At 73.5% G+C, this 57,671-nt stretch carries 46 protein-coding genes (2 of these 46 running past the window's edge); 26 read left to right on the top strand and 20 right to left on the bottom strand.

Annotation, left to right across the window (positions count from 1 at the left end; translation table 11 throughout):
* Positions 1-256 carry the beginning of a phosphomannomutase/phosphoglucomutase gene (locus tag PZC42_RS07735; RefSeq protein WP_277209995.1) on the bottom strand. The gene continues 1,193 nt to the left of window position 1, outside the view, so the window shows 256 of its 1,449 coding nt (coding positions 1-256); the start codon lies at positions 254-256; its stop codon lies beyond the left edge, outside the window.
* An 89-nt stretch (positions 257-345) separates the two neighbouring features.
* On the opposite strand from PZC42_RS07735, the gene manA reads away from it, so the two are divergent.
* A complete protein-coding gene (manA, locus tag PZC42_RS07730; protein WP_277209690.1) occupies positions 346-1,551 on the top strand; it encodes a mannose-6-phosphate isomerase, class I in 1,206 nt (401 codons plus the stop codon).
* 21 nt (positions 1,552-1,572) lie between these two features.
* On the opposite strand, the gene PZC42_RS07725 is transcribed toward manA, so the two are convergent.
* Together PZC42_RS07725 and PZC42_RS07720 are read right to left on the bottom strand one after the other, a co-directional pair.
* Positions 1,573-1,944, bottom strand: coding sequence for a DUF3499 domain-containing protein (locus PZC42_RS07725; RefSeq protein ID WP_277209688.1), 372 nt, complete (start codon positions 1,942-1,944; stop codon positions 1,573-1,575).
* 57 nt (positions 1,945-2,001) lie between these two features.
* Entirely contained in the window at positions 2,002-3,540 is a 1,539-nt protein-coding gene (locus PZC42_RS07720; RefSeq protein WP_277209686.1) for a polysaccharide pyruvyl transferase family protein, read from the bottom strand.
* 171 nt (positions 3,541-3,711) lie between these two features.
* Between PZC42_RS07720 and PZC42_RS07715 the strand changes: the two genes are divergently transcribed.
* Positions 3,712-4,173 carry a metallopeptidase family protein gene (locus PZC42_RS07715; RefSeq protein WP_277209684.1) on the top strand — a complete coding sequence of 154 codons (462 nt, stop codon included), beginning with the start codon at positions 3,712-3,714 and terminating at the stop codon, positions 4,171-4,173.
* A 22-nt stretch (positions 4,174-4,195) separates the two neighbouring features.
* Here PZC42_RS07715 and PZC42_RS07710 read toward each other — a convergent pair whose 3' ends face one another.
* The 3 genes from PZC42_RS07710 to PZC42_RS07700 are packed head-to-tail and all read right to left on the bottom strand — an operon-like array spanning position 4,196 to position 9,459.
* Positions 4,196-5,794 (bottom strand): DUF5719 family protein, encoded by a 1,599-nt coding sequence (locus tag PZC42_RS07710; protein ID WP_277209682.1) that lies wholly within the window; start codon positions 5,792-5,794, stop codon positions 4,196-4,198.
* A complete protein-coding gene (locus PZC42_RS07705) occupies positions 5,791-9,075 on the bottom strand; it encodes a glycosyltransferase (RefSeq protein WP_277209680.1) in 3,285 nt (1,094 codons plus the stop codon). The genes PZC42_RS07710 and PZC42_RS07705 overlap by 4 nt, the downstream gene beginning before the upstream one ends.
* 48 nt (positions 9,076-9,123) lie before the next feature.
* Positions 9,124-9,459: a WhiB family transcriptional regulator gene (locus PZC42_RS07700; protein WP_277209678.1), complete on the bottom strand. Its 336-nt coding sequence runs from the start codon at positions 9,457-9,459 to the stop codon at positions 9,124-9,126.
* A 172-nt stretch (positions 9,460-9,631) separates the two neighbouring features.
* Between PZC42_RS07700 and PZC42_RS07695 the strand changes: the two genes are divergently transcribed.
* Positions 9,632-10,366, top strand: a complete 735-nt coding sequence (locus tag PZC42_RS07695) for a TIGR03089 family protein (protein ID WP_277209676.1) — start codon at positions 9,632-9,634, stop codon at positions 10,364-10,366.
* 4 nt (positions 10,367-10,370) lie between these two features.
* Here the strand turns inward: PZC42_RS07695 and PZC42_RS07690 are convergent, their stop codons facing one another.
* Positions 10,371-11,684, bottom strand: a complete 1,314-nt coding sequence (locus PZC42_RS07690; RefSeq protein WP_277209674.1) for a UDP-glucose dehydrogenase family protein — start codon at positions 11,682-11,684, stop codon at positions 10,371-10,373.
* Positions 11,685-11,859: 175 nt separating this feature from the next.
* Between PZC42_RS07690 and PZC42_RS07685 the strand changes: the two genes are divergently transcribed.
* The 4 genes from PZC42_RS07685 to PZC42_RS07670 all read left to right on the top strand — a co-directional run bounded on the left by PZC42_RS07685 (position 11,860) and on the right by PZC42_RS07670 (position 18,046).
* The gene (locus tag PZC42_RS07685; RefSeq protein ID WP_277209672.1) at positions 11,860-13,941 is read left to right on the top strand and encodes an N-acetylmuramoyl-L-alanine amidase; all 2,082 of its coding nucleotides are present in this window, start codon (positions 11,860-11,862) and stop codon (positions 13,939-13,941) included.
* A gap of 75 nt (positions 13,942-14,016) precedes the next feature.
* Positions 14,017-15,354 (top strand): LCP family protein, encoded by a 1,338-nt coding sequence (locus PZC42_RS07680; protein WP_277209670.1) that lies wholly within the window; start codon positions 14,017-14,019, stop codon positions 15,352-15,354.
* Between the two features lie 4 nt (positions 15,355-15,358).
* Positions 15,359-16,762, top strand: coding sequence for an LCP family protein (locus tag PZC42_RS07675; RefSeq protein WP_277209668.1), 1,404 nt, complete (start codon positions 15,359-15,361; stop codon positions 16,760-16,762).
* Between the two features lie 66 nt (positions 16,763-16,828).
* Positions 16,829-18,046, top strand: coding sequence for an IS30 family transposase (locus PZC42_RS07670; protein ID WP_277209666.1), 1,218 nt, complete (start codon positions 16,829-16,831; stop codon positions 18,044-18,046).
* Positions 18,047-18,156: 110 nt separating this feature from the next.
* Here the strand turns inward: PZC42_RS07670 and purE are convergent, their stop codons facing one another.
* A complete protein-coding gene (purE, locus tag PZC42_RS07665; protein ID WP_277209664.1) occupies positions 18,157-18,702 on the bottom strand; it encodes a 5-(carboxyamino)imidazole ribonucleotide mutase in 546 nt (181 codons plus the stop codon).
* Positions 18,702-19,937: a 5-(carboxyamino)imidazole ribonucleotide synthase gene (locus tag PZC42_RS07660; RefSeq protein WP_277209662.1), complete on the bottom strand. Its 1,236-nt coding sequence runs from the start codon at positions 19,935-19,937 to the stop codon at positions 18,702-18,704. The genes purE and PZC42_RS07660 overlap by 1 nt, the downstream gene beginning before the upstream one ends.
* A gap of 40 nt (positions 19,938-19,977) precedes the next feature.
* On the opposite strand from PZC42_RS07660, the gene PZC42_RS07655 reads away from it, so the two are divergent.
* Positions 19,978-20,463, top strand: coding sequence for a GtrA family protein (locus tag PZC42_RS07655; protein ID WP_277209660.1), 486 nt, complete (start codon positions 19,978-19,980; stop codon positions 20,461-20,463).
* 125 nt (positions 20,464-20,588) lie between these two features.
* Here the strand turns inward: PZC42_RS07655 and PZC42_RS07650 are convergent, their stop codons facing one another.
* Positions 20,589-21,935 (bottom strand): ATP-binding protein, encoded by a 1,347-nt coding sequence (locus PZC42_RS07650; RefSeq protein WP_277209658.1) that lies wholly within the window; start codon positions 21,933-21,935, stop codon positions 20,589-20,591.
* Between the two features lie 6 nt (positions 21,936-21,941).
* A complete protein-coding gene (locus PZC42_RS07645; protein WP_277209656.1) occupies positions 21,942-22,628 on the bottom strand; it encodes a response regulator transcription factor in 687 nt (228 codons plus the stop codon).
* 143 nt (positions 22,629-22,771) lie between these two features.
* On the opposite strand from PZC42_RS07645, the gene PZC42_RS07640 reads away from it, so the two are divergent.
* The 6 genes from PZC42_RS07640 (at position 22,772) to PZC42_RS07615 (ending at position 33,269) form a co-directional block, all read left to right on the top strand.
* A complete protein-coding gene (locus tag PZC42_RS07640) occupies positions 22,772-24,178 on the top strand; it encodes a sensor histidine kinase (protein ID WP_277209654.1) in 1,407 nt (468 codons plus the stop codon).
* Positions 24,175-24,840 carry a response regulator gene (locus PZC42_RS07635; RefSeq protein WP_277209652.1) on the top strand — a complete coding sequence of 222 codons (666 nt, stop codon included), beginning with the start codon at positions 24,175-24,177 and terminating at the stop codon, positions 24,838-24,840. The genes PZC42_RS07640 and PZC42_RS07635 overlap by 4 nt, the downstream gene beginning before the upstream one ends.
* A gap of 30 nt (positions 24,841-24,870) precedes the next feature.
* Complete coding sequence (locus PZC42_RS07630) at positions 24,871-25,530, top strand: hypothetical protein (protein ID WP_277209650.1); 660 nt, start codon at positions 24,871-24,873, stop codon at positions 25,528-25,530.
* A 174-nt stretch (positions 25,531-25,704) separates the two neighbouring features.
* The gene (locus PZC42_RS07625; protein ID WP_277209648.1) at positions 25,705-26,523 is read left to right on the top strand and encodes an ABC transporter ATP-binding protein; all 819 of its coding nucleotides are present in this window, start codon (positions 25,705-25,707) and stop codon (positions 26,521-26,523) included.
* Positions 26,523-29,138, top strand: a complete 2,616-nt coding sequence (locus PZC42_RS07620; RefSeq protein WP_277209646.1) for an ABC transporter permease — start codon at positions 26,523-26,525, stop codon at positions 29,136-29,138. Before PZC42_RS07625 ends, PZC42_RS07620 begins: the two co-directional genes overlap by 1 nt.
* Positions 29,139-29,213: 75 nt before the next feature.
* The gene (locus PZC42_RS07615; RefSeq protein ID WP_277209644.1) at positions 29,214-33,269 is read left to right on the top strand and encodes an FtsK/SpoIIIE domain-containing protein; all 4,056 of its coding nucleotides are present in this window, start codon (positions 29,214-29,216) and stop codon (positions 33,267-33,269) included.
* Here PZC42_RS07615 and PZC42_RS07610 read toward each other — a convergent pair.
* Entirely contained in the window at positions 33,168-33,602 is a 435-nt protein-coding gene (locus PZC42_RS07610; protein ID WP_277209642.1) for a hypothetical protein, read from the bottom strand. The genes PZC42_RS07615 and PZC42_RS07610 overlap by 102 nt on opposite strands.
* 224 nt (positions 33,603-33,826) lie before the next feature.
* Here PZC42_RS07610 and PZC42_RS07605 point away from each other — a divergent pair, with 224 nt between their 5' ends.
* Positions 33,827-34,075, top strand: coding sequence for a WhiB family transcriptional regulator (locus PZC42_RS07605; protein WP_106267737.1), 249 nt, complete (start codon positions 33,827-33,829; stop codon positions 34,073-34,075).
* A gap of 95 nt (positions 34,076-34,170) precedes the next feature.
* Here the strand turns inward: PZC42_RS07605 and PZC42_RS07600 are convergent, their stop codons facing one another.
* On the bottom strand, positions 34,171-35,646 hold the full coding sequence (locus PZC42_RS07600) for a sensor histidine kinase (RefSeq protein WP_277209993.1): 1,476 nt from the start codon (positions 35,644-35,646) through the stop codon (positions 34,171-34,173).
* 65 nt (positions 35,647-35,711) lie between these two features.
* Here PZC42_RS07600 and PZC42_RS07595 point away from each other — a divergent pair, with 65 nt between their 5' ends.
* The 6 genes from PZC42_RS07595 (at position 35,712) to PZC42_RS07570 (ending at position 42,714) form a co-directional block, all read left to right on the top strand.
* A complete protein-coding gene (locus tag PZC42_RS07595; protein ID WP_277209638.1) occupies positions 35,712-36,212 on the top strand; it encodes a DUF2505 domain-containing protein in 501 nt (166 codons plus the stop codon).
* Positions 36,213-36,478: 266 nt separating this feature from the next.
* Positions 36,479-37,813, top strand: a complete 1,335-nt coding sequence (locus PZC42_RS07590) for an ABC transporter substrate-binding protein (RefSeq protein ID WP_277209636.1) — start codon at positions 36,479-36,481, stop codon at positions 37,811-37,813.
* 138 nt (positions 37,814-37,951) lie between these two features.
* The gene (locus tag PZC42_RS07585; protein ID WP_277209634.1) at positions 37,952-39,133 is read left to right on the top strand and encodes a carbohydrate ABC transporter permease; all 1,182 of its coding nucleotides are present in this window, start codon (positions 37,952-37,954) and stop codon (positions 39,131-39,133) included.
* Positions 39,130-40,053 carry a carbohydrate ABC transporter permease gene (locus PZC42_RS07580; RefSeq protein ID WP_277209632.1) on the top strand — a complete coding sequence of 308 codons (924 nt, stop codon included), beginning with the start codon at positions 39,130-39,132 and terminating at the stop codon, positions 40,051-40,053. Before PZC42_RS07585 ends, PZC42_RS07580 begins: the two co-directional genes overlap by 4 nt.
* Positions 40,054-40,135: 82 nt before the next feature.
* A complete protein-coding gene (locus PZC42_RS07575; RefSeq protein ID WP_277209631.1) occupies positions 40,136-41,683 on the top strand; it encodes a glycoside hydrolase family 1 protein in 1,548 nt (515 codons plus the stop codon).
* Positions 41,684-41,700: 17 nt separating this feature from the next.
* A complete protein-coding gene (locus PZC42_RS07570; protein WP_438802935.1) occupies positions 41,701-42,714 on the top strand; it encodes a LacI family DNA-binding transcriptional regulator in 1,014 nt (337 codons plus the stop codon).
* 84 nt (positions 42,715-42,798) lie between these two features.
* Here PZC42_RS07570 and PZC42_RS07565 read toward each other — a convergent pair whose 3' ends face one another.
* Positions 42,799-46,362, bottom strand: a complete 3,564-nt coding sequence (locus PZC42_RS07565) for a bifunctional proline dehydrogenase/L-glutamate gamma-semialdehyde dehydrogenase (RefSeq protein WP_277209629.1) — start codon at positions 46,360-46,362, stop codon at positions 42,799-42,801.
* A gap of 110 nt (positions 46,363-46,472) precedes the next feature.
* Between PZC42_RS07565 and PZC42_RS07560 the strand changes: the two genes are divergently transcribed.
* The 3 genes from PZC42_RS07560 to PZC42_RS07550 all read left to right on the top strand — a co-directional run bounded on the left by PZC42_RS07560 (position 46,473) and on the right by PZC42_RS07550 (position 49,555).
* Positions 46,473-47,267 carry a helix-turn-helix domain-containing protein gene (locus tag PZC42_RS07560; protein ID WP_277209627.1) on the top strand — a complete coding sequence of 265 codons (795 nt, stop codon included), beginning with the start codon at positions 46,473-46,475 and terminating at the stop codon, positions 47,265-47,267.
* Positions 47,268-47,423: 156 nt separating this feature from the next.
* Entirely contained in the window at positions 47,424-48,701 is a 1,278-nt protein-coding gene (locus PZC42_RS07555) for a Glu/Leu/Phe/Val family dehydrogenase (RefSeq protein WP_277209625.1), read from the top strand.
* Entirely contained in the window at positions 48,701-49,555 is an 855-nt protein-coding gene (locus PZC42_RS07550; protein ID WP_438802934.1) for a putative protein N(5)-glutamine methyltransferase, read from the top strand. The genes PZC42_RS07555 and PZC42_RS07550 overlap by 1 nt, the downstream gene beginning before the upstream one ends.
* On the opposite strand, the gene PZC42_RS07545 is transcribed toward PZC42_RS07550, so the two are convergent.
* From PZC42_RS07545 to PZC42_RS07535, 3 genes are all read right to left on the bottom strand, one after another.
* Positions 49,530-50,360, bottom strand: coding sequence for a TspO-related membrane protein (locus PZC42_RS07545; RefSeq protein ID WP_277209623.1), 831 nt, complete (start codon positions 50,358-50,360; stop codon positions 49,530-49,532). The two genes, PZC42_RS07550 and PZC42_RS07545, sit on opposite strands and share 26 nt — an antisense overlap.
* Before the next feature lie 78 nt (positions 50,361-50,438).
* On the bottom strand, positions 50,439-51,203 hold the full coding sequence (gene hemQ / locus PZC42_RS07540) for a hydrogen peroxide-dependent heme synthase (RefSeq protein ID WP_277209621.1): 765 nt from the start codon (positions 51,201-51,203) through the stop codon (positions 50,439-50,441).
* An 18-nt stretch (positions 51,204-51,221) separates the two neighbouring features.
* Positions 51,222-52,367 carry a ferrochelatase gene (locus PZC42_RS07535; protein WP_277209619.1) on the bottom strand — a complete coding sequence of 382 codons (1,146 nt, stop codon included), beginning with the start codon at positions 52,365-52,367 and terminating at the stop codon, positions 51,222-51,224.
* Positions 52,368-52,569: 202 nt separating this feature from the next.
* On the opposite strand from PZC42_RS07535, the gene PZC42_RS07530 reads away from it, so the two are divergent.
* Positions 52,570-54,495 (top strand): coiled-coil domain-containing protein, encoded by a 1,926-nt coding sequence (locus tag PZC42_RS07530; RefSeq protein WP_277209617.1) that lies wholly within the window; start codon positions 52,570-52,572, stop codon positions 54,493-54,495.
* 18 nt (positions 54,496-54,513) lie between these two features.
* On the opposite strand, the gene PZC42_RS07525 is transcribed toward PZC42_RS07530, so the two are convergent.
* From PZC42_RS07525 to PZC42_RS07515, 3 genes are read right to left on the bottom strand one after another with little or no spacing between them, the layout of a single operon-like run.
* On the bottom strand, positions 54,514-55,692 hold the full coding sequence (locus PZC42_RS07525; protein WP_277209615.1) for a glycerate kinase: 1,179 nt from the start codon (positions 55,690-55,692) through the stop codon (positions 54,514-54,516).
* Positions 55,693-55,714: 22 nt separating this feature from the next.
* Positions 55,715-56,203: a MarR family winged helix-turn-helix transcriptional regulator gene (locus tag PZC42_RS07520; RefSeq protein ID WP_277209614.1), complete on the bottom strand. Its 489-nt coding sequence runs from the start codon at positions 56,201-56,203 to the stop codon at positions 55,715-55,717.
* 51 nt (positions 56,204-56,254) lie between these two features.
* Positions 56,255-57,016, bottom strand: a complete 762-nt coding sequence (locus PZC42_RS07515; protein ID WP_277209612.1) for an isoprenyl transferase — start codon at positions 57,014-57,016, stop codon at positions 56,255-56,257.
* 289 nt (positions 57,017-57,305) lie between these two features.
* On the opposite strand from PZC42_RS07515, the gene trhA reads away from it, so the two are divergent.
* Positions 57,306-57,671: the 5' portion of a PAQR family membrane homeostasis protein TrhA gene (trhA, locus tag PZC42_RS07510; protein ID WP_277209989.1), read on the top strand. Its footprint extends 318 nt past the window's final position; only the first 366 of its 684 coding nucleotides appear in the window; it begins with the start codon at positions 57,306-57,308; its stop codon lies beyond the right edge, outside the window.

The raw sequence follows: 57,671 nt of genomic DNA, 5'->3' as shown, positions 1-57,671 counted from the left end.
CCGTCGAGCACAGCCCGATCCGCACCACGTCGACGCCCGCCGACGTCAAGCCCTGGCCGAACGCCTCGACCAGGGACGGACCCGAGTCGCGCATGTCGTGCCCGACCACCACGCGCGACGCACCCGCCGGCAGCACCACGGCGCGGGCGAAGGCCTCCCCGATCGCGCGCGCCACCGCGGGCGAGAGCTGGTCCGGGACGACCCCGCGGACGTCGTAGGCCTTGATGATGCTCGAAAGGTCCGTCACACCGGACAGCCTACGGCGCAGCGACCGCCGCCTGGGCGGACCGTCGCCGGGGGGTGCTTCACCCTCCAACCTCGACGGTCCTGTGGTTGGCTGAGGACGTGACCGCGCTGCATCCGCTCGACAACCCCCTGCGGCGCTACGACTGGGGCTCGCCGACCCGCATCCCCACCCTGCTGGGGACGGCTCCCGACGGGCGGCCCGTGGCCGAGTTGTGGCTCGGCGCCCACCCCAGCGCGCCGAGCCGCACGGCCGGTGTGCCGCTGCACGAGCTCGTCCGGTCCGAGCCGGTCGCGATGCTCGGCCGGCGGGTCTCCGACCGCTTCGGCCCGCGGCTGCCGTACCTGCTGAAGGTCCTGGCCGCCGACCGCGCCCTGTCGCTGCAGGTGCACCCCAGAGCCCACCTCGCCCGTGCCGGGTTCAACCGGGAGAACCGCCTCGGTATCGCTCCCGGATCGCCGGAGCGGTCGTTCCACGACGACCAGCACAAGCCCGAGATGGTCGTCGCCCTCACCGAGTTCGACGGGCTGGCCGGGTTTCGCACGCCTCGCACGGCGCTGGACCTGCTCGCCGGGCTCGACGGCCCGCTGGTCGCGCAGGTGCGCGCCGCCCTGGAGGCCGACCGCTCGCCCACCGGCATGCGATCCGCCTTCACGCACCTGCTCGCCGCCCGCACCTCGTCGCACTGCCCGCACGCCGTGGCGACCACGGTCGAGGCGGTGCGCGAACGCCTGGCGGCAGGCTCGCCGTCGGCCCGCGCCGACGCCACCGTGCTGGCGCTCGCCGACCAGCACCCCGGCGACCCCGGCGCGCTCGCGTCGCTGCTGCTGAACCGGGTCACCCTCGACCCGGGCGAGGCCCTCTTCCTGCCCCCGGGCGAGGTTCACGCCTACCTCTCCGGGCTGGCCGTCGAGGTGATGGCGTCGAGCGACAACGTCCTGCGCGCGGGGCTGACCACCAAGCGGGTGGACAGCGAGGCGCTGCTCGCCTGCGCGTCGTTCGCGCCGCGCCCCCCGGCGGTCCCCGAGCGCACGACATCGGGCACGCACGGCACCGTGCACACCTACCGCGCGCCGGTCACCGAGTTCGCGCTCACGCTCGCCGACCTCGACGGCACCGTGGCGGTCGACCTGCCGGGCGCCGGGCCGCGCGTCGTGCTGTGCCTGGGCGGCAAGGTCGAGCTGCACGCCTCGGCCGTGGCGGAACCGTCGGCCCTGCCGCGGGGCGCCTCGGTGTTCGTGCCGCACGACGCGGGGTCGCTGCGCGTCTCGGGCGCGGGACACGTGGTCTGCGCATGGGTCCCGTAGGCCAGGCAGCGGGCGATGCCCTCAGTCCGACTCGGCGCGCAGCACCCGCAGGTGGCCCCGGCGGGCGGTCTCGGTGACGGTGTCGGGCTCGGTGGCCGACGGCGCGCCACCGGTCCGGCCGCCCCGGCCCGCCTCGCGCACGGCTTCCGCGAGCGCCGACAGGTCGTCCTTCGACGGCGGCGGGACGGCGAACTCCGGCTGCAGGCGGACGACCTCCCAGCCGCGCGGCGCGGTGAGCCGTTCGGCGTGCACGGAGCACAGGTCGTAGCTGTGCGGCTCGGCGTGCTGCGCGAGGGGCCCGAGCACCGCGGTGGAGTCCGCGTAGACGTAGGTGAGGGTCGCCACAGCAGCCTCCGTGCATGCCGTGCGCGAGCACTGCCTGGTCGATCTCACGCGGGGAGAATACGTCCCGGTGGGCGCTGCCCGCTCCAGGCGCGCCGGTCGTGATGGTCAGCGACGTACACGGTCGCGACCGTCAGAGGCGACCGCACGACGCACTCGACCGAGGACTCGTCGTACGGCATGGGGGCGACCGGCCGGCGGCGCGGGTGTCTGTGCGCCGGCTTCCAGCTTGCGGCGCAGGTCCGCCCGCTGTCTCCGGAGCAGCTTGATCCGCTGCTCGAGCTCGTCGCGACGCCACTTCTCGGTCATGCGCAGCTCATCGAACCGCTCGGTGGCCTCGAGCAGGGCGATGTTGGCGAGGCTCCAGTCTCCAGGTGATCGGAAGGCCGCGACGTCGCTCATCCCCAGGTCTCCCGAGACAGGATCGCCCGACTCGAGCGACGAGACCAGGGCGTCCCACCAGCGCCGGTGCTCCTCGACGCGCTGACCGCGCACAGCAGCCAGGTGCTGCCGAGCTGCTTGCTGATGCTCCAAGAGCTCGCTCGCTGCCCGCTGCAGGCCACCGTTCTGCCAGGTGTCGAGGCTCAAGACGTAGTCACCTGTCCCTACGTTGCGAGCCGAGTAGCGCATACGCACTGACGAGTACATGTTCGGCGCGATCGAGATCGCCGGTACGGCGGACCGCGCAGCGAAGATCGCCGGGTGGTAGCGCGTGCCGACGACCAGCTCGGCTCCGTCAGTCAGTGCCGTCAGCTCTCGGGCCGTCAGCATGGCCGTCGGTCGGACCCGCTCACCGGCGAGCGAAGCGATCCTGGCGTTGGACTCCTGGTCCCTCGCCGTCTTGCCTCGCACGAGAGTGCCGGCGTGGGGTACGAGCAGGATCTTCATGTCGAGACCGTCGGCGAGATCGCGCAGAGTTCGCGCGGCGAGCGCGTGGTACTCGTCCTGCTCGATCAGGGTCGTCGAAGCCTTCTCGGCAAAGCTCGCGACGATGTAGGAACCGGTCGCCCAGGTCTCGACCGCAGTGCGGTCCGCATCGGTCGCGACGAGACCATAGGCGTCGTCCATGGTGCGGACTACTCGCGCTGGATCTGCTCCCAGTCCGAGGACCAGCCGCTCGGTGGCTTCCTCGCGGGCACCGACGGCCAGCGCGCCACGGAGGATCTCTTCCAGCACCGTGCGGTCGTCGTCCCGCACCAATGGCCCCACGGTCTGGCTGGTGAGCGCATACGGCTTGCCCAGGACCTTCGCGACACCCGTCAACGCAGCACGCTCGTAGATGTGCTGCGGGAAGAAGGAGTTGAGATTGCCGCCGCCGGCCACGAGGACCGCGTCGGAGCCTCGGACGGCGTCGATGACGGCATGGGCCGGATCGTTCGGCTCCAGGGAGCCTCGTCCACGCGCGACGTCGAGGACCGAGGCGAGCCTGCGTGCGTTGTGACTGCGATCCAGACTGTTGCGGAATCCGATGCGACGGACGGCTTCGACCCCGTAGAACGACGAGGCCACCTCGGGCTCGCCTGCGACGACCGTCACGCTGTCGACACCGCGTTCACGCAGTGCTTCCAGCGCGTAGTCGGTCATCGCCTCGTCGCCGAGATGATAGAGGCTGCTCCACCCGATGTCTCCGATGAGTACTAGCCGCATCAGTTCCTCGATCCTGTTGAAGATGCTCCGGAGTACGATCCAGGCTCCCGGTGTCCAGCAGGAGACGTTGCCGTGAACCGCAGGAGAACGAACTCTGATGACACTGGTACCCGTGCCGCGACGAACGGCCTGAGCGGCGCCTCGAGGGCCTGCACGGTACCGTGCAGGCCTATGAGCCCGGAGGACAGCGTGGAGGAGATCGCACCCGCCTCCCGCGCGCCACGCGGCCAGCGCCGCCGTGACCGCCGCGGGCGCGGCATCCGCGGACCGTTGCTGCCTCCGGGCACCCCGGCGCACCGCACCCGCGCCGAGCGGTTCGACGACCTGGTGCTGGACGCCCTCGCCCGTGTGGAGAAGTCCTGGCCGGCGGTGCGCGGGACCGAGCTCGCCGTGGAGGACGTGCCGCCGTCGGACCCTGCGCCGTGGGAGACCGGCGGCGTCCCGCTGGGTCGCCTCTTCCCCGCGGAGGCGGGCCAGCCGACGCGGATCGTCGTCTACCGGCGACCTGTCGAGTCGCGTGCCCTCGACGTCGAGGACCTGGCCGTCCTGGTGCACGACGTCGTCGTGGAGCAGGTGGCGCACCTGCTCGCTCGCACGCCCGAGGAGATCGATCCCGGGTTCGGGAGACGCTGAGCAGGCAGGTCGCGGGGACGGGTCACCAGGAGTCGACGCGTCGCACCGTGACACCACCGGGGGCGACGACGGTCGGCGTCGGGTCGAGGGTCGCGACCAGCGCCTCGGCCGTCTCGGCGGCGTCGGCCGCGGTCAGCCGTACGGACCAGGCGACGGACGCGGACCCCGCCGCCTCGGAGTCCACGGTGACGGCGGCGACCGCACCCACGTCGTCGGCGGCGAGCTCGACGGTGCCGCCCACCGGCACGGTGACCTCCTGCTGGTCGGCGACCGCACCGTCGGCGTCCAGTCCCCGCACCGTGGCGACCACCTCACCGTCGGGCGTCGCGCCGGAGGTCCGGTCCGCGGGCACGCCCGCGAGGACGACGGTCGCGCCGTCCGCGCCACGAGGCAACGCCACCTGGCCCGACGTCGGCGCGTCAGGCGCACCGACCGCCCGGCCGGCGCTCCACGCGACGTCGTAGGGCGTGCCGTCCACCACGTCGTCCTCGGCCTGCTCACCCGGGACCGCGAAGCGCGCGGCGCCGACCACGGGGACGTCGGCGTCCACCACCACGGTGTACGTCCCGGGATCGAGACCGCCCAGGGGCACGCCGACGACCTCGCCGGCGACGAGCCGGACCTCCTCGGCGCCGCGCAGGGGTACCCGCCCGGCAGGGCCGTAGACGCTCACGTCGGCAGTTCCGGTCGCGTCAGGGGCCAGCAGCCACATCGTGGCAGCGTGCTCGTCGTCGGTCGCCTCTCCACGGCTGACCACCCCGCTGACGGCCAGGCTGCCCGCAGGTGCGGCGCCCGCCTCGACGAGGTCCGTCCCGGCGGGTACCAGCCCGTCGATGCCCTGGCTCTGCAACGATGTCGTCACCCGGGCTCCGGTGGCCTGCACGTGCACGGCGAGACGGCGCTGCTCGGGGGCGAGCGAGTCGAGGCGTGTGACGACCTGCTCCCCCGGTGCGACGGTGAACGCCGCCTGCCCGCCGACCGCGACAGGGCCGGACGGCCCGAACACCTCGAGCGCGACGGATGCCGGGCGGGCGCTGGGGTTCTGCACGGCCAGCAGCGCGCTCGACCCGACCCGGCTGCTGCCCCCGACCAGCCAGTGCGAGGTGGCGGGCGTCGCGCACGACGCGGCCGCCAGCCCGCGCAGGTCGCCCGCCGTCGTCAGCGAGGCCAGCGCCGCGGAGGTGCGCAGCGGATCGGCCGCCGACGGCTGGGCGCGCAGCACCCGGGCCTCGTCGGCCGCGCCGACGCGCACGGCCGCCTGCGGACCTTCGGTCAACGGGTCGTCGTCCGAGGCGTCGAGCGCGCTCAGGCCCGGGAGCCGGGTCGCGCCCACCACCGCCGCACCGAGCGTGGAGGACGTCCGCACCGGCGCCGCGCCGAACTCCTCGTCGCCGACGTCCGCCCCGTCGGGCAGCGCCACGGGCGGCGGGCAGACGGACAGCAGCTCTGCGGGCTCGACGGGCACCTCCCGCGTGCCGGCGTCCAGGGCGGCCTGGGTCGCGCCCGTCCACCGGCCGACCCACTGGTCGCCGACGGCGGCGGTGGCGCCGAGCGCGCCCACGACGGCGAGGCCGGAGACCACGGCGACGGCCACGCGCCCCCCGCGCGCGAGCCGGCTCATCGGAACCTCCGGCGGCCGACGGGCAGCGCGAGCAGCACGTAGACGACCAGGACGAGACCTGCGAGGGCGAACCACGGCGGTCGCGAGGACGCCTCGTAGGACACGGCGAGGTGCCCGGCGTCGCCCCCGAGCTCGAACGCCTGCCGGCCGTCCACCTCCACCGCGGGGAGCCGGCGTCCGTCCAGGGTGGCCCGCCACGAGGACTCGGCGGTCTCGGCGAGCACGAGCACGCGGTCGTCGGCCCCCTCCTCGACGCGGTCGGCGACGCCGGTGCCGTCCGCCGCGAGGGTGCGCACCGGGACGTCCGTGGCGCCGTCGTCGGGCAACCCCTCGAACACCGACGCCCAGGCCGGCGGTGGGCCGTCGTCGAGGCCGACACGCCACAGCAGGACGCCGTCCTCCGTCATCCGGGTCAGCCCGGCCACCAGGTCGAGCGTGGTGGCGAGCTCGGCGTCCCCGCCAGGCGGGAGCTGGACCGCCCCGACGCCCAGCGCGCCGAGCCGTCCCGCGAGGTCAGGTGCGCGGCCGACGGCCACCTGGGCGACGAGCTCGTCGAGCCCCGCGACGTCGTCGCGGGCCGGCCCGGGGACGAGCCCGGCGTCCCGGGCCCGCACCACGACGGACGAGTCGAGCAGGCTGGAGCCGTCGCTGTGCAGCAGGGTGTAGTCGACGACGCCGTCGGTGCGGTCGAGCTCGAGCACCCGCGCCGCCCGCGGGGCGGCCTGCATCTGCTGCCCGACGGCAGGCACGACGGCCGCGTCCGTCACCCGCAGGTCGGCGACGGTGTCCCCCGGGGCCTCGTCCTGCCACCACACGGCCAGACCCGCGACCGGCACGAGGAGCGCGGCGGCGGCCAGCACGCCGGCACCGGTCCGGCGCGCCCGGCGCTCCCCAGGAGCCGGGGTCGCGCTCAACGCCGCGAGCCCGAGGCCCAGGAGCAGCACGGACAGGCCCGCCCCGGGCCAGCCCTGCACGGCGGCGACGGCCCCGCCGGCGGTCTGGCCGGAGGCGACCGTGGTCCCGGCCGCGAGCAGCGCCGCCGCGAGGCCGACCACCGCGAGGCAGATCCCCAGCCGCGAGGCCACGACACGACGACGGACGAGCAGTCCGACGGTCGCGAGCACCAGGACACCGGCCCCGAGGAACCACGGGGCGGCGGCCAGCAGGAGCGCGAGGGGGCCGTCGTCGCCCGGCCCGGCACCGGACAGCCAGGAGGTGGGCGCCGTGGGTCGGCCGAGCAGGAGCATGAGCCCGTGCGGCGCGGGTCCCGGCACCGGCACCCCCGGTTCGGCGAGGAGGGGCCGCCACCCGCCGTCGGACCAGGTCGCCAGGGCGTGCCACCAGAACGGCAGGGGCACGACGACGGCGGGCAGCAGCACGAGCAGGAGGCGACGCCACTGGCGCCACGCGACGGCGATCCCGCCCAGGACGGCGACGGCGGCCACGGGCAGCAGGACGGGAGCCGCGCAGACGGCCACGGCCAGGAGCAGACCGGCAGCGGCGGCGGCACCGAGCGAACCACGCCGCGTCACGGGCGAGCCCACCTCGTCACGGGCGTGGGCGCCCAGGGCGCGGGCCACCGTGACGAGCACCCACGGCAGCGTCAGGTGGGCCAGCAGCGCGCCGATCCGCCCGGTGCCCAGGCTCTCGAGGAATCCCGGGGCGGCCGTCCAGGCCAGCGCTCCGGCAGCACGGGCCCAGACCGAACGGGTCACCACCCCCGCGGCGAACCAGCCGCCCAGCGCCGCGAGCGGCAGCGCCGCCACCACCAGGGCGTTCACCGCGACCTGGGCGCTGCCCCCGGCCAGCGCGGTCAGCGGTGCGAGCACGAGCAGCACCGGGTCGGCCGGCGCCCCCGTCCCGAGCCCGTCGCGGACCCAGCCGGAGGTCGCCGCCGCGACGACCTCGTCGAGGTGCGCGGGCACCGGCAGCAGGGCCCCTCCGATGATCCGGCCGCCGTCGGCCAACACGCCCTGCCAGGAGCCGAACGCCGCGGCCGCGACCGCCAACGCCGCGATCATGACGAGCGTCAGGGCGGCCCGACGTCGGCGGGCCAGCTGGCGCAGCTCGGTCCGCTCGAGGTCCGTCGGCTGCCAGACGACACGCTGGGCCTCGGCACGCGCGAGCCGCGCGTCGTGCCGCTCGGCGACGACATGGCGCCAGCCGGCCTGCAGCGGACGGAGCACCCGGCGGGGCAGGGTGCGCGTCCGGGCGGCCCGCCGTCGTCCCCGGACCAACGGCACCACCCGCAGGACCGTCACGGCCGGCGCGACGAGCTCGTCGCGTGCCTGCGCGGGACGCTTGAGCGCGAGCCGGTACGCGGCGGCGAACGGCGCCCACACCAGCATGGCCAACGCCGCCAGCGGCAGCAGCGGCAGCGGGACGCCGACGAGCCGCGCGTAGAGCTGGCTGCGCCGCCGGGCGTACGCCGAGGCCCCGACCCCGGCGTGCACCCGGTGCCCCCGCAGCCCTCGCAGCGACGCCTGGGCGTGATGCACGACGGCGTCGGGCACGACCACCACGCGGTGCCCGGCCAGTCGGGCTCGTCGGCACAGGTCGAGGCTGTCGCCGAACCGGCCGAGCTCAGGGTCGGTGCCCTGCAGGGCGGCCCACACGCTGCGGCGCACCAGAGCACCGGCGAGGCCGACGGCCAGCACGTCCTCCCGGGCGTCGTGCTGGCCCTGGTCGATCTCGGTGTCGTCCAGCCCGGTCATGCGGCGGCCCAGGGGCGAGACGGTGTAGCCGACCTCGACGAGCAGTCCCGGTCGGTGCGGGTCCGGGGCGGCGGCGTGGCCGTCGGCGTCCGGCTGCCAGCGCCGCTGCTTGCAGCCGGCCACGGCGACGGCGGCCGAGTGCTCGACGGCGCGCAGCAGGCGACCCAGCGCGTCCGGCGCCGGGATCGAGTCGTCGTGCAGGATCCACAACCAGGTGGTCGGCGGTACGCCGCTCACCGCGAGGGCACGGTCCACCGCCTCGCCGAGCGTGCGGGCCCCGGCTCCCCCGACGAATCGGCGCCCGCCCATCCGCAGATCGGTGTGCAGCGCCGTGGACTCGGTGGTGTCGACGTCGACGACCACGACGTCCTCCGGCGCGCGGTCCTGCGCGGCGACGGCGTCGAGCGTCGCCTGCAGGAACGGGGTGCGGCCCTGGGTGACGACCACCGTGGTGACGGTGACCGCGACACTGCGCCCGCCGGTCCGGGACGTCGTCGGGGCCGGGTCCGTGCCGTGCGGCGCGTCCCCGTCGTGCGTGGGTGCCTGGGTCAGGTGCGGAGCAGTCATCCTGTCCGCCATGATGCGGCGCGCAGGGCGGACCGCGTGGGATATCGGTCAGACGGCGCGCCGCTTGAGCTTGCGGCGCTCCCGTTCCGAGAGCCCGCCCCAGATGCCGAACCTCTCGTCGTTCTCGAGGGCGTAGTCCAGGCACTCGGCCCGGACCTCGCAGGAGGCGCAGACCTTCTTGGCCTCGCGCGTGGACCCGCCCTTCTCAGGGAAGAATGCCTCCGGGTCGGTCTGGGCGCACAGAGCTCGTTCCTGCCACCCCAGCAGCGTCGCGTCGTCCTCGACGACCTGCTGCCCGAACAGCGGCAGGACCGGTGCGACCCGGTCCGGCTCGCTCGTTACATCAGACGGGAAGATCTCGCTCCCGTCGAGCAAGTTCCACATGGTGCCCCTCCATGCCGTTCTGTCGGAAACTGCATACCTGGAATTACACGCGTGTCTTTCCGGGTCGTCAAGCCGAAATGTGCTAGGTCGCCAAACTCCACCGCGTGTTCACAACTGTCTGAGGTCGACTTGAGGTGGTTCTGAGGCGCGCGGCTGCTCGTAGGCTGACGGCGTGACCACCGCACCCAGCACCGTGACCTCCCTCCTCGACCACCTCACCGCCACCGGGGGCCGCCCGGCACTGACCTGGTACGGCGACGCCGGCGAGCGCATCGAGCTGTCCGGCGCGGTCCTCGGCAACTGGGTCGCCAAGACCGTCAACCTGCTCGTCGAGGAGTTCGACGCCGGGCCGGGCACCGACGTGGTCGTCGACCTGCCCGTCGGCTGGCGCCAGACCGTGTGGGCCCTCGCGGCGGCGCGCTGCGGGGCGACGCTGACGCTGCACGACCCGGGCAGCGGCCCGGCGGACCTCGACACGCCGTCCGCCGACGTCGTCGTGACCTCCCGGCCGGACACCTGGTCGGGCACGAGCGCCGAGCTCGTCGCCGTCGCGCTGCCGGCACTGGCCCGCCGGTTCGACGGCGACCTCCCCCCCGGCGTCATCGACGCGGCCGCCGCTGTCATGACCTACGGCGACGCCATCGGCCTCGACCCGGTGGCCGGCCGCTCGCCGTCGCTCGCGGCCCTGCCGGGCGCCCGCGACGGCGAGGGCGCAGCCACCGAACCGGCAGGTCGCACGCTCGTCCGCGGCGACCGACCGGTGGCGGCGGTGCTCGGCGAGATCGTCGAGGTGTGGGTCGGCGGGGGTTCGGTGGTCCTCACCTCGGACGCCACCGCCCGCGAGCTGGCCGCGGACGCGGCGCGGCTCGAACGGCTGGTCGCCACCGAGCAGATCGCCCGCTCCTGAGCGGTCAGGCCCGGCCGAGCGCGCGGTAGCGCCAGCCCGCCGCCTCCCACCCCGCCCGGTCCAGGGCAAGACGGCCGTCGAGCACCGTCCGACCCGCCACGAGCTCGCCCACCCGGACCGGGTCGAGCTCGCGGAACTGCCGCCACTCGGTCAGCACCAGCACCACGTCGGCACCCGCGAGCGCCTCCTCGACGTCCTCGGTGTAGGTGAGCTGCGGAGCCCGGACCCGGGCCGTCGGGACCGCCTGCGGGTCGGTGACGACGACGTCGGCACCGGCCTGATCGAGGCGCGCCGCGACGTCGAGCGCGGGCGAGTCCCGGACGTCGTCGCTCTCGGGCTTGAACGCCGCCCCCAGCACCGCGACGCGGCGACCGGCGACCGAACCGCCGAGCACCTCGGCCGTCAGCTCGACCATGCGCTCACGGCGCCGGTTGTTGATGCGGTCCACCTCACCGAGGAACGCCACGGCCTCGCCGGCACCGAGCTCGTCGGCCCGGGCGGTGAAGGCCCGGATGTCCTTGGGCAGGCAGCCACCACCGAACCCGAGGCCTGCGTTGAGGAAGCGTCGGCCGATCCGGACGTCGTGCCCGATCGCGTCCGCGAGCTGCGTCACGTCGCCGCCCGCCACCTCGCACAGCTCGGCCATGGCGTTGATGAACGAGATCTTCGTGGCCAGGAACGAGTTCGCCGCGACCTTGACGAGCTCGGCCGTGGGGTAGTCCGCGACGATGCGCGGGACGCCCTCGGCCAGCGGGGCGGCGTAGACGGCGTCGAGCACCACCGCGGCCCGCTCCCCCGTCTCGCCGGCCGGGAGACCGTAGACGATCCGGTCAGGGTGCAACGTGTCGTCCACCGCATGCCCCTCGCGCAGGAACTCGGGGTTCCATGCCAGCACCGCGCCCGGTGCGGCCGCCGTGACGACGTCGGCCAGCCGCGCCGCCGTCCCCACCGGCACCGTCGACTTGCCGACGACGACGTCCCCGGGGGCCAGGTACGGCAGCAGCGAGTCCACGGCCGTGTCCACGAACCTCAGGTCCGCCGCGGGCGAGTCGGCGGACTGAGGTGTGCCCACGCACACGAAGTGCACCGCGCTGCCGGCGACCTCCGCCACGTCGGTGCCGACCTGCAGGCGGCCGCTGCGACGTGCCTCGGCCAGGAGGTCGTCGAAGCCCGGCTCGTAGAACGGGGCCTTGCCGAGCGCGAGGGCATCGACCTTCTCCGGGTCGACGTCCACGCCCACGACCTCGTGGCCGGACGCCGCGAGAGCCGCCGCGTGGACGGCACCGAGGTAACCCAGACCGATCACCGAGATGCGCATGCTGGCGAGTCTAGGGACAACGGATGGCGCCCGGGCGAGCAGGAGGCGTGCGAGCGGGTGCGGCAAGATGAACACTCGGTCGGTACCGGTCGGTATCGGTCGGACATGCCCCCCAGATCCTGATCGGTCCGTTGTCGCCCTGCGCAACTGCTCTGGCGACCGTAGCGTGCCCAGTGTGAACCGCATCACTCGCCCCAGGGGCCGCACCATCCTCGCGTCCGGCATCGTCGGGCTGGTCTCCTTCGCGCTGCTCGTACCGCCCGGCGCGCAGGCGGCGCCCGTCGTCGCGGACGTCACCACCGCTGCTCAGGTCGCCGACGACACGGCTGACGACCCGGCCGCCGCACAGCCCGTCGCGCCCGCCTCCGAGGAGGCGGAGTTCGCCCCGCAGGCGGACACCGGCCCGGACGAGGCCGAGTCCGACGGACCGGTCCCCCTGCTCGCACCCGAGTCCGAGCCGCTGGTCGCGACCGCGGACGCCACCGGGTTCGCCGTCGTCGGCGTCACCTGGTCCGGGGACGCCGACGAGGACGCCCTCGTCGTGGAGGTGCGCACCAGCCGGGACCCGCAGGCACCGGCCGACGGCGACACCGGCTGGGACGCGTGGGAGCAGGTGGACGCCGAACCGTCGCCCGACGGCACGCTCGACGGCACCGAACCGGTGGTCGTCGGCGACGTCGCGCGTGTCCAGGCACGCGTCTCCGGCTCCGAGCAGGTGCGCGACCTGAAGCTCACCGTCGTCGACCCGGGCACGTCCGCCGCCGACGACGACGTGCCCGCCCCGCCGGAGGGCACCAGCCCCGGTGGCGCCTCCGTGGCCGCGGCCGTGACCGCCCGTCCCTCGATCTCCTCGCGCAAGGCGTGGGGCGCGGACGAGAGGATCATGACCTGGACGCCGCGGCAGGGCTCGATCCGCGGGGCGACCATCCACCACACCGCGGGCACGAACACCTACGCGCAGGCAGACGTCCCCCGCATCATCCGCGGGATCTACGCCTACCACGCCCAGACCCGTGGCTGGGGCGACATCGGGTACAACTTCGTCGTCGACAAGTACGGCCGGGTCTGGGAGGGGCGCGCCGGTGGCGTGACCCGGCAGACCATCGGCGGGCACGCCGTCGGGTACAACACGAACGCGACCGGCATCTCGGTGCTCGGCAACTACGAGACCGCGACCGTCTCGAACGCCGCCGTCAGCGCCGTCGTCCGCCTCGTCGCCTGGAAGCTCTCGCTGCACGGGGTGCCGGCGACGGGCAGCACGACGATCAACGGGCGCAGCGTGCCGCGCATCTTCGGGCACCGCGACGTCTCCGCGACCGCCTGCCCCGGGCGCACCCTGTACGCCAAGATGGGTGAGATCCGTCGCCGTGCCGCCGCGGCGCAGGAGAAGGCGGCCGCCCAGGACGTCCAGGGGTCGATCCCCGACGGCAGCTTCGTGGTGAATCCTGGGGGCAAGGTCGCTCTCGTGGAGAACGGTCGCAAGCACCTCGCCTACTGCTCCGTCGTGAAGGCGTACGGCGAACGGTGTGGCAGCCTGCGAAAGGTCACCTCGGCGCAGTGGAAGGGGCTCGTGAAGAGCACGCGACTGCAGCGCACCGTGCAGAGCAACGGGCGCCTGTTCTGGATAGGCAACGGCAAGAAGCGTGAGGCGTTCGACACGGCCTCGCTCCGACGCGCCAAGAAGTCGTCACCGTCCGTCTCCCTGCATCCCGACGCGCTGAGCAGACTCTCGTACGGCAACCCGATCGTGCGACCGGCCGTGGTCGTCGTCAATCGAAGCAACGGAAACCACCGCCTGGTCATCAACGGGCGCAAGCACAGCGGTCGGGTCGGCGGCTACCTGCGCAAGAACACGCCGCTCGGCGGTCTCGACCGTGGATACCTTGATCGAGCGAGCATGGCCCGACTGCCCGGGATCACCAAGACGACGGGGGTCGTCCAGGGCAAGGGTGGGCGTTCGTTCCTGCTGACGACGCGCGGGTTGGCCCGGATCGACGGCACCGGCGCGCTCCGGTCGTCGGCCAAGACGCAGGACTGGGGCAAGGCGCTCAAGGCGGAGGTGCCCCGCGTCGGTCGCTGGACCAGGGTCGTCGCGGTGCGTCAGAACAACAGCGGCCAGATCTACATCCTGCGCGATGGAGTCCTGCGGCCGGTGTCGAAGGCCCGGGCACGGCAGCTCAACGGCGGCACGATGCCGAAGGTCCACGTCATCCTCAAGGTCACCAAGAAACAGTTCCCCGTCGGGTCGCGGCTGTGACCGTCACACTTCCTCTACGTCATCGGTCCCGGTAGATCGCAGCACCCCAGGCCGGGGCATCTATGCTCACCTATCGTGAAGCACACCCCTGCCCGCCACGTCGCCCCGCGGCACGTACCGCCCCGGGGGCCGGCACACGCGCGGACGCTGCGACGGCACTCGGCGGTGCGCGCGCTCGGGATGGTGGCGACGGCGGTCATCGCCTTCACCGGGGTGGGCGCCGCGACGGCCGCCGTCACCCTCACCGGGAACATCACGACCGTCGACGCCGACGCCGCGCTGGGCACCGACCGCCCGGAGGTCGTGGCCCCCGAGGACCCGTCCGCCGGGTCGGCGCTCAACATCCTCCTGCTCGGCTCCGACTCCCGCGGCGGTGACAACGCCGGCGTGGTCGACGACGGCACGGACGGCGCCCGCTCGGACACCACGATGGTCATGCACATCTCCGCCGACCGCTCGCGCGTGGAGCTGATGTCCATCCCGCGCGACACGACCGTCGACATCCCGAGCTGCCCGACGTCGTCGGGCGGCCAGACCGCGCCGATGTACGGGGTGAAGTTCAACGCCTCCTTCGCGGCAGGCGTCATGACCGGCGGCGACGTCGAGTCGGGCGCGCTGTGCACGATGAAGACCGTTGAGACGATCTCCGACGTGCGCATGGACGGCTTCATCGTCGTCGACTTCTCCGGGTTCGAGCAGATGATCGAGGCCCTCGGTGGCGTCGAGATGTGCATCCCGAACGACATCTCCTCGAAGAAGGCCGACAACCTCGTCCTCTCCGCCGGGGTGCAGACTCTCGACGGCAAGACCGCGCTGAAGTACGCACGCGCCCGCACCGGCCAGGGGCTCGGCGACGGCTCCGACATCGGCCGGATCGCCCGGCAGCAGGAGCTCATGGCAGCCCTCGCCCGCACCGTGCTCGGCCAGAACCTGCTCACCGACTCGCCCCAGCTCCTGCAGTTCCTCGGAGCAGTGACCGGGTCGCTCACGATGAGCAGCAACCTCGGCTCGATCCAGGGACTCGCCGGGCTGGCGTACAGCGCCCGCGGGCTGCGACCTGACACGATCGCCTTCATGACGGTCCCGTGGCAGTACGACCCGTCCAACCCCAACAACGTGGTGCTCACGGACGAGGCGACGACGGTGTTCGACAACCTGCGCAACGACCGCCCCCTGAGCGACGTGATCGCCGTCGAGGACGAGCCCACGGACGAGGAGGGCTCGACCGCGGACGGCGATGCCACGCAGGACGAGCCGGCGGACGACGCCCCGGCACAGGACGACCCGGCCGACCAGGAGACGACGGCGGACGACGACTCGCAGGACGCGGACCCCACCCCGAAGCCCACGCAGACCCGTGAGGCCGGCGAGGAAGCGTTCACCGGCGCTGACGTCACCGCGGTGTGCGGGTGATCTCATGACTGACGAGCGACGCATCCCCCCGAGCTTCACGCCCACCGGCGGCCGCAGCTCGCGCCCACCGCAGACCGGCGACGCCATCTCCGTCGGCGGACCCGAGGCAGCACGCCCCCGGCCGGGTGGCCGGGTCGGACGCCGGGACGACGCCGTGCCCCTGGAGTCCCACGAGCCCCGCGTGCGCCGGCAGTCGTCACGCGAGATCCCGGTGACGCCGAAGACGCCGCCGCGGCGTTCCGCGGCCCCCTCACGGCAGCCGCAGTCCTACGCCCCCGCCGTCGGCAGCTCGCGGACCGGCGCTGCGCGGCCCGCTGCCCAGCCGCCCGCGCAGCGACCTCCGCGGGACTCGGGGACGCGGGTGATGCCTGCTCGGCAGCGCCCCGTGGCGGCCGCCGCGGCCGGTCCCGCGGTGCGGCCCGGCCAGCGCCGTCCCACCGGGACCGGCGGAGGGCGCCCGGGCGGCATCAAGGTGCGCAAGCGACGTGTCGCCGGCCTCGCCGCCCTCCTCGTGCTCGTGCTACTCCTCGCCTGGCCGATCGGCCTGATCATCTGGGCCGACGGGCAGATCCAGCGCACCGACGCCCTGTCCGGCGCCGACGGGACCCCCGGCACGACGTACCTGCTCGCCGGCTCCGACGCCCGCGGCTCGGGCGGGGTGGACGACGACACCTCCGGCGCCCGCACCGACACGATCATGGTGCTGCACAAGCCCCGGAGCGGTCCCACGGCCCTCATCTCCATCCCCCGCGACACGTACGCCGAGATCCCCGGGGAGGGCATGAACAAGGTCAACGCCGCCTATGCCTGGGGCGGCGCACCGCTGCTCGTCAAGACCGTCGAAGGACTCAGCGGTCTGACCATCGACCACTACGCCGAGGTCGGCTTCGGCAGCCTGGAGGGGATGGTCGACGCCGTCGGTGGCATCGAGCTGTGCCTGGACTACGACGTCGACGACCCGAAGTCCGAGCTGGTCTGGGAGTCGGGGTGCCACGAGTCGGACGGCGCGACAGCGCTCGCGTTCTCCCGCATGCGCTACTCCGACCCGAAGGGTGACATCGGACGCGCCGAACGCCAGCAGCAGGTCATCGGCGGCATCGCCGACACCGCCGTGAAGCCGAGCGTGCTGCTCAACCCGATCGACCAGGTCCAGCTCATCGGTGCCGGCACGGACGCCCTGCTCGTCGACGATGACACCGGGCTGATCGACCTGGGCCGGCTCGCGCTCGCCTTCAAGGGCGCTACCGGTCCGGGTGGTGTCACCGGTACCCCGCCGATCGCCAACCCCGGCTACAACCCGGGCGGCGGCGTCGGGTCCACCGTGCTGCTCGCCGACGACGCCGACCAGTTCTGGGTCGACATCCGCGAGGGGAACCTCGAGCCGGGCTCGACCGTCGGCGGACTCTGACGCCGAGGTAGCGCGGCGGTCTCAACCGGTCATTGCAACACCCTGATCTTGGATGGGGTGTTTGTGATGGTGCGTGGTGGGGTTGCGGTGCCGCGGGCATGGCGGCGGGTGTTCTGGCGGTCGTGGCTCGATGGCGGGGATGTGGGCGTGGCGGCCGCGGTGGCGGGCGTGTCCCGGCGCACGGCGCAGGTGTGGGTCGCTCAGGGTGGCGGGGTGCCTGATATCGATCTTGCCGCGCCGTCGGGCCGGTTCTTGTCGTTCGAGGAGCGAGAGCAGATCGGTCTGCTCCATGCCGAGGGCAGGTCTGGGCGTCAGATCGCGCGCCGGTTGGGGCGCCCGGCCTCGACGATCAGTCGCGAGCTGGCGCATCCTGGCCGGCGGGCCTCTGATGGCAGATACGTGCCCTCGGTCGCGCAGGCCCACCGTGACCGGCAGACGGCCCGGCCGAAGGACGAGCGGCGTCGACTTGCGCACCACCCACGGCTGGCCGCTTACGTCGAGGCGCGGCTGGACGGCACGGTGCGCCCCGCGAGCGGGCGATCGCGGGCGTGGAGCCCGCAACAGATCGCCAACCGGTTGAAGATCGACTTCCCGGATGATGAGTCCATGCGTGTCAGCCACGAGACGATCTATCAGGCGCTGTATGTCCAGGGGCGCGGCGGGCTGCGCGCCGAGCTGCACACCGCGCTGCGCACCGGACGGGCTCGCCGCCGTCCTCGCGCGCAGACCCGCGCGAACCAGCAGGGCCGGCGAGCGATCGATGACAAGTACCTGATCAGCGAGCGTCCCGCCGAGGTCACCGACCGGGCCGTGCCCGGCCACTGGGAGGGCGACCTGATCATCGGCACCGCGAACAAGTCCGCGATCGGGACCCTGGTCGAACGCAGCACCCGGTTCGTGATGCTGCTGCACCTGCCTGATGGATACGCCGCCGGGCAGGTCGCCACCGCGATGCGCACCAAGATCCAGGCCCTGCCCGAGCACCTGCGCCGCACCTTGACCTGGGACCAGGGCCGCGAGATGACCCCGAACGCCGGGATCGACATCGGCTTCACCGACCCCGTCGACCTGTTCTTCTGCGACCCGCACTCACCCTGGCAGCGCGGCTCGAACGAGAACACCAACGGCCTGCTGCGCCAGTACTACCCCAAAGGCACCGACCTGTCGGTCCACCCCGCATCCGACCTCGAGGACGTCGCAGAAGCGCTCAACACCCGACCCCGACAAACCCTCAGCTGGGCCACCCCCGCCGAGAAGCTCGCCGAGCTACTCTCGACCCCGTGACCAACCCGGTGTTGCAATGACCGGTTGAGACCGCCCGCAAGCGGGCGCGAGGTAGCGCAAGCGGGCGCGCGACGTAGCGCTCCGCCGGGTGTCGACCTCGCGGTCCTGGGCTACGTCGGCGAGAAGCCGGTGGTGGCCGCTCCTCGACGAGCGGCGCGCAACCGCTCGCCCTTGGCGTGCGCGACGTCGCGCAGTTCAGCCTGGAACGCGACCATCCGCTCCCGCAGCGCCAGCGACTCCGCGTCCGTCCCGGCCCCGAGGATCTGCGCGGCGAGCAGCCCCGCGTTGCGGGCACCACCGATCGACACCGTCGCGACCGGCACCCCGGCGGGCATCTGCACGATCGACAGCAGGGAGTCCATCCCGTCCAGGTGCTTGAGAGGCACCGGCACCCCGATCACCGGCAGCGGCGTGACGGCCGCCAACATGCCCGGCAGGTGCGCCGCTCCCCCGGCACCGGCGACGATCACGCGGATCCCCCGGCCGGCGGCCTGGCGGCCGTAGTCGATCATCTCGGTAGGCATCCGGTGGGCGGAGACGACGTCCACCTCACTGGGCACGCCGAGCTCGTCGAGCGCGTCGGCCGCGGCCTGCATGACAGGCCAGTCGGAGTCCGACCCCATGACGATCCCGACGACGGGCTTGTTCTCGCTCATCAGCTCTCCTCGATCTCCTCGCCCCGCAGCAGGGCGGCGGCGGCGAACGCCCGGCGGCGCACCGCCTCCAGGTCGTCACCGCTGACGTTGACGTGACCCAGCTTGCGGCCTGGGCGGACGCCCTTGCCGTACAGGTTGACCCGAGCCTCCGGGAACCGCGCGCCGACCTGCGGCAGCGCGTCCGTGAGACGCTCGAGCGTCGAACCGAGCACGTTCGCCATGACGGTCCAGCGCGCCGTGGGCTCGGTCGCACCGAGCGGCAGGTCGAGCACCGCACGCAGGTGCTGCTCGAACTGGCTCGTCCTGGCGCCGTCGATCGTCCAGTGCCCCGAGTTGTGCGGGCGCATGGCGAGCTCGTTGACCAGCACCTCGCTGCCGCCGCCCGCCGTGGGCACCTCGAACATCTCGACGGCGAGCACACCGGTGACGTCGAGGCCCTCGGCGACCTGCACGGCCACCTGGCGGGCCTGCTCGGCGAGCTGGGCGTCGAGCTCCGGGGCAGGTGCGATCACCTCCGCGCACACCCCGTCACGCTGGACCGACTCCACCACCGGCCAGGTACGCACCTCGCCGGACGGCCGGCGTGCGACCAGCACCGCGAGCTCACGCGTGAACGGCACCTTGTCCTCGACGAGCAGTTCCGGCCCGCCCGCCACGTGGGCGGCGATCCAGTCGTCCGCCCCGCCGGCCGCAGCGACCACCCGCACGCCCTTGCCGTCATAACCGCCGCGCGCCGTCTTGACGACTGCTTCACCACCCGGAGCCGCACGCAGGAACTCCGCCAGGGCAGCCCTGGCCTCCCCCGGGTCGGTGGGCAGCGCCGCCCAGCGCGGGCATGGAGCGCCGAGCTCCGAGAGCCGACGGCGCATGACGATCTTGTCCTGCGCCTGCACCAGAGCGTCAGGGCCCGGTCGCACCGGCGTGCCGTCGGCAACGAGGTCGGCCAGCAGGCTGTTCGGGACGTGCTCGTGCTCGAAGGTCAGCACGTCCGCCCGGGCACGGCCGTCGGCAGGGGCCACGAGCGCACGGATCGCCGCCTCGTCGGACGCGGCACCGACCGGCGCGTCGACGACCACCTGCGCCGCCGCCGTCGTCGGGTCCTCCACGAGCACCCGCAGGTGCACGCCGAGCTCAGCGGCAGCAGGGGCCATCATGCGGGCGAGCTGGCCACCGCCGACGACGGCGACCACGGGCGGGACGGAGGCACTGGCGCGGGCACTGGCGGGGGAGGTCACGGACGTCGAGGATACCGGCCGGGCCGATAGGGTGTCCCGCATGTCTCGCGCCCCGGCCACCACCGCACCCGTAGCCCGCGGGTGGCCGGCGCGCACCGTTCTCGGTGTGTGGGCGCGCCGCGGTGAGCTGCTGCGGTTCGGCTCCGTCGGCGCGATCGCCTTCGTCGTGGACCTGGCCGTGTTCAACCTCATGCTGCACGGGCCTGTCGACGTGCTCGCGCACAAACCCATCACCGTACGGATCATCGCCGCGGCGGTCGCGACGCTCGTCGCATGGGTCGGCAACCGCTACTGGACGTTCGCCGCCCGCCGGACCCGCCGCCGCGGCCGTGAGCTGCTGGAGTTCGGGGCCGTCAACGTCGGAGGACTGGCGATCTCGGCCGGATGCCTGGCCGTGTCGCGCTACGTGCTGGGACTCGACTCCCCGCTCGCCGACAACGTCGCCGCGAACGGGGTCGGGCTCGTGCTGAGCACCGTCTTCCGCTACGTCATGTACCGCACCGTCGTCTTCCGGGGAGTCGGCTGACCCTCGGCCTCGGCCCCACCGTCCGCTGCGCTCCGGGTCAGCCTTCAGCATCGTCTCGGCCGACCCTGCACTCCGCTCCCGGCGCGGACCTCGTCCCTCGGCCCCACCGTCCGCTGCGCTCCGGGTCAGCCTTCGTGGTGATGGAGCCAGCCGCGGCGGCGGCCTCGTGACGAGATCGTCGTCCCCGGTGGGAGCACCACGCTCGGGTCGAGCGTGCGGGGCACGCCCACGAGGAAGATGCGGAACACCGGCGGCCTTCGCTGCGCCAGCTCGAGGCGGCCGCCGTCCGCCGCGACCAGGTCACGGGCGAGCGCGAGCCCGAGCCCTGTGCTGCCTCCGGTGGTCATCCCCCGCTCGAAGATTCGCGGGGCGACGTCGTCCTGCACACCCGGGCCCTCGTCCGACACCTCGAGCGCCACCGCGCCCTTGGGACCCGACGGCTTGGAGCGCACCGTCGTGGTGCCGTCACCGTACTTGAGAGAGTTCTCGAGCAGGGTGGCGATCACCTGCGCCAACGCCCCCGGGGTCGCCAGGACCCGGTGCTCGCCCGGGACGTCGATCGCCAGCGTGCGCCCCGCACCGCGGAACGTCTCGGCCCACTCCTCCTCCTGCTGGTGCACCACGTCGAGCAGCGTGACCGCCTCGGTCGTGCCGCCCTGCGAGCGCCGGGAGGTGGCGAGCAGGTCGTCGACCACGGCGACCAGGCGTTCGACCTGTTCCAGCGAGACCCTCGCCTCCTCCACGACGTCGTTGTCGTCCGTGGTGAGCATGATCTCCTCCAGCCGCATCGTCAGGGCCGTGAGCGGGGTGCGCAGCTGGTGCGAGGCATCCTGGGCGAACTGCCGCTCCGCGGCGAGCCGGCCGGCCAGCCGGTCGGCGCTGCGGGCCAGCTCGGCCGCCACCAGGTCGATCTCCTCGACTCCGGAGGGCTCGAGGGTCGGGCGCACCTGGCCCGAGCCGAGCTGCTCCGCCGACGCGGCGAGGTAGACCAGGGGCGCGGAGAGCCTGTTCGCCTGCCACACAGCCATCGCGACTCCGGCCGCGATGGCCACCACGCCGGCCACCACGACCAGCGCGACGGTCTGCGCGGCCTTGATGTAGGCGCCCCAGGCCGAGACCTCGATGGACACCGACGTCCGCTCGTCGGTGGTCTGGGCAGCCTTGAAGATCGTCGGCTCGCGCAGCTCGGTGCCGTACTCGAGCAGCTCGCCGTCCGGCAGGCTGACGGTGACGCGGGCCGGGAGGTCGCCGGAGCGCCCTTCGGCGGCCCGCAGGAGCTGCTCCTCGCTGGGACTGTCCTCCTGGGTCTGGGCGCGCTCGACGGTCCGCACGAAGGAGTCGAGCCGGTCAGAGACCCGTCGTTCCTCGTTCGCCATGACGTACTGGGCGCCGAAGAACCCGAGCGGGACCCCGAGCAGGACCACCGCGACGGCGACCGCCGAGATCGTCGCCAGCAGGACGCGACGGCGCACCGGAGGTCAGGCCTGCTGGCCGAGCTCGAACCGGAAGCCGAGGCCCCGGACCGTGGAGACGTAGCGCGGTGAGTTCGCGTCGTCGCCGAGCTTGCGGCGCAACCAGGAGACGTGCATGTCGAGCGTCTTGGTCGACCCGACAGGGTCCGACCCCCACACGTCGCGCATGAGGGTGTCGCGCACGACGACGGAGCCCGCGTTGTTCACGAGCACCTTGAGCAGGTCGAACTCCTTGGTCGTCAGGTGGAGCTCACGCTCGCCCTGGAACGCCCGGTGCGCGGCGACGTCGACGCGGACGTCCTGCGCACGCAGCTCCTCGTCCTCCGCGGCCTCACCGTGGGTGCGGCGCAGCAGCGCCCGGACACGCGCCAGCAGCTCCGCGAGCCGGAACGGCTTGGTGACGTAGTCGTCGGCACCGGCGTCCAGGCCGACGACGAGGTCTACCTCGTCGGCGCGGGCGGTCAGCACCAGGATCGGCGTGCTCAGCCCGCGGCCACGGATCTCGCGTGCGACATCGAGCCCGTCGATGTCCGGCAGGCCGAGGTCCAGGACGACGATGTCCGCGTCCCCGGCATTGTCGATAGCTCCTTGACCAGTTCCTTGCACGACGACGTCGTAACCCTCACGTGTGAGAGCCCGCGCCAAAGGCTCGGCAATCGCCGGGTCATCCTCGGCCAGCAGTACGTGGGTCATTCCCTCATGCTAGCGGCAATATGCCTGGTCCTGGCACGTCACGACACGGCGATCTCGTCAGCCCGTGGGGGCACGACCGCACGCGCTGAGGTCCTACCAGGGTCGGACGCACGGCCCCGGCCGACGTGCCTATGGTAGCGAGCATGGGCTGGTCAGCGCGGGTGAGCACCTGGTTGGAGCGCCACCGGTTCGCCGTGGACGTCACCGGCACGGTGATCTTCGGACTCGTCGTCGCGGTCAGCGCCACGCCGATCGACGGCTACGAGGTACAGACCGTCCCGGTCACGGTGTGGTCCCTGCTCACCGTCGTCCCGCTCGCCTGGCGCCGCACCCGGCCCGTGGCCTCGGTCGTGGCCGTGTACGCCGTCGGGCTGGCCCACCTGCTCAGCGGGTACCCGCTCCTCCTGCCCGGGGACGCCGCCGTCCTGGTCGCCCTGTGGTCCGTCACCGTCTACGGGCCGCGCTGGGCGCACCTCACCGCCATCGCCTCGGCAGCCGTCGGCTCCTTCCTCATCACCCCGGTCTACGCCGTGGCCTTGGGCGCCAACCCCGTCGACCTCATCGGCGTCAGCGTCTTCTGCACCGCCATCGCGCTGGCCGTCTGGGCCCTCGGCCTCGTGCGCCGCAACCGCCGCACCATGATCGCGGCGCTGCACGACCGCGCCGAACGCCTCGAGATCGAGCGCGACCAGCAGACCCGCATCGCCACCGCCGCGGAGCGCGCGCGCATCGCCCGCGAGATGCACGACATCGTGGCGCACTCGCTGTCCATCGTCGTCGCCCAGGCCGACGGCGGACGGTACGCCGCGGAGAAGGACCCGGCAGCCGCCGTCCGTTCGCTCGACGTCATCTCCGAGACCGGGCGGGCAGCCCTCGCCGACATGCGCCGCCTGCTCGGCGTCCTGCGGGAGGACGACGGGCCCACTGCTGCGGCGGCACGGCAGGAAGGCGCCGCAGGTACGGCGGCCCACGTGCTGCCCCCGGCGGTCCCCGGGGAGCCACGGCGCGCCGACGGCGGCACCCCGCACGACGGCGCGGCCCGGGCGGGCGGCGACCCTGCCGCCGCGGTGCTCCCGGGGCGGGCGACGTCGTCGGGCATCGCTCCCCTGGCACCGCAGCCCGACGACGCCGACCTGAGCACCCTGGTGGCGCAGGCGCGCGACGCCGGCACGCGCGTCTCGCTCGTGCGCGTCGGCGCCGCACGCCGCCTGCCGCCCGGAGCGGGGCTCACGCTGCACCGTGTCACCCAGGAGGCACTGAGCAACGTGCGCAAGCACGCGGGGCCCGATCCGCGCGTCACCGTGGTGCTGCGCTGGGAGGCCGCGTCCGTGGGGATCGAGATCGCCGACGACGGCCGCGGGGCGGCGGCCGGTACCGGAGAGGCCGGCTACGGGCTGCTCGGGATGCGCGAGCGCGCGGCGCTGTTCGGCGGCTCGGTCACGGCCGGCCCCCGGCCGGGCGGCGGCTGGCGGGTACGGTTCACGATGCCGGTGCCCGCCGCCGCACCCCCGGCGCCCGCCGGGGCCACCGACGACAAGGAGCCCGCATGACCGTCCGTGTCGCACTCGTCGACGACCAGCAGCTCGTGCGTGCCGGCTTCCGGATGGTCATCGACTCCCAGCCCGACCTCACCGTGGCGCTGGAGGCCTCCGACGGGGCGCAGGCGCTGCGCCTGCTCGCCGACCACCAGGTCGACGTGGTGCTCATGGACGTCCGCATGCCCACCATGGACGGGCTCACGGCGACCGGACGCCTGACCGCGCGGCCCGACGCTCCGCGCGTCGTCGTCCTGACGACGTTCGACCTGGACGAGTACGTCCTGGAGGCGATCCGGGCCGGCGCCTCCGGCTTCCTGCTCAAGGACGCCCCGCCCGAGGAGATGCTGGCGGCGATCCGGACCGTGCACCGCGGCGACGCCGTCATCGCGCCGTCGTCCACGCGCAGGCTCCTGGAGCATCTCGTCACCGCCCTGCCCACGACGGCGGCCGGGCCGGCGCACGACGCCCTCGGCGAGCTCACGGAGCGAGAGCGCGAGGTGCTGCTGCTCATGGCCCGAGGACGGTCGAACACCGAGATCGCCGCCGACCTGTTCGTGGCCGAGGCGACGGTGAAGACGCACGTGGGCCGGGTCCTGTCCAAGCTCGGCGCCCGCGACCGGGTGCAGGCCGTGGTCACCGCCTACGAGACCGGACTGGTGCGGCCGGGCTCCTGAGCCCGCCCCGTCCGCCCTACCCTGGACCCCGTGAGTCGCGACGCCCCTGCCCCGACGGAGAGCGGGCACGACGTGGCGGCACCACCGGCCACCGTGCCGGAGGATCCCGAGACCCGGTGGTCGCAGCGCTTCACGTGGCCCGTCCTGGTCGCGGCCCTCGCCTCGGTCCCCGCGGTGTGGCTCACGCTGCTCGACGAGCCGTACCGGTCCGTCGGGTCCGTCGCGAGCCTGCTGACGGGAGCCGTGCTGCTCGGCGAGACCGTCGTGCTGTTCGCCGTCTCCCGGGACAAGTGGCGCTGGCTCCGGCAGCACCGCTGGCTGGTCGTGGTGACCACGGCGATCGTGATCTCGGCGGTGCTGGCGATCGGCCCCGTGCAGCTGCTCCGACTCGTGCGCGCCGTCGGCGCGCTGCGACTGCTGCGTGCCCGGCACATCGTCCGCGCCGGACGCCGCGTGATGGGACGCGCCTCCCTGGACAAGCGGTGGGAGCGGGTGCTCACCGGGGTGGTGGTCGCTGTCGTCGCCGCGTTCGTCGCGGTGGTGCTGGCCGACCCGACCTCCCGCAGCCGGGTGCTGCTCGAGGGCCTGCTCGGCGGCCCGGGCTACGTGTGGGCGGTGATCGTGGCCGGGCTGCTCCTCGGTGGCGCGGTGCTCGTGCTGGTGCGCGTCCGGGCACGCAACCCGGAGTGACCCTGGTGGTGACGCTCAGGGAGTGCTCAGGGTCAGGTCATACCTGGGTATGACCTGGGTGCCCCTACGACCAGCCCGAGGGCCGACGACGGCAGGTCGCCCGCTCCGTAGCGTCGGTGGTGTCATCGAGCTTCCGCCTGGGAGCCGCCGGAGCAAGACCCGTGGAGACACCTCGTGGACACCACCGTGTTCGTCCCCGTCACAGACACCGACACCCTCGCCAACGGACAGCTCGCCGTCAGGGCGCGCGGCCTGACCAAGACCTACGGCTCCGGCGAGGCGCAGGTGCGCGCCCTCGACGGCGTGGACGTCGACTTCGCCGAGGGCCGCTTCACCGCGATCATGGGCCCGTCCGGCTCCGGCAAGTCCACCCTCATGCACCTGCTGGCCGGGCTGGACAGCGCGACGGCAGGTCAGGCGTTCCTCGGCACCACCGAGATCACCGGCCTCGGGGACAAGGCGCTCACCCGCCTGCGCCGGGACCGGGTGGGCTTCGTGTTCCAGCAGTTCAACCTGCTGCCGATGTTCACCGCACGCGACAACATCACGCTGCCGCTCCAGCTGGCCGGGGCGAAGGTCGACACCGAGTGGCTCGACACGCTCGTGCGGACCCTGGGCCTCGAGCAGCGGCTCGAGCACCGCCCGAGCGAGCTCTCCGGCGGTCAGCAGCAGCGCGTGGCCATCGCCCGCGCCCTCATCGCCCAGCCGGACGTCGTCTTCGCCGACGAGCCCACCGGCAACCTGGACTCGCGCTCCGGCGCGGAGGTGCTCAGCTTCCTGCGGCGCTCCGTGCGCGAGCTGGGCCGCACCATCATCATGGTCACGCACGACCCGACCGCCGCCGCGTACGCCGACCGCGTCGTCCTCATCGCGGACGGCCGCATCGCGGGCGAGATCAGCGACCCCACGCCCGAGGCGGTCCTCGCCGGGCTCGACGCGCTGCGCTCCCTCGAGGGTCCCGTGGCCGACGACGGCACGCAGGCGGGTGCCTGATGCTGCAGATCACGCTGGCGCAGATGCGCCGCAGCTCGGGCCGGCTCGCGGCGGCCGGCATCGCCATCGTCATCGGCACGGCGTTCGTCGCCGCGACCCTGCTGGCAAGCGGGGTCATCACGCGTACCGCCTACGACTCGATCGCCGCCCGCTATGCCGACGCCGACCTGGTGGTCGGAGCCACCTGGGAAGACCCGATCACCGATGTCACCGCGCTCGGTGACGTCGACGGCGTCGCCGCGGTGGCACCGATGGGCGCCCTCGACATCGAGCTCGCGGCCGGTTCTCGGTCGGTCTACCAGAGCGCCATCGCCACGGCGGACGAGCGGCTCATGCCGCTGCAGACGACGGCAGGGTCGATGCCCGCGCACGAGGGCGAGATCGCGCTCCCGGCGGACGTCGCCGACCGCCTCGGTCTCGAGGTCGGCGAGCAGGTCGACCTCACCCGCTACCAGTCCACCGACGACGACTGGCAGCAGGTGACCGAGCAGCCGACGGTCGTCGGGCTCCTGGACGACCCGTACGGGGCGTACTCGCGGACCGGAGGTGCCGCCGTCATCGACGCCGACACCTTCGCGACGTGGGTCGCCGAGGACATGGGCGCCGATCCCGGCGCCACGGAGGTCGCCGTCGCGCTCGCCCCGGGCGCCGCCGAGAGGGCCGTCCAGGCCGCGCTGGCCCAGGTGGTGGGTGGCACCACGGACCTCGCCGACGCGCGCTGGGTGGTGCCGATCGACGAGCGGGCAGCCCATGTGGCGGCGTCCCTGACCGGCGGCGAGGACCTGATGTTCCTGATCTTCGTCCTGACGTTCGCCTCGATCGCCCTGGTGGTAGCCGGGTTGGTCATCGCCAACACGTTCCAGGTGCTGGTCGCCCAGCGCGCCCGCACCCTCGCGCTGCTGCGGTGCGTGGGGGCGAACAAGGCGCAGGTGGGGCGCAGCGTGCTCACCGAGGCCGCGATCCTCGGGGCGATCTCGTCCGCTGGCGGTGTGCTGCTCGGCATGCTGCTCGGCCAGGTCGCGCTGTGGGTGGCCCACGCGATGGACGTCTCGGTACCGCTGCCCGACGCCATCGCGGTGACCTGGCAGGTCGTGGTGATCCCCTTCGTGGTCGGCACGCTCGTCACGGTCGGCGCCGCTCTGGTACCGGCCCGGGTCGCGACCCGCGTCGCCCCGCTGGCGGCGCTGCGGCCGACCGACGCCCCGTCGGCGTCCCGCCGTGCGGGTCGGGTGCGCCTCGTGCTCTCGCTGCTCGCGGCGGTGGTCGGCTTCGGGCTGCTCGCCGTCGGTGCGGTGCTGGGCACCGTGGCGCAGGATCCCACCTTCGGGCTCCTCGCCGGGATCGCCGGCGGTGCGATCTCGTTCGTCGGCGTCGCGGTCGGCGCCGTGTTCTGGCTGCCGAGGGTCGCCGCGCTCGCGGGCCGCCTCGTCGGGGCCTCGGGTGCGACGGCACGGCTCGCCAGCGCCAACACCCTGCGCAACCCGCGGCGGACCGCGGCGACCAGCACCGCGCTGCTCATCGGTGTGACCCTGGTGGCGATGATGTCGACGGGTGCGGCCAGCGCCCGGACCTCGTTGACGGAGGCGCTCGACGAGCAGTTCCCGGTGGACGTCCTAGTCTCCAGCACGACGTACGACGACGACGGCACCGCCGTCCCGCTGTCGGACGAGCTCCGCGCGGGGATCGTCGGCACCGACGGGGTCGCGGCGATCTCCGCCGTCGCAAAGGTGGGGCTCGAGACGCCTGACCTCGTGCAGACCGAGGACGGCCAGCTCGAGACGGCTGGCGCCGCGTCCGGGGAACCCTGGACGATCGAGGTCTCCGGCGTGGACCCGCAGGCCGCTCGGGCCGTGCTGCGGAACCCGGACGTCTTCGACGGGCTGGCGCCGGGCACGATCCTCCTCGGCACGTCGTTCGCCGGGCAGATGTCGCTCGAGGAGGGTGACTCCCTGGTGCTGCGCGGCCCGGACGGCTCGGCGTCCTTCACCGTCGCCGTCAGCGAGACGGACCCGTACGCGACCTTCGTCGCCTGGGACGATCTCGCCTCCCTGGCGGGCGAGCCCCCGGTGACCGAGGTGTACGTCGGGCTCACCGACTCCGCGGATGCGGCGTCGGTGGTGGCGGCGGTCCAGGACGTGGTCTCGGACTCCGGCGCGTCCGCCCAGGTCCTCGGGATCGCCGTGGAACGTGCAGAGTACGACCGGGTGATCGACACGATGCTGGCGATCGTCCTCGGGCTGCTCGCCGTGGCGGTGGTCATCGCCCTGATCGGCGTCGCGAACACCCTGTCGTTGTCCGTCATCGAGCGGCGCAAGGAGTCGGCCACGCTGCGCGCCATCGGCCTGTCCAAGGCCCAGCTGCGCGGCATGCTCGCCATCGAGGGGCTGCTCATCGCAGGGGTCGGGGCGCTCCTCGGGATCGCCCTGGGCCTGGCGTACGGCTGGGCGGGGTCGGCGGCGGCGCTCGGAGTCATGGGCGACGTCACCCTCTCGGTGCCGTGGCGCGACGTCACGCTGGTGCTGGCGATCGCCCTGGTGGCCGGTCTGGTCGCCTCGGTGGCCCCGGCGCGCACGGCGCTCAAGGCCTCCCCGGTGGAGGCGCTCGCCGCCGAGTGACGCCCCGTGCCGGCGTCGTCCACAGGGTGTGGACGACGCCGGCAGGCGGGTGCGCGACGACGGCACGCTGGTCCCATGCCCGTCCGCCTCACCCTGCATCCCGAAGAGGACGTCGAGCTGCCCGACGGCGCCCGGCTCGGTGACCTGCGCACCCCTCTGGCCGAGCTGGCCCGCCGCCCCGAGCTGTGGCACGCGGCGTTGGAGGCCGACGGCACCCCGGTCGGCGACGACGCCGTCGTGGGCCGGCGCCCGCTGCTGCCCGGGGCGACCCTGCGGGTGGTCCGCGCCGCCGCACCGGGCCGGACCGCATCGAGCCGGGCGGCCTCGGACGTCGCCGCGCTGCGCAGCCCGTGGCTGATCAGTCCCGTCACCGGACCTGGAGCCGGGGAGACGATCCCGCTCGCGGCAGGTGGTCCCGTCGCCGTCGGGCACCCTGCCCGGAGCGCCACCGTGCGCGTCGACTCCCGCGACCGGGTTCACGTCCGACCCGGGCCACGACGGTGCCGTCCCGGCGGCCCGGCCGGGCTGCCGGGACGGTCTGTCGGTGCGCTCGTGCGCACGTCCGACGGCCGCGAGCGCCGTCGCCGCCTGCGCCTGCTGCCGCGCCGCTGGCGGCCCGACACCGTCCTCGAGGTGGACGGTACCCGGTACGCGCTGCACCGCTCCGGCGACGTCGCGGCCTGGCTCGCCCCCGAGCCGCCCGAGCGAGCCACGACCCCGCCGCTCAGCCCGGCGATGCTGCTCACCGGGCTCGTCCCCGTCCTGGGGTCGGTCGCCCTGGCCGTGACGCTGCGGCAGCCCTTGTACGCGCTGTTCTCCCTGGTCGCCGTCGTCGCGCTGGCCCCGCAGGTGGTCGCCGCCGTCCGCCGACGGCGCCGGGCGCAGGACGCGGCCCCGCCGCCCGAGATGTCCCCGGCCGGCACGGCACCGGGTCGCACGGGAGCTCGCGTGGCTGCGGCGCACCAGGCCTCCGACGTGGCCTGGCGCCGCGCCCTCGACACGCTCGGCGCGCGAGCACGTACCGGTGCGCACCGGGATGCCGCGCCGGCTGGACGGGCACCGGCCGACCTGCTGCCCGACGGTGCGCTCGCGGTGCGCGGACCCGCTGGGCTCGCGCGCGCGACCGCCCGCGCCGTCGTCGTGGACCTCGCCGCGGCGGGGGCCACGGTCGACGTGGTCGGAACAGGTCACGGGGCGTGGGCGTGGTGCCGCTGGCTGGCACCTGCCACCGCTCCCACGACGGCCGAGGCCGCGACGGCCCGGGTGCTCGTGGTCGACGCCCCGGACCAGGCCGCACGAGCCGTCGCCGACGAGGCGGCCCGGCGCGGCCACCTCGTCGTGCTGTGCCTGCCGCACGAGCCGGGAGGCCCGGAGGTGGCAGCCCCCTCCTGGTGCCGGGCGACCGTCCGGCTCGCCCCCGACGGGCTGGCGCACCGCACGGCTCCCGACGGCACCGACACCACGGGGCCGTGCGTCGGGGTCACCACGGCCTGGGCCGAGCGCACCGCCCGCCGGTTGGCCGGGCTGCGCGGCCTGCGCCGCTCGTTGGCCGAGCTCGACGCTGCCGTCCTCGCGACCACCACCGAGCCGCCGTCGTCGGACGCGGACGGCGCCGACGTGACCGACCCGGGGTTGCCCGCCGTCGTGCCGCTCGCCGACCTGCTCGACGGCACGGACCCCGCCGAGCGGTGGGCCACGGCCACCGGGTGGCAGGTGCCGCTCGGCCGCGACGCCGCCGGCACGCCGGTGACGCTCGACCTCGTCGCCGACGGACCGCACCTGCTCGTCGCAGGGACGACGGGGTCCGGCAAGTCGGAGCTGCTGCAGTCCCTCGTGCTGGGGCTGGCCCTGAGCAGGTCCCCCGCCGACCTCGCCCTGGCGCTGGTCGACTTCAAGGGCGGGGCCTCGTTCGGACGGTGCGCCGACCTGCCGCACGTCGTCGGTCAGGTCACGGACCTCGAGCCGGGGCTCGCCGGCCGGGCGCTCGCCGGGCTGCGCGCGGAGCTGCACCGCCGTGAGCGCGTCCTGGCCGAGCGTCGGGCGGCCTCGCTCGACGACGCCCCGCCGGGCACCCTGCCCCGGCTCGTGGTGGTCATCGACGAGTTCCGCGCGCTGGCCGACGACCTGCCGGACTTCCTGCCCGGGCTCCTCCGGATCGCCGCCCAGGGCCGGTCGCTCGGGGTGCACCTGGTCCTGGCGACACAGCGCCCCTCGGGCGCGGTGAGCACCGACGTGCGTGCCAACGTCTCGGCACGCATCGCGCTGCGGGTCGTGGACGCCGCGGACTCCCACGACGTGGTCGACACCGCGGTGGCCGCCCGTATCCCGGTCGGCGCCCCGGGCCGCGCGGTGCTCCGCGTCGGCGCTGCTCCGCCGGTCTCGCTGCAGTGCGCCCATGCCGGGACGCTGCCCGACGACGGCGGCCCGGTCGTGCGCCGGGCACCTGCCTGGCGCCGGTCCGCGCCGACGGGGGCCGGTGGCGACGCCGTCGTGCCCCGGCCTGCGGTGCTCGGGCGCGGCCCGGTCGACGCCGCCGTGGACGACGCGCGCGCGGCCGCCGACCGCCTCGGCCACCGACCCGGCCCGGCGCCGTGGCTGCCCGCGCTGCCCACCCGGGTCGCGGAGGCAGAGCTCCCCGCGGACGTGCCGACCTCGGGCGACGGACCCGGTGCGCTGCCGCTCGCGCTCGCCGACGACCCGGCCGGCCAACGGCGCGTGCTGGTCCGCTGGCAACCCCGGACCGGGCATCTCGCCGTCCTGGGCCCCACGAGGTCGGGCCGCACGACGGCGCTCGTCTCCCTGGCCGCGGCGGCGCTGGCACGCGGTTGGCACGTGCACGTGCTCGCCCCTCCGGCGGCGGCCCCTGCCTTCGCGGACCTGGCCGACCATCCCGGCCTGGGGACCGTGGCCGGTCCTGGCGACCCTCGACGGGCGCGCCGGCTGCTGCGGCTCCTGGACCGCGCGCCCTCGCCCGAGGCCGAGGTCCCACGGACCCTCGTCGTCGTCGACGGTGTCGAGGAGCTCCGGACGGCGCTCGCCGGACCAGGGGCGTGGGACCCGCTGGTGACCGCACTCGCCGCCGGGCACGCGGCGTTCGCCCTCACCGCCGACGCGGCGTCGGTCGGGGGTGTGGCAGCACGCGTGGGGCCACGCCTCGTGCTGCTCGGCGCGGACCAGCACGCCGACGTGATGCTCGGGGCGCCGTCGGCGCTCGCCGGGAGCGGAGGGCCACCCGGCCGCGCCGCCTGGCTGCCGACGGGCGAGCCGCGGGTCTGCCAGGTGCTCCTGCCCGGTGTGCCGACGTCCGCGGCAGGGGGTGCCGTGCCCGGCCCGGGAGTCCCGCCGGACCGGGTCCGGCCGTTGCCTGCGCGCGTGACGTGGCAGGACCTCGCGGACGCACCCGACGTTCCACGCGATCCCGGCCAGGTCGTGGTGGGCGTGGGTGGCGACGGTGCGGTACCGGTCGCCCTCGACGTGGGCGGCGGCGCCCTCGTCGTGGGCCCACGCGGTGCGGGCAGGACCACGGTGCTACGGACCGTCGTGCGCGCGCTGGCGGCGACCGGACAGCTCGCTGCCGTCGTCTCACGGGATGCCGCGCTGCGCGCCGAGGCCGGTGATCACCCGGCGACGCCGTCGACGCCGGCGGCCGTCCGGCGGCTGGTCGAGGAGCTGTCCTCCAGAACGCGTGGCTCCGGTGGTGCGGGCGGTCGCGCGCAGCCGGCGCACGTCGTCGTCGACGACCTCGACGCCCTCGCCCAGTCGTGCCCGGTGGAGGTCGAACGGCTCGGCACGCTCGTCGAGGAGCACGGGCTGGTGCTCCTCGCATCGGCGACGACGCAGGGCGCGCTCATGGCGCACCGCGGACCGTTGGCCGAGCTGCGCGCGCTGCGGACCGGCGTGGTGCTGGCACCGGGTGGGCGGGAGGCCGACGAGGTCTTCGGGACCCCGCTGGGCGACGTCGCCGACCTCGGACCCACCCGGCCCGGGAGGGGCGCGCTGGTGACCGGGGGCCGGCCCGTCCCGCTCCAGTCAGCCGGTGGTGTGCTCCAGGACAGGGCGCGTCATGAGCCCGAGGAGGACGCCCACCGCCAGCAGGAGGAGGACCAGCCCACCGAGGACTGCCGCCGGTGAGCCGCCGGTGAGCAGCGAGACGCCGATGATGCCCTGGAAGATCTGCCAGCCGGCCACCGGGGACCGACCTCGCCGTCGTCCGCGCCACAGCGCTCGGACGCAGCCGACGAGCAGCCATGCCAGGCCGAGGAAGAACACCACGACGAAGACACCGACCCCGACGTTGGTGGACCGGCCGCTCACCAGCTCGACGAGCACGGCGCCGGCGAAGGTGATCATGGCAGCCGCCTCCAGGACGACGACCACGAGGATCGCGAGGACCACGCCACGGGGCCCCTTGCGCCGAGGCGGGACCGGGCCGGTGTCGCGAGCGGGAACAGCAGAACCTGGCATGACACGCCAGGATACGGCCGCGAAGAAACTTTGTGCAGTGTGATGAAACCCTCAGGGTTCACGGGACAGAAATCTGGCCGTAACCCCTTGTGCGCACCTTCACGAGGTGTGATTCTGGATAGAGATTCCGCCCCCCGAACGATCCGCACCGGAGACGGCTGCACCTCGGCATGCCTATCGCCGAGCGCGGCCCGGGAACGATCATCGACCATTGAGGAGATGACATGGACTGGCGCCACAAGGCAGCCTGCCTCGACGAGGACCCCGAGCTCTTCTTCCCGATCGGCAACACCGGGCCTGCCCTCATGCAGATCGAGGAGGCCAAGGCTGTCTGCCGTCGTTGTGACGTCGTCGACAACTGCCTCAAGTGGGCCATGGAGTCCGGGCAGGACGCCGGCGTCTGGGGTGGCATGAGCGAGGACGAGCGTCGCGCTCTCAAGCGCCGCACCGCTCGCGCCCGCCGCGCCGGCTGAGGCTCTCGCCCACAGCATGCCGAAGGGCTCCCCCGCTCATCACGAGCGGGGGAGCCCTTTTCGGCGCCTCACCGTGCCCGCGGACACAGGCCCGCTCAGCGGTGCGACTCCACCCGCAGGTTCACCTGCAGGACCACCTGGGTGCCCCCGCCCTCGCGCGGGAGCCAGTCGATGGTGCCGCGCAGCTCGTTGATCACCAGCGTCTTGACGATCTGCGATCCGAGCCCGCTGCGGGACGCCCGGCCGAGCTCGTCGATCCCGTCGCGCATCCCGACGCCGTCGTCCGCCACGATCACGCGCAGCGACGACTCCTCCCGTTCCACGTCGATGGAGACGGTGCCCGACTCTTGCCCCGGGAAACCGTGCTCGACGGCGTTCGTCACCAGCTCGGTGAGCACCAGCGCGAGCGGGGTGGCGTCCTGAGCGGGGACGAGGCCGAACGAGCCGCTCTGCCGGGTGCTGATCTGAGCGCGCGTGGAAGCGACGTCGGCCGCGAGGCGCAGCGCACGCTTGAGCATGTCGTCGAGCTGGACGCTCTCGTCGAGCGTCTGCGACAGCGACTCGTGCACGAGCGAGATGGTCGCCACGCGGCGCATCGCCTCCTCGAGAGCCGCACGGGCCTCCGGCACCTCCATGCGCCGGGCCTGCAGCCGCAGCAGTGCCGCGACGGTGGCCAGGTTGTTCTTCACGCGATGGTGGATCTCCCGGATCGTCGCGTCCTTCGTCATGAGCTCACGCTCACGGCGACGCAGCTCGGAGACGTCGCGGCACAGCAGGACCGCACCGATCCGCTGCCCCCTGTCGGTCAGCGGCAGCGCACGCAACGACAGGGCGGCCCGGCCGGCCTCGATGTCCGTGCGCCACGGCGCCCGACCCATCACGACCAGCGGCAACGACTCGTCGACGGTGTTCTGCTGCTCGACGATCCCCGCGGTCACCTCGACGAGGGACTGTCCCACGAGCGGCCCGATGACGCCGAGGCGGTGGAAGCAGGACAGGGCGTTCGGGCTGGCGTAGAGCACCTCGCCCTCGGAGTTGAGCCGGATCAGGCCGTCACCGACGCGGGGCGCACCGCGCCGCGGGCCGGTCGCGGCGTTGGGCGACGGGTACTCGCCGCGGCCGATCATCGCGAGCAGGTCGTCCGCGGACTCGATGTAGTTCAGCTCGAGGCGGCTGGGCGTGCGCCCCGAACCGAGGTTCGTCTGCCGGGCGACCACCGCGACGGCACGCCCGTCGTGCACCACCGGCACGGCCTCCTCCCGCACCGCGTAGGCGCCGAACCAGCGGGGCTCGCGGGAGCGTTGCGCGCGCCCCTCGCTCATCGCGGCGGCGAGCTGCGGACGCTGCCCCTCGGGCGCGAAGGAACCCACGACATCGTCGTAGTGGACCGTGGCGCCGGTGCTGGGGCGGCACTGCGCCACGGCGACGAAGCGCCCGTCGGCCGTGGGCAGCCACAGCACGAGGTCGGCGAAGGCGAGGTCGGAGACGATCTGCCAGTCACCGACCAGCAGGTGGAGCCACTCGAGGTCCCCCTCGGCCAGCTCGGCGTGCTCGGCGATCAGATCACTCATGGCAGACACGCCCACCAGCGTACGGGGCGCGCCCCCGTGCGGAGGGCGCCGGTAGGGTGTGAAGCGTGCACCTGACCATCGAGCAGACCTACCCGGCGGACGTGTCCGTCGTGGCGGCCATGCTCAGTGACGCGGAGTTCGTGCGGTGGCGCGGGCAGCGGCAGGACGCGGGGGCCGCCACCCAGGTCGACGTCATCGGTGACCCCGCCTCCGGGTTCACCGTGTCGCTTCGACGCACCCTGCCGACGGACCTGATCCCCGGCCAGATCCGCCAGCTCGTCGGTGACCACCTCGAGGTGCGCCAGGCCGAGGCCTGGGAGCCCGCGCACGAGGGCAGGCACGTGGGCACGGTGGCGGTCGAGATCGCCGGCGCGCCGGTCCGCATGACCGGCTCGCTGCGCCTGGAGCCGACCGAGGACGGCGGCACGCGCCAGGTGTACGACGGCGAGGTCAAGGCGTCGCTCCCCCTGTTCGCGACCACTGTCGAAGAGGCCGCCACCGGCGCTGTCCGGCGCACCCTCGAGGCCGAGGAACGAGCCGGCCGGGAGTGGCTGCAGCGGGCCTGACCCTCGCTGCCTGCGCCCCGCGCGCATCCCGGTCGCCCCTGGATGCTGGTTACGGTTCCATCACGAGAGCGCTCCCACCATCGCCCTGACCTGCAATGACGTGCGCGGACGACATCACCGTCCGGCATCGGCGGCCCCAGAGGGCTTGACGTAACACGCTGGCAACGGAAACATCGTCCCCGGTCGTGGAAGCGCTACCACGCTGTGATGCGTTCACGCTTCCAGAAGCGTCCTTCGCATGATTCGAACCAGACAAGGGAGTCACCGTGCTCAGCAGCACCCGCCCCCGCCGGACCCGTCGCGTCGCAGCGGCCACCGCCGGCATCGCGTCCCTCGCCCTCCTCCTCGGCGCCTGCTCCGGCGACGCCGAGAACCCCGGTACCACCGAGGGCGGCGACGAGGAGATGACCGACGAGGAGATCACCCTCACGGTCGCCACCTTCAACGACTTCGGGTACACCGACGAGCTCCTGGCTCAGTACAGCGAGGAGAACCCGAACGTCACCATCGAGCACGTCAAGGCTGCCGAGTCGGGTGACGCCCGCACCAACCTGACGACCAAGCTCGCCGCCGGCGGCGAAGGGCTGGCCGACATCGAGGCCATCGAGGTCGACTGGCTGCCCGAGCTCATGCAGTACCCCACCCTCTTCTCCGACCTTCCCCCGGTCGACGGCCGGTGGGTCGACTGGAAGGTCCAGCAGGCCACCACGCCCGAAGGCCAGCTCATCGGCTACGGCACCGACATCGGCCCGGAGGCCATCTGCTACCGCTCCGACCTGCTCGAGGCCGCCGGGCTCCCCTCCGAGCGCGAGGACGTCGCCGAGTGGATCGGTGGCGAGGGCGCCACCTGGGACTCCTACTTCGAGGCCGGCAAGGAGTACACCGAGGCCACGGGCGACGCCTGGTTCGACTCCGCCGGGGCCACCTTCCAGGGCATGGTCAACCAGCTCGACGCCGCCTACGAGGACCCGGAGTCCGGTGAGGCCACCGATCTGGCCACCAACACCCAGGTCAAGGACCTGTACGACCAGGTGCTCTCGGCCGCCGTCGAGGACGACCTGTCCGCCGGTCTCGAGCAGTGGGGCGACGACTGGAGGGCCGGTTTCCAGAACGACGCCTTCGCGACGATGCTCTGCCCGTCGTGGATGACCGGTCCGATCGAGGAGAACGCCGGGAACGTCGAGGGCTGGGACATCGCCGACGTCTTCCCCGGTGGCGGCGGCAACTGGGGCGGGTCGTTCCTGACCGTCCCGGCGTCCGGTGCGAACACCGAGGCAGCCGCTGAGCTCGCCGACTGGCTGACCTCCCCGGAGATCCAGACCCAGGCGTTCGAGAACTCCGGCACCTTCCCCTCGCAGATCGAGGTCCAGCAGTCCGACGAGGTTCTGGCCTACGTCAACGACTTCATGAGCGGCGCTCCGGCTGGCGAAATCTTCGCCACCCGCGCCCAGTCGATCGACGGCGCCCCGTTCAAGGGTGCGAACTACTTCGCGATCCACGCCGAGGTCCAGAACGCCATCAACCGCGTCGACCTCAACAACGACGACCCCGAGAAGTCCTGGGAGACCGCGGTCACCGACGCCCAGAACGTCATCCAGTGACGACGTCACCCACCCAGGTGTGAGGCGTCAGCCGCCCCACACCCTCCAGTGAGACACCGTGTCGGGCCGGTCGCCATCCGGCGGCCGGCCCGACACGTGCCCAGCCCCGCCCCACGGAGAGACGTACAGGAACTGCTCATGGCCCTCTTGTCCCCCACCAAGCCCGCGCACGCGCGCGGCGGACCCGACCGTCCACCACGACGGCTCGGATTCTCCCAGCGGCTCGGCCGGCTGGACGTCAAGCTCTCGCCGTACCTGTACATCTCGCCGTTCTTCCTGCTCTTCGCCGTCGTCGGCCTGTTCCCGCTCGTCTACACGGCGATCGTGAGCCTGTACGACTGGAACCTGCTCGGCGGCCAGGGCGACTTCGTCGGCATGGCGAACTACGTCGCCGTGCTGCAGCAGCCGCTGTTCTGGAAGTCGGTCGTCAACACCTTCTCCATCTTCCTGTTCTCGTCCGTGCCGCAGGTGATCATGGCGATCACCATCGCCGCGCTCCTCGACCAGAACCTCCGCGCCGCCACCTTCTGGCGCATGGGCGTGCTGGTGCCGTTCGTCGTCGCGCCGGTCGCCATCTCGATGATCTTCGGTCGCCTCTACGCCGACCAGTACGGCTTCATCAACGAGGTGCTCGGCCTCGTCGGAGTCGACCCCGTCGCGTGGCACGGTGACCGCCTGGCCAGCCACTTCGCGATCTCCACGATGGTCAACTACCGGTGGACCGGCTACAACACCCTGATCTTCCTCGCCGCGATGCAGGCCGTCCCACGGGAGCTTTACGAGGCCGCGGTCATCGACGGCGCCGGACGCGTCCGCCAGTTCTTCTCGGTGACGGTCCCCCAGATCCGCGCCACCGTCATCTTCGTGGTCATCACCTCGACCGTCGGTGGCATGCAGATCTTCGACGAGGTCCGCATGTACGACGCGCAGGGCCTCGGTGGCCCGAACCGCGACTGGATGACCACGGTGGTGTACCTGTACGACGTCGCCTGGGGCAACCAGAAGAGCTTCGGGCGCGCGGCCGCCGTCGCCTGGCTGCTGTTCCTCCTCATCGTCCTGATCGGCATGTTCAACTTCCTCCTGACGCAACGCATCGCCACCGGCGGCGGGCGCGGGCCGAAGGTGAGCCGCCGACACACCAAGAGGCTCCTGGCCGAGGCCAGAGCCGCGGCCGCGAGCCACGACGGGGCGGTCCCGTCCGCCGCACCCGGCGGCACGCCGGGAGCAGGACAAGGTTCACCACCACCCCCACCGTCGATCCCGCCCGTGCCGCCGCCTGCCGGCACGCAGAGCCCGAACCCCGGGGAGGACGTCCGATGAGCTCCGTCGCCGTCACCGCGCAGACCGCTGGCGCCAGCGCCGCCCGAGCCGCCGCCAAGCGTCGTTCCCGCGGCAGAGCACCGGTCGGCGGTTCCGCCCGTCGCGCCGGCAAGGTCACCTACATCCTGCTCGGCGCGGTCCTGCTGATCTCGATGTTCCCGCTGTACTACACGCTGCTGCTGGGCTCGTCCGACCCGACCTCCATCGCACAGAGCCCGATCCCGCAGTGGCTGCCGGACGCGAGCCTCTTCACGCAGTTCGCCACGGTCATCACCGACTCCAACATCAACTTCTGGCTGGCGCTGTGGAACTCCACCCTCATCGCCGTGATCTCCTCGGCGTCGGTCGTGCTCTTCTCCACCCTGGCCGGGTACTCGTTCGCCAAGCTGAACTTCCGTGGCCGGGGGCCGCTGCTGGTCTTCGTCATCGCCACGATGGCCGTCCCGGTCCAGCTCGGCATCATCCCGCTGTACATCCTCATGGCCGAGATCGGCTGGTACGGCAAGGTCCAGGCCGTCATCCTGCCCGGCCTGGTCACCGCGTTCGGCGTGTTCTGGATGACCCAGTACCTCTCCGAGGCTCTGCCCTACGAGCTCATCGAGGCCGCTCGCGTCGACGGGGCCTCGATGATCCGGACCTTCTGGTCGATCGCGATGCCGGCCGCGCTGCCTGCGGCGGCGATGCTCGGGCTCTTCCAGTTCGTCCAGCAGTGGACCAACTACTTCTGGCCGTCGATCATCCTCACCAACGAGAACCCCACCCTGCCGCTGGTCGTGCGATCGCTGCAGGCCAACTACTTCGTGGACTACTCGCTGGTGATGGGTGGCATCTTCCTCGTCACGCTCCCGCTGCTGGTGCTGTTCTTCTTCGTCGGCCGCCAGCTCGTGGCCGGGATCATGGCTGGCGCGGTCAAGGGCTGACACGCACACTCGAAACAGAGGTCTGTCCGGACGTCCCGGACGTCCGGACAGGCCTCTCCTCCGACAGGGAAGTACAGCTGAGATGACTCTGAGCATGCAGGGCGCCGGAGCCCGCACCGCCGCACCAGGGACGGCTGTGCCGTTCACGCCGTCGGCCCCGCTGGCGACGCCGACCAGCACCGGACGCATCGAGTTCCCCGACGGATTCCTGTGGGGCGCCGCCACGGCCGCCTACCAGATCGAGGGCGCCGGGGCGGAGGACGGTCGTCTCGATTCCATCTGGGACACCTTCTGCCGGATCCCGGGCGCCGTGCACCACGGCGACGACGGTATGGTGGCCTGCGACCACTACCACCGGTACCGCGAGGACGTGGCGCTCATGAAGAGCCTCCACCTCGACACGTACCGCTTCTCGGCGTCGTGGGCCCGCGTCGTCCCGGACGGCAGGTCGGTCAACCCGCGCGGCGTCGACTTCTACTCGCGCCTGGTCGACGAGCTTCTCGGCGCCGGCATCATGCCCTGGCTCACGCTGTACCACTGGGACCTGCCGCAGGCCCTCGAGGACCGCGGCGGGTGGCCCGCGCGGGACACCGCGTACCGGTTCGCCGACTACGCCGACGTCATGGCCGACGCGCTCGGCGACCGGGTGCCGGTCTGGACCACGCTCAACGAGCCGTGGTGCTCGGCCTTCCTCGGGTACACCGCCGGGTCCCACGCCCCGGGCAAGAAGTCGCCGGAGCTGGGGCTGGCCGCAGCCCACCACCTCATGCTCGGCCACGGGCTGGCCGTGGAGGCGCTGCGCGACCGCGCCCCGCAGGCGTCGCTCGGCATCACGCTGAACTTCACCGTCTCGGACCCGGTCGACCCGACCGACCCTGCCGACGTCGACGCCGCCCGGCGTGACGACGGCATGTTCAACCGCATCTTCCTCGACCCGATCCTGCGGGGCGCGTACCCGCAGGACATCCTGGTCGACGTCGCACACCTGGGTCTCGCCGAGCACATCCGGCCCGGAGACCTCGAGATCATCTCGACGCCGATCGACGTGCTGGGTGTGAACTACTACAACGGTGGGGCCGTCGCGGCCACGCCGCAGGCGACGGACGGTGCGCAGGGCACAGCCGGTCCCGACGGCGAGCGCGAGCACGACACCACCGCTCCGGTGTGGCAGACCCGTTCGCCCAACCCCGTCCCCGAGGGCGTCCACCCGCACAGCCGCGGTCTCCCGACGACGGACATGGGCTGGGAGGTCCAGCCAGAAGGTCTCACCCGGCTGCTGACCCGGCTCCAGGAGGACTACACCGGCCCCCGCGGCACCGCGCTCTTCGTCACCGAGAACGGAGCGGCCTTTCCCGACGTCGTGGAGCAGGACGGCACCGTCGACGACCAGGACCGACTGGCGTTCCTCGACGCGCACCTGCGCGCCCTGAAGGTCGCGATCGACGCCGGCGCCGACGTCCGTGGGTACTTCGCCTGGTCCCTCATGGACAACTTCGAGTGGGCACTCGGCTACGCCAAGCGCTTCGGCCTGACGCGCGTGGACTACGAGACCCAGGAGCGCACCGTGAAGTCCTCGGGTCGCTGGTACGCGGACGTCGCCCGGGACAACGCCGTTCCGGCCCGCGGTTGAGCGAGAGGTAGTCTCCGATCGTGGTCACGAAGCACATCGTTCCGACGCTCGACGACGTCGCGCGCGCCGCCGGGGTGTCCCGGTCCACCGCGTCCCGCGCGATCAACGGGGGCGACCGTGTGTCCCCCGAGGCGCAGCAGGCCGTCGACGCCGCCATCCTCCGCCTGGGGTACGCACCGAACCGGGCGGCCCGGTCCCTCGTGACACGTCGCACGGACTCCATCGCGCTGGTCGTACCCGAGCCGGACGCCCGCATCCTCACCGACCCGTTCCTCGCCGGCGTGGTGCGTGGCGTCAGCGAAGGCCTGGGCGGCACCGACCTGCAGCTCGTGCTGCTGCTGGCACGGCAGGGCGAGCGGCCCGGACACATCGCGCGGTACCTCAACAGCGGCCACGTCGACGGCGTCATCATCGCGTCCCACCACAAGGACGACCGCCTCGAGCCCGAGCTGCGCTCGGGGACCCTTCCGGGGGTCTTCGTCGGCCGCCCGTTCGACAGCGCCGGCCTGCACTATGTCGACGTCGACAACGCGGCGGGTGCCCGGGTCGCGACCCAACGGCTGGTCGACCGCGGCTGCCACAGGATCGCGGCGCTCACCGGCCCGCAGGACATGACGGCCGCGCTCGACCGTCACGAGGGCTGGCGGCGCACCCTGACCCGGGCCGGTCTGCCCACCGACGCGGTGGCGACCGGGGACTTCACCGTGGAGGGCGGTGCCGCGGCGATGGAGCGTATCCTCGCCGAACACCCTGACATCGACGGCGTCTTCGCCGCCTCCGACCTCATGGCGGCCGGTGCGCTGCAGGTGCTGCGCGCCCACGGCAAGAACGTGCCCGACGACGTCGCGATCGTCGGGTTCGACGCTCTTGGCGCGGAACGCACGACGCCGCGGCTCACCACGGTGCTGCAGCCGGTGGTGGAGATGGTGGCGGCGGCGACGTCCACGCTGCTCGACATGCTGGCCGGCGAGGACGTCCACCCCGAACCCCGCATCTTCGTCCCACGCCTCGTCGAGGGCGACTCCGCCTGACCACCCGGCGAGCAGGAGGTTGCGCCCGCTTTCCCTGAGGAATGCGGGCGCAACCTCCTGCTCGGCGAGCGGCGGGCGGCGGGGTCAGTCGCGCAGGTGGCCGTAGCGGTGCTTCGTCCGGCTGACCGCCTGCTCCCGCAGGAAGGTCAGCAGCTCGCGGCGTCCGGCGGCCAGGACCGGGCCGTCCAGCACGGTCACCTCGCCCGGCCGGCCCGCGGCCGCCTCGCGCAGTCCCGGAGCCGACCCGACCACGCGGATCCGCCCCGTCACCCGGCCCTCGGCGACGGCCGCGGCGAACTGGGCGTGGGAGACCGGCTCCTCGTGCGGCACGCCCCACCCTGCGTCGGCCTCCGGGACGACGACGGCACGCACCCCGGCACGCCGGGCACCGGCCAGGACACGGCGCACCTCGACCGGCAGCGCGTCGTCGCCGACGCGGACGGTCACCTGGTCCACCGCCCGGTACCGGAACGTGTTCTCCTCGACGCTCAGCCCGGTCTTGTCGTGCTCGACGCCGAACTCGCTCGCCCAGGCGGCGTCGTCCGACGCCTCGGCCCAGGTGAGCCATCCCTGCGGGTCGTCGCCGCGCGGCGGCGGGCCGTCGGCCGCCGCCGGGCCGTCGCTCCACGTGCCGAGCTGGGCCACGTAGTTCGGGCCACCGGCCTTGGCGCCGGGACCCACCACGGAGGCCTTCCAGCCCCCGAAGGACTGGCGCTGCACGATGGCTCCGGTGATGTGCCGGTTGACGTAGGCGTTGCCGACCTCGACGCGGTCGAGCCAGGTGGCGATCTCATCGGAGTCGAGCGAGTGGATGCCACCGGTGAGGCCGAACGACACCTGGTTCTGGATCGCGAGCGCCTCGTCCAGCGTCGCGGCGCGCATGATGCCCAGCACGGGTCCGAACACCTCGGTGAGGTGGAAGAACGAGCCGGGCACGACGCCGTCGCGCAGCCCGGGCGTCCACAGCCGGTCCGGGTCCAGGCCGGCCGACGCCGCCAGCTCGTCGAGGCGGCGTGGCTGCACCAGCCAGGTCTCCCCCGGCTCGAGTGTCGTGAGCGCCCGCTCGAGCTTGCCGGCGGCAGGCTCCGTGAGCGGACCCATCACGGTGGACAGCGACGTGGGCAGCCCCACGGCGAGCGACCTCACCGAGTCGACGAGCTGACGGCGGAACCGTTCGCCCGTGACGGTCGTCGGGTCACCGACGGAGCCGACGAGGATCACCAGGGACGCGGCGGAACACTTCTGCCCGGCGTGACCGAACGCGCTGCGGACGACGTCCGCCACCGCCAGGTCGAGGTCGGCCGACGGCGTCACGACCAGGGCGTTCTTCCCCGACGTCTCGGCGAGCACCGGACGCTCCGGGCGCCACCGCGCGAACATCTCGGCGGTCTCGATGGATCCGGTCAGCAGCACACGCGCCACGTCCGGGTGCGTGACCAGGTGCCTGCCCAGCTCGCCGTCGGGGACCCGCAGGTACTGCACGGCGTCGCGCGCGACGTCCGGCGCCAGGCCGAACTCGGGCGCCACGGCCTCCAGCGCCTCGTGGACGCACTCCACCGCGAGCTCGAAACATCGGGGGGTCGGCGGAGCGGGCTTGGCGAGCACCGTCGAGCCCGCCGCGAGCGCCGCCAGTACGCCGCCGATGGGGATCGCCACAGGGAAGTTCCACGGCGGGGTGACGAGCGTGACGCCGTCGGGCGCGAAGTCGGCGCCCTCGACGCCGTCGAGCGCCTCGGCGGCCTCCGCGTAGTAGTTGGCGAAGTCGACGGCCTCGGTGACCTCGGGATCGGTCTCGGCAACGGTCTTGCCGACCTCGTGCACTGCGGTGGCGACCAGCTCGCCACGACGGTCCTCGAGGCGACGCGCAGCCTCGCGCAGCACGCGGGCGCGCCCGGCGGCGGGCACCGCGGCCCATGCCTCGCGGACCTCGACGGCCCGGGCGACGGCGGTGTCGATCGTCGCGACGTCGCCGACCTCGGGCGCCTGGACCGGGACGTAGCCGTTGTCCGGCCCGACGATCTGTGCCGCCCACTCGCGGTGCGCGGCCACGGCCGGGTCGGTGTCCATCGCGTTGCGGAACCATCCTCCCGCCCCGGTAGTACCTGCGGCATCGCGGTAGTCCCCCGCGGGCACTTCCTCGCGGCCGGGGGTACTACCGGGCGTGAAGCGGGAGCGGCGACGCGGCGTGACGTCGTCGGCCACGTAGTCCACGCCGTGCGTCACAGAGGCCCGGAACGCGATCTCCTGGCGGTCCATCGGCGTGCCGGTGACGCCGGGCACGGACTTCGGCGGGGCGAAGGACGCGTGCAGGAAGTTCTGCTCGGCGGCGTTCTCCTCAAGACGGCGCACCAGGTAGGAGATGGCCACGTCGAAGTCCTCGTCGCGGACCGCGGGCGTGTAGAGCACGACCTCGCCGCCGTCCTTCGCCACCTCGGCACGGACGAGCCGGGCCTCGATCGGCGCCATGCCCTGCAGCATCTCGACGTCGAGTCCTTCGCTGACGCCGCGACCGCGCGCGAGCAGCACGGCGAGCGCCACGTGGAACAGGTTGTGGGAGGCGACGCCGAGCCGGACGGCCGCCGTCCGCTCCGGGGTGAGGTGACGGTCGAGGATCCGCACGTAGTTGGCGTCGACGTCGGGCTTGGTGGGGTACGGCGCGGCGGCCCAGTCGTGCAGCTCCGCCTCGACGTGCTCCATCGCGAGGTTCGCGCCCTTGACGAGACGGACCTTGATCCGCGCACCGCCCGCCCGCACGCGACCCTGCGCCCAGTCGGTGAGCTCGTCCAGCGCGTCCATCGCGTCGGGCAGGTAGGCCTGCAGGACGATCCCGGCCTCGAGGTCGCGGAACTCCTCGCGGTCGAGCACGTCGCGGAAGACAGCCGTGGTCAGCGCGAGGTCCTTGTACTCCTCCATGTCGAGGTTGAGGAACACCCCGTGGTCGCGGGCCGCCCGGTACAGCGGCAGCAGCTGGGCGACGACGCGCTCGCGCGACCCGTCGAGGTCCCAGGTGACGAGCTGGGCGGCCACGGACGAGACCTTGATCGAGACGTAGTCCACGTCGTCGCGCCGGACCAGGTCGAGGGTGCGCTCCAGGCGAGCCTGGGCCTCGTCAGCCCCGAGCACGGCCTCGCCGAGCAGGTTGACGTTGAGCGTGTAGCCCTCGGCGCGCGTGCGCGCGAGGTGCTTGCCCAGGCCGCGACCGGCGTCGGCGACGAGGTGACCCACGAGCTGGCGCAGCCGCACGCGCGCGGCGGGCACCACGACGGCGGGCAGCAGCGGCGCGACGGCGGCGCCGACCCGGAACAGGGTGCGGTCGACCGGGGAGAGGAAGCTCGCGCTCCCCGCGTCGCGTCCCAGGCGCGCGAGCGCCTTGGCCGCCACCCGGACGTCATGCGGCCGGGCGACGTCGTCGACGAACCCGACGGCCAGCTCGAGGCCGGCCGGGTCGGCGACCAGGTCACCGAGCCGTTCGGCGGTAGCCCGCGTACGACGGTCGGCGCGGGTGGTGGCGCCACCGGCCCCTTCGGCGGTGGCGATCCAGGAGTGCGCGAGGGCGACGGCGTCCTCGACCAGCGCCGCGGCCTCGATGCGGGCCGGGCGTCCGGCGACGGCGGTGGCGGCGCCGCGCTCGTTCAGATGGGTGCTCATCCCTCCAGGATGCTCCCGATCCACCCTGCTCGTCTTGTACAGAACGCGTCCCGCCACGACCACGTGACGACAAACTTGCCCTGCGGCGCCGACCCGGGTAGACCGGCAGCGTGCCCCTCCCCGCGCCGCCACCCGGCGGACCTCCCGACACCGGCCCGACGCCGCCGTCCGACGACGCCGTCCTGGCCGCGATGGCGAGGACCATGGTGGCGCTGATGGACGAGCTGAGCGACGTCATGTTCTGCGCCAAGGACGCCGCCGGCCGGTACGTCCTGGTCAACCGGACGTTCGTGCACCGTACCAACGAGCGGTCGCGCCGCCAGGTCGTCGGACGGCGCGCCCGGGACCTGTTCGTCCCCGAGCTGGCCGAACGCTACGAGGCCCAGGACGCCGAGGTGCTCCGCGGTGGGCGCCCCCTGCGCGGAGAGCTGGAGCTGATCCGGCGGCTCGGCGGCACCCCCGGTTGGTACCTCACCTCCAAGCTGCCGGTGCGCGACGACGGCGGCCGGCTGGTCGGCATCGTCTCGGTCTCGCGCGACCTGCGCTCGCGCGACGCCGACGACGTCACGATGGATGCGATGGCGCGCCTGCGGGTCGCGGTGGAGCAGCACCTGGACGACCGCCCGGACGTTCCCCTGACGGTCCGTGACCTGGCGACGTTGGCCGGCTGCACCCCGGCGGTGCTCGACCGGCGCGTGAAGCAGGTCTTCGGGCTGTCGCCCCGACAGCTCGTGCTGCGCACCCGGGTCGATCGCGCCGCCGACCTGCTGACCGGTGGCAGCACCCCGATCGCCGAGATCGCTGCCGTCACCGGCTTCTACGACCAGGCGGCGTTCACCCGTGCCTTCGCCCGGCTGACCGGCGAGACGCCGGCCTCCTTCCGCCGCCGGGCACGCCGTGGCTGACGGCGGGGGCAGAGTGTGCGTCGCCGAGCCGAGACCACCCGCCGTCGTCACACCGCCGCCGGTGGGGTTACCGTTTCACCGCGAGCCCCGACCAGGGGCCGTACCGACCGCCGGGCCGGACCCGAGTGCCCGGCCCGTGCCTTGCAGGAGGTTCTGTTGACGACGACGTCGACCCGCGCGGCCCTGGTGGCCGACGCTTCACCCCTGGCCACGGCGCACAGCCAGCTCACGACGGCTGTCGTCCACCTGGGATACGACGAGGGACTGCACCAGATGCTCGCCACCCCGCGCCGCGAGACGCACGTGGCGGTGCCGCTGCGCCGTGACGACGGCGAGACGGTGCTGTTCCACGGCTTCCGGGTGCAGCACAACGTCTCGCGAGGTCCGGGCAAGGGTGGGTTGCGCTACCACCCGGCCGTGGACATCGACGAGGTGCGAGCCCTGGCGATGTGGATGACGTGGAAGTGCAGCATCGTCGACCTGCCCTACGGCGGGGCGAAGGGCGGGATCGGCATCGACCCGCGCGACTACTCCCCGAGCGAGCTCGAGCGGGTGACGCGCCGCTACACGTCGGAGATCATGCCGATGATCGGCCCCGACACGGACATCATGGCTCCGGACATGGGCACCGACGCCCAGACGATGGCGTGGGTGATGGACACCTACTCGGTCAGCCAGGGCTACACGATCCCGGCCGTGGTGACGGGCAAGCCGCTCGCCGTCGGCGGCTCCCTCGGGCGCGGGACCGCCACGAGCGCCGGCATCGTGCACGTCACGGCCGCGGCGCTCAAGGAGGCCGACGTCCCCCTGAGCGAGGTCACGGTGGCCATCCAGGGCTTCGGCAAGGTCGGCGGGCACGCGGCGACCATCTTCGCCGAGCGTGGTGCGCGCGTCGTCGCCGTGAGCGACCAGTACGGGGGAATCCGGGCGGACGCCGGGCTCGACGTGCCGCGGCTGCAGGAGCACGTCGAGGCCACCGGGTCCGTGGTGGGGTTCGACGGCGCCGACCCGATCACGAACGCCGAGCTGCTGGCCCTGGACGCCGACGTCCTCGTCCCGGCGGCGCTCGAGGGCGTGCTCGACGAGTCGACGGCCCCCGCCGTGCGCGCCCGCTGGGTCGTGGAAGGGGCGAACGGCCCGACCACGGCCAGGGGTGACCAGATCCTGGCGAGCAACGGTGTCACGGTGGTGCCCGACGTGCTCGCCAACGCGGGCGGCGTCGTCGTCTCCTACTTCGAGTGGGTGCAGGCCAACCAGACGTACTGGTGGTCCGAGCAGGAGATCGCGGAGAAGCTGGCCCGGCGGATGGCGTCGGCGTACGCCGACGTCTCGACGCTGGCCCGGCGCGACGGGATCTCGCTGCGCGACGCGGCGCTGGTCATCGGCGTGAAGCGCACTGCCGAGGCGCACCAGATCCGCGGGTTGTACCCCTGATCGACGGCGGGGCGGCGCTGGCCGACCGGCTGAGGGCGGCGGGGTGCGTGTTCGCCGAGGACGAGGCGCGGCTGCTGCTCGACCACGTCGTCGGCACAGGGCCAGGGCGCCTGGAGGAGCTGACCGCCCGTCGCGTGGCCGGTGAGCCGCTGGAGCACCTGCTGGGCTGGGTGGAGATGGCCGGTCACCGCTGGTCGGTGGGCCCCGGTGTGTTCGTCCCGCGACGCCGCACCGAGCTGATGGTCCGCACCGCCCTGGACGCGCTGCCGGAGGCGGCCGAGGTCGTGGTGGACCTGTGCTGCGGGTGCGGCGCGGTCGGCGGCGCGGTGTTGCAGGGGCTGCGCGGACGGCCCGACGGCGGCGCACCGGCACCGCCGTCGGCGCGCGTCGCGCTGCACGCGAGCGACGTCGACCCGGCCGCCGTCGCGCACGCCCGGCGCAACCTCGCACCGCTCGGCGGCACCGTCCACGTCGGCGACCTCTTCGACGCCCTGCCCGCCGACCTGCGCGGACGCATCGACGTGCTGCTCTGCCACGCCCCGTACGTGCCCACGGCGGCGATCTCGCAGATGCCGCCCGAGGCGCGGGTGCACGAGCCGGTCGTGGCGCTGCTCGGCGGCGCCGACGGGCTCGACGTGCTGCGCCGCGTCGTCGCCGCGGCGCCCGGCTGGCTCCGACCGGGCGGCAGCCTGCTGTTCGAGGTCGGCGACGACCAGGTCGCCGGGGCGCTCGCGCTCGTCGCGGCCGCCGGGCTCGCGGGACGCGTCGTGTACGACCCCGACGACGACGGCCCGGGGGGCACCGTCGTCGTCGCGACCGCGGCCGGCGCTACCGCGGCCGGCGGGCGAGGATGACGATGATCGGCGCCACGACGGCCGCGACGGCGGCGATCGTCGCGGCAACCGCGACGACGACGTCGGTCGGCGGGCCCTGGGTGCGCGCGACGGCGATCCAGGCGAGGCCCCACCCCGCGGCGAGCCCCACGGGGATCGTCACGCTGGGACGCGACCGGCCGTAGACCGCCACCGCCACCACGACCAGCGCGCCCACGGCGACCAGGACGGCCCCCCAGACGCTCTCGCCGAGCCCGAGCTCACCCACCTCCTCAGCGGCGAGCACCGCGGCGACGTTCGCGATGGTCGCGACGCTCACCCAGCCGAGGTAGAGGCCCACGGTGACCTCGGTCGCGACGGTGTCCAGTGGGCGCCCGGCGGGGGTCCGCACGATCCGCACCAGGGCCACGCAGAGGACGGCGAGCAGCGCGACGATCACCAGCACGGTGCCCCACAGCCAGCCGGCCTGGGCCACGGCGATCCAGACGGCGTTGAGGACCATGGAGCCGAGCACCCACCAGCCGACCGCACGCATCCGCGCGTCCGCCGCGCGTCCCGGCAGTGCCTGCACGACCGCGAACAGCAGGAGCCCGGCGTAGATCACCGACCAGATCGAGAAGGCCGGCGAGCCCGGCACGACGACGGTGGCGTCGGCCGCGAGCGCGCCGTCGGCGGCCTCGGAGACCGGCTGACCGCCGAACGCGCCGGAGCCGACGGCGGCCCCGGCGATCGCGACGAGCGCCCCGAGCAGGACGACGACCTGACGGACCCGGTCGCCCGCGGTGGCAGGGGCTGGTGACGGGGCAGGACCGTGGTCGGTGCTCATGGGTCCAGCATGGCGAACATCAGGATGCTGAGCATCTGCTGGCGGGCGTCGACGTCCCGCCGCCGGGTCCGAGGCCGGTCAGGCCAGTGGCTGGCGGTCCGCCCATGCTGCGAGGCGCACCCTCGGCCCAGTGAAGAACGGCACCTCCTCGCGCACGTGCCGGCGCGCCTCGGTGGCGCGCAGGTCGCGCATGAGGTCCACGATGCGGTGGAGCTCGTCGGCCTCGAACGCCAGCAGCCACTCGTAGTCCGACAGTGCGAAGGTGCTCATCGTGTTGGCCCGCACGTCGGCGTACCCCGCCGCGGCGACGCCGTGGTCGCGCAGCATGGTGCGGCGCTCGTCGTCGGGCAGGAGGTACCACTCGTAGGAACGGACGAACGGGTAGACGCACAGGTAGTCCCGCGGCTGCTCCCCCGCGAGGAACGCGGGGACGTGGCCCCGGTTGAACTCGGCGGCGCGGTGCAGCGCCACCACGGACCACTCGGGTGCGAGCGCGGCACCGAGCCGGGAGGCGCGCAACCGCTGGTAGGCACCCTGGACGGACTCGACGGTGGGCCCGTGGACCCAGACCATGAGGTCGGCGTCGGCCCGCAGCCCGGCCACGTCGTACACGCCGCGCACGACGACGGCACCGTCGGGCCGCGCGGGGTCCTGTGACGCGTCGTCGGCGCCGTCCCACAGGGCGGACTCGGCCTCGGCGACGACCTCGGCCCGCTCACGCGGGTCGGCGGGCAGCGGCTCGGCGACGGAGAACACCGAGATCATCGCGTAGCGGATCGAGGTGTTGATCGCCTCGGCGTCGACGGCCTCGCCGGTGTCGGCGTGGATGTGCTGGTCGGTCATGATGCTCTCCTCGTCGGTTCAGCGGTGCAGGTCGCGCGAGCACAGGGCCGGGACGCCGCTGGGCTCGCCGTCGCGGCGCAGGCAGCAGTCGACCTCGCACACGGAGCGGAAGGCCGGCAGCGTCCCCACCGTCGCCTCGTCGACGTCCTCGCCCCGGGCGATGGCGGCGCGCTCCAGCAGCAGGTCGACCAACCCGGAGACGAACGCCGGCCGCGTCCCGACGGTACCGGCACGCACTGCGTGCATGCCGAGCTCGGTCGCTGTCTGCATGGCCTCGGTGTCGAGGTCGTAGGCGACCTCCATGTGGTCCGAGACGAACCCGATCGGGGACAGCACCACGTCGCGCAGGCCCTCGCCCGCCCGCTCGGTGAGCAGGTCGTTGACGTCGGGCTCGAGCCACGGCTGCGACGGGGGGCCGGAGCGTGAGCAGTAGGCGAGCTCCCACTCGACGGTGTGCCCCAGCTGCTCCGCGACGCGCCCGGCGATCACGTCGGCGACGTCGAGGTGCTGCTGGGCATAGGTGGCACCGGAGATCCGGGAGGCCGCCTCCATCGTGTCCGGGATGGAGTGGGTGACGAACACCAGCTGCGCGTCGGCCGGGCTCCCGCCCTTCTCCGCGAGCTCGGCGAACGCCTCGAGGACAGCCTCGACGTTGGCCTGGACGAACCCCGGGTGGTTGAAGTAGGAGCGGATCTTGTCGAGCTCCACGCCCGTCGAGCCGTCGGGCCCGAGCTGGCCGCGCTTCTCCAGCGTGACCGCGAGGTCCTCGCGGTACTGCCGGCAGCCCGAGTAGGACGAGTAGGCGGACGTGACGAGCGCGACGGCGCGCTCGGCACCGAGCCGCTCCAGCTCGTCGATCGCCTCGGTGGTGTACGGCTCCCAGTTGCGGTTGCCCCACACGACGGGGATCTCGATGCCGCGGCGAGCGAGCTCGGCCTCCAGCGCCGCCTTGAGCGCAAGGTTCTGGGCGTTGATCGGGCTCCTGCCGCCGAACCCGTAGTAGTGCTCGCCGACCTCTTCGAGGCGCGAGTCGGGGATCCCCTTGCCGGCGGTCACGTTGCGGAGGAACGGGACGACGTCCTCCGGCTTGTTCGGGCCACCGAAGGAGTACAGGAGCAGGGCGTCGTACGGGCCGGGATCGGCCGACCGGGGGGTCATCGGCATGAGGCTCATCATGGCACCGGTCCGGGCGCGCGGGCGTACGCGGACGGGGAGCGCGGACGTGACATTGAACGCACACGACGTCACATCCCTCTCGCCGTCGCCTCAGGCAGCGATCTTGCGGCGCGCGGTGCCGGTACCGGGCCGGCAGCCTGGGCCGCAGGTAGTGTCGAGAGACCGGCCGGACCGCAGGGGAGGAGGCACCGTGGCCAGCACCCGCACCGCCTCCGTCCTGACTCGCACCAGCCGGCCGCAGGCCCCTTCCGTCGTCGAGCACGTCCGGACCGCGACGCAGGCCGAGCAGCTCGCCACCCGACTCCACCACACCGACCGGGCCTGGCCCGTCGTCGTCGTCTCGACCCCACGGCACGGCAGCCGCCCGTACGTCGACGCCGGTCGGGTGCTGCAGGAGGTGCGCGGGCTCGCCGAGGTCGTGGTGATCGACACCGGTGAGCCCTCCTGGGCGTTCTCCCACAGCATGCCGCACGGGACGCAGGTCTACGGCGGGGCGTCTCGCGTCTACCCGGTCGGCATCGAGTGGGTGCACGACCCGTCCCGTTCGCACCTGTGGTTCGCCTACGACGACACCGAGGGCACCCGGGTGCACGAGCGCCTCGTCCAGGACGCGCTCACCTCCGCGGCCACGGCAGGACTCGCCGGGAGCACCGGCCCGGCCGTGCCGCTGACGACGACGGCGGGCACCGTCCTCGGCGTCGTCGGCACACGGGCACTGGTCCAGACCCGCGACGGCAAGACCGCGCAGGTCGCCCAGGAGCTGACGTTGCCGATCGTGCCGATCGACCGCTTGCTCGCCCCCGGCATGCCGGTGCGCGGCACGCTCGACGCCGGCAGCCGGCGACTCGACGTGCGCGACACGCTGCCCGACTCCGCCACGCAGCTGGCGCGCGTCCACGCGGCATATCCCCACGGCGCCGTCGTCCCGACCCAGGTGCACCAGGTCACGGCCGACACCGTCCTGCTCGCCCTGGCCCCGGCGGTGACGGTCCGGGTCGAGCGAGACCGGGCCACCCGGGGGGACGACGACCTGCGCGACCTGTTCTCCGTCGGCGAGACCGTCGCGGCCCGCCTGCTCCCCGGCCGCCCCGTCCCCGGGCCGGGTGGCGGCACGAGGCAGCCCGACCTGCGGCTCGACGACGTGGACGACGCCGACGCGGTGCTCGAGGCGCTCAGCCTGCTCGACGGCGGTCCCCCCTGGCTGGGAGCACCCGCGCTCCCCGACGAGGAGACGTCGCCGGACTCCGCCGAGAGCCCACCGGCACCCGAGGACCCCACCGGGCCCGGGTCCCCATCCGGTCCCCCGGCACCGCCGCGGCCCGTTCCCGGCCCTGGCCCTCGGCCGGCCGTGCCTCCGCCGGACGCACGCCCGAGGCTCACCGCACCCTCGCCGTCGGGCAGCGACGAGCCGGGTCCGGACGTCCCCGCCAGCCCTGCGTCCCCGGCGAAGAAGGTGCTCGTCAACCAGCTCGAGCTGTCCGTCCACGAGCACCGCTCGCGGGCGGACCGCGCCGAGCGGGAGGCGACCGAGCTACGCGCCACCGTCCGGGCACTGGAGCTGGAGACGACCGGCCTGCGCGACCTGGCCCGGGAACAGCGTGACCGTCTCGACCGCCTGCGTGAGGACGTGGAGCGGTACAAGACCAAGATCCGCAGCGCACGCAAGGACCGGGTCCGGCCTCCCGAGCAGGCGGCACCGAAGCGGTGCTTCAGCGACCCCGAGGCACAGCTGCGGTTCGACGTCCTGCGCACGTGGGCCGAGATCATCGGCGCGGACGAGAAGGACCGGTACCCGCTGCCCGAGTACACCGTCGGCCCACGGTTCTGCGAGTCGCTCGCCGACGTGGGCCGCGGGCTGGAGGACAAGGTGCACCGCGCCGTGGTCCTGGTGCTCACCGGACGCGCTCCGGACGTCCCGGGCTTCGAGCTGCACCGGCTGCGCCGGGCCGACGGGGGCGGCAGCCCGTACCTCGTCCGGGAGCAGGACGGCGCACACGCCATGCGGCTGTCCCTGCAGGTCAGCTCACCACAAGCACGCCGGCTGCACTACTGGGTGCTACCCGGTGGCGAGGTCGAGCTCTCGCGGGTCGTGCTGCACGACGACTCCGCGCCCTGAGCGCGCTGCGCCGGCCTCCTACCTCGCCAGCACGAGGTTCGTCACGGATGCCGCGACGTCGCTCAGCCGTGCGACCGTGCGGGACATCAGGTCGTCGAGCCCGATCGGCCCCGGTGCGATCGAGAACGCCGCGGTGATACCGGCCGCCCGAGTCTGCTCGGCCGGGAGCAGCACCTGGCCGGCGACCACGACGACCGGAGGCCGGGCCGGGGACGCCGCGGCCAGGCGCGCGACGCCGTCGGCCACCTTGCCGCGTACCGACTGCGAGTCGAACGACCCCTCCCCGGTGAGCACGAGCGCGGCGTCGGCGAGCGCCATCGGCAGCCCGACCGCCTCGGCGACGAGGGTCGCGCCGGGTTCCAGCTCGGCACCGAGCAGGGCCACGAAGGCGGCGGGGACGCCGCCGGCCGCCCCGGCGCCCGGAAGCTCGTGCACGCGGACGCCGGTCTCGCGCTCCAGGAGATCGGCCCAGCGGGTCAGCGCCTCGTCGAGGAACGCGACATCCCCGGCACCGGCGCCCTTCTGCGGCGCGAAGATCGCGGCCGACCCGAGCTCGCCGACCAGCGGGTTGGTGACGTCGACGGCGAGACGCCACCGCACCTGGCGGGCGCGCGGGTGCAGTCCGCCCAGGTCGAGCGAGGCGACCTGCGCCAGCCCTTCGCCGCCGTCCGGGACGGGCTCACCGTGCGCGTCGAGGAGCCGGGCGCCCAGACCGGTGAGGATCCCGGCGCCGCCGTCGGTCGACGCGGAGCCGCCCAGGCAGACGAGCACCTCCTCGGCGCCGGCGTCGAGGACGGCCGCGGCGACGTCACCGGTGCCTCGCGTGCCGGCGTGCAAGGGCTGCAGCGGGACGTCGCCGACCGCAGGCAGCCCGCTCGCCTCGGCGAGCTCGACGACACCGGTACGCCCGTCGGGCGAGACGGCGTAGCGCGCCGTGGTGGGCCGCCCGACGGCGTCGACGGTCTCGACGTGGTGGATCGGCGTGCGCCAGGTGGTGAGCAGGGCGTCCAGGGTGCCTTCCCCGCCGTCGGCCATCGCGAGGCACGTCACCCGGGCCCCCGGGGCCGCGGCGAGGACGCCGGTTCGCAGCGCCGCGGCGACGTCGGTCGCCCCGAGGCTGCCCTTGAAGGAGTCGGGGACGACGACGACGTGGGGTGCGTCGGTCGACGTCGTGGCGGGGGTCGTCGGCGAGGTCACGCGCCGAGGATATCCGGCCTGGTCAATCCAGTGGGCACCAGTCCGCGATGTCGGGCTGCGCGCCGCGCAGCTTGTCGAGCAGCCGGGTCAGCTCGGCCTGCTCCTCGGTACCCAGGGCACCGCCGACGTACTGCTCCATCGCGCGGACGTGACGCCGTCCGACGTCGCGCTGCACCCGCCGGCCGGTCTGGGTCAGCGCCACGAGGGTGCCGCGGGCGTCGTCCGGCGGCACGGTGCGCAGCACGAGCTCGCGGTCCTCGAGCCGCTCGACGAGCCGGGAGAGCGACGACTGGGCCATGAGCACGCTCTCGTTCAGTTCACACAGGCGCATCGTGCCGTCCTCGCTCCGCGACAGCGTGAAGAGCACGTCGTACTCACGGACGGACACCTGGCGCCAGACCGGGTCGGCCTGGAACCGGCGCATGAGCGTGACCTGCGTGCGGAACAACGCCTCCCAGGTCTGGGCGGCGTCGCGGGCCGTGCCGGGCACGCTGTCGTCAGGCGTCGTCATGGGTTCTCCTGTCCGGGGTCGTCGCCGCGGGGTCTCCGTGGGCGTCGGAGCCTATCGTCCCAGGCGGCGCTCACGCCGGGAGAAGTCTCGCAGCGCCCGCAGGAAGTCGACGCGCCGGAAGTCCGGCCAGTAGGCCTCGCAGAACGACAGCTCGGAGTGGGCGCTCTGCCACATGAGGAACCCGCCGACGCGCAGCTCGCCGGAGGTGCGGATCACCAGCTCGGGGTCAGGCTGTCCCTTGGTGTACAGGTGGGCCGCGATGTCCTCGACGTCGAGCCGCTCGGCCAGCTCGGCGAGCGTGGTGCCGTTGGCCTCCTCGGCCCGCAGGTACGACCGGACGGCGTCCGCGATCTCGTGGCGGCCTCCGTACCCGACGGCGACGTTGACGTGCAGCCCGACGACGTCCGCGGTCTGGGTGACCGCCGCGCGCAGGGCACCGGCGAGGCGTTCGGGCAGCAGGTCGAGGCGCCCCATCACCCGCAGCCGCCAGCGCCCCGAGTCGGCGAGGTCGCGGACCGCGTCCTCGATGATGTCGAGCAGGTTGGCCAGCTCGCGCTCCGGGCGGGCGAGGTTGTCCGTGGAGAGCATCCACAGTGTCACGACCTCGATGCCCAGCTCCTCGGCCCAGCCCAGGAACTCGGTGATCTTGTCGGCTCCCCGGCGGTGACCCGTGGCCGCCGTCTCGCCGAAGGACTTCGCCCAGCGCCGGTTGCCGTCGAGGATGACGCCGACGTGGCGCGGCATCTGCTCGTGGTCCAGCGAGCCGGCGAGCCGACGCTCGTACAGGCTGTACAGCGGGTGGGGCAGGCGCACGCGGGTCCTTCGTGGGTGCTCGTAGGTGGCGGGGCGGGACGAATCGGGACAACGGTACCGCTCCCCGCGGCGGCGACGGGAGCCCTCCCCGAGATCGCGAGGAAGGGCGCGCGTTCTCGTCGCGCGATCTTCACAGGGCCCTGGCGGCAGGGCCCCCGCGCGTCGCCTACGCTGGCGTAACCTACGCAAGCGTAGGTAGTAGTCGGGTCACACCACCGAGCGAGGAGAAACCGTGGCAGGAGGAGCGGAGCGCCGTGCCCCCGGGGCCGAGGCCCCGGACACCGGCGGGATCACCGCCGTCGCGAAGGACGTGGCGGCGGAGGCCAAGGAGGCTGCCCGTCGCCTCAAGCCGCGGCTGCGCGGCTGGATCCACGCGATCACCACGCCCCTCGCGCTGGCGGCGAGCATCGTGCTCGTCGTCATCGCCGAACCCGTGGCCGGCAAGGTCGCCGCGGCGGTCTTCGGGCTCAGCGCGTTCATGCTCTTCGGCACCAGTGCCGTCTACCACCGTGGCACCTGGTCACCACGCGCGGAGGCGGTCCTGCGCCGCATGGACCACGCGAACATCTTCCTCATCATCGCCGGCACCTACACGCCGCTCGCCGTCATGCTGCTGGACCCGCCGACCGCGACCGTCCTGCTCACGATCGTGTGG

The sequence above is a fragment of the Isoptericola croceus genome (assembly GCF_029382255.1).
Lineage (GTDB): Bacteria > Actinomycetota > Actinomycetes > Actinomycetales > Cellulomonadaceae > Isoptericola > Isoptericola croceus.
This window is presented reverse-complemented; position numbering and strand designations above follow the sequence as displayed.

What these genes read in the sequence shown, in the direction of transcription:
- PZC42_RS07720 (WP_277209686.1), bottom strand. Translation starts at nt 3,540, where the DNA reads ATGCGGCTAGTACTCATCGGAGACATCGGGTGGAGCAGCCTCTATCAT.
- PZC42_RS07715 (WP_277209684.1), top strand. Translation starts at nt 3,712, where the DNA reads ATGAGCCCGGAGGACAGCGTGGAGGAGATCGCACCCGCCTCCCGCGCG.
- PZC42_RS07710 (WP_277209682.1), bottom strand. Translation starts at nt 5,794, where the DNA reads ATGAGCCGGCTCGCGCGCGGGGGGCGCGTGGCCGTCGCCGTGGTCTCC.
- PZC42_RS07705 (WP_277209680.1), bottom strand. Translation starts at nt 9,075, where the DNA reads ATGACTGCTCCGCACCTGACCCAGGCACCCACGCACGACGGGGACGCG.
- PZC42_RS07700 (WP_277209678.1), bottom strand. Translation starts at nt 9,459, where the DNA reads ATGTGGAACTTGCTCGACGGGAGCGAGATCTTCCCGTCTGATGTAACG.
- PZC42_RS07690 (WP_277209674.1), bottom strand. Translation starts at nt 11,684, where the DNA reads ATGCGCATCTCGGTGATCGGTCTGGGTTACCTCGGTGCCGTCCACGCG.
- PZC42_RS07675 (WP_277209668.1), top strand. Translation starts at nt 15,359, where the DNA reads ATGACTGACGAGCGACGCATCCCCCCGAGCTTCACGCCCACCGGCGGC.
- PZC42_RS07670 (WP_277209666.1), top strand. Translation starts at nt 16,829, where the DNA reads ATGGTGCGTGGTGGGGTTGCGGTGCCGCGGGCATGGCGGCGGGTGTTC.
- purE (WP_277209664.1), bottom strand. Translation starts at nt 18,702, where the DNA reads ATGAGCGAGAACAAGCCCGTCGTCGGGATCGTCATGGGGTCGGACTCC.
- PZC42_RS07655 (WP_277209660.1), top strand. Translation starts at nt 19,978, where the DNA reads ATGTCTCGCGCCCCGGCCACCACCGCACCCGTAGCCCGCGGGTGGCCG.
- PZC42_RS07645 (WP_277209656.1), bottom strand. Translation starts at nt 22,628, where the DNA reads ATGACCCACGTACTGCTGGCCGAGGATGACCCGGCGATTGCCGAGCCT.
- PZC42_RS07640 (WP_277209654.1), top strand. Translation starts at nt 22,772, where the DNA reads ATGGGCTGGTCAGCGCGGGTGAGCACCTGGTTGGAGCGCCACCGGTTC.
- PZC42_RS07635 (WP_277209652.1), top strand. Translation starts at nt 24,175, where the DNA reads ATGACCGTCCGTGTCGCACTCGTCGACGACCAGCAGCTCGTGCGTGCC.
- PZC42_RS07620 (WP_277209646.1), top strand. Translation starts at nt 26,523, where the DNA reads ATGCTGCAGATCACGCTGGCGCAGATGCGCCGCAGCTCGGGCCGGCTC.
- PZC42_RS07615 (WP_277209644.1), top strand. Translation starts at nt 29,214, where the DNA reads ATGCCCGTCCGCCTCACCCTGCATCCCGAAGAGGACGTCGAGCTGCCC.
- PZC42_RS07610 (WP_277209642.1), bottom strand. Translation starts at nt 33,602, where the DNA reads ATGCCAGGTTCTGCTGTTCCCGCTCGCGACACCGGCCCGGTCCCGCCT.
- PZC42_RS07605 (WP_106267737.1), top strand. Translation starts at nt 33,827, where the DNA reads ATGGACTGGCGCCACAAGGCAGCCTGCCTCGACGAGGACCCCGAGCTC.
- PZC42_RS07600 (WP_277209993.1), bottom strand. Translation starts at nt 35,646, where the DNA reads ATGAGTGATCTGATCGCCGAGCACGCCGAGCTGGCCGAGGGGGACCTC.
- PZC42_RS07585 (WP_277209634.1), top strand. Translation starts at nt 37,952, where the DNA reads ATGGCCCTCTTGTCCCCCACCAAGCCCGCGCACGCGCGCGGCGGACCC.
- PZC42_RS07580 (WP_277209632.1), top strand. Translation starts at nt 39,130, where the DNA reads ATGAGCTCCGTCGCCGTCACCGCGCAGACCGCTGGCGCCAGCGCCGCC.
- PZC42_RS07575 (WP_277209631.1), top strand. Translation starts at nt 40,136, where the DNA reads ATGACTCTGAGCATGCAGGGCGCCGGAGCCCGCACCGCCGCACCAGGG.
- PZC42_RS07565 (WP_277209629.1), bottom strand. Translation starts at nt 46,362, where the DNA reads ATGAGCACCCATCTGAACGAGCGCGGCGCCGCCACCGCCGTCGCCGGA.
- PZC42_RS07545 (WP_277209623.1), bottom strand. Translation starts at nt 50,360, where the DNA reads ATGAGCACCGACCACGGTCCTGCCCCGTCACCAGCCCCTGCCACCGCG.
- hemQ (WP_277209621.1), bottom strand. Translation starts at nt 51,203, where the DNA reads ATGACCGACCAGCACATCCACGCCGACACCGGCGAGGCCGTCGACGCC.
- PZC42_RS07535 (WP_277209619.1), bottom strand. Translation starts at nt 52,367, where the DNA reads ATGCCGATGACCCCCCGGTCGGCCGATCCCGGCCCGTACGACGCCCTG.
- PZC42_RS07520 (WP_277209614.1), bottom strand. Translation starts at nt 56,203, where the DNA reads ATGACGACGCCTGACGACAGCGTGCCCGGCACGGCCCGCGACGCCGCC.